The sequence below is a fragment of the Leucobacter sp. USCH14 genome (assembly GCF_037619215.1).
Taxonomy (GTDB): domain Bacteria; phylum Actinomycetota; class Actinomycetes; order Actinomycetales; family Microbacteriaceae; genus Leucobacter.
The window spans coordinates 1-42,994 of sequence record NZ_JAQPZP010000016.1 but is presented as its reverse complement, the minus strand read 5'-3'; the positions used below and the strand labels follow the sequence as shown (position 1 = coordinate 42,994).

41 protein-coding genes and 1 tRNA gene are annotated in these 42,994 nt (G+C 69.5%); 11 read left to right on the top strand and 31 right to left on the bottom strand.

The window, feature by feature from the left end; all coding sequences use genetic code 11:
* Positions 1-253 precede the first annotated feature (253 nt).
* Positions 254-1,600 carry a tRNA guanosine(34) transglycosylase Tgt gene (tgt, locus tag PQI23_RS13025; RefSeq protein ID WP_339975223.1) on the top strand — a complete coding sequence of 449 codons (1,347 nt, stop codon included), beginning with the start codon at positions 254-256 and terminating at the stop codon, positions 1,598-1,600.
* Positions 1,601-1,606: 6 nt separating this feature from the next.
* Here tgt and PQI23_RS13020 read toward each other — a convergent pair whose 3' ends face one another.
* From PQI23_RS13020 to PQI23_RS13005, 4 genes are read right to left on the bottom strand one after another with little or no spacing between them, the layout of a single operon-like run.
* Positions 1,607-2,593, bottom strand: a complete 987-nt coding sequence (locus PQI23_RS13020; protein ID WP_339975221.1) for an NAD(P)/FAD-dependent oxidoreductase — start codon at positions 2,591-2,593, stop codon at positions 1,607-1,609.
* Positions 2,594-2,613: 20 nt separating this feature from the next.
* Entirely contained in the window at positions 2,614-4,134 is a 1,521-nt protein-coding gene (gene gltX, locus PQI23_RS13015; protein ID WP_339975219.1) for a glutamate--tRNA ligase, read from the bottom strand.
* Between the two features lie 10 nt (positions 4,135-4,144).
* On the bottom strand, positions 4,145-5,443 hold the full coding sequence (locus tag PQI23_RS13010) for an MFS transporter (RefSeq protein ID WP_339975217.1): 1,299 nt from the start codon (positions 5,441-5,443) through the stop codon (positions 4,145-4,147).
* An 8-nt stretch (positions 5,444-5,451) separates the two neighbouring features.
* Entirely contained in the window at positions 5,452-6,411 is a 960-nt protein-coding gene (locus PQI23_RS13005; protein WP_339975215.1) for a LysR family transcriptional regulator, read from the bottom strand.
* A 93-nt stretch (positions 6,412-6,504) separates the two neighbouring features.
* Between PQI23_RS13005 and PQI23_RS13000 the strand changes: the two genes are divergently transcribed.
* Positions 6,505-7,569 carry an aminotransferase class V-fold PLP-dependent enzyme gene (locus tag PQI23_RS13000; RefSeq protein WP_339975213.1) on the top strand — a complete coding sequence of 355 codons (1,065 nt, stop codon included), beginning with the start codon at positions 6,505-6,507 and terminating at the stop codon, positions 7,567-7,569.
* Here PQI23_RS13000 and rlmN read toward each other — a convergent pair.
* The 9 genes from rlmN to PQI23_RS12955 form a co-directional block, all read right to left on the bottom strand.
* Complete coding sequence (gene rlmN, locus PQI23_RS12995) at positions 7,558-8,865, bottom strand: 23S rRNA (adenine(2503)-C(2))-methyltransferase RlmN (RefSeq protein ID WP_445238436.1); 1,308 nt, start codon at positions 8,863-8,865, stop codon at positions 7,558-7,560. The genes PQI23_RS13000 and rlmN overlap by 12 nt on opposite strands.
* A gap of 56 nt (positions 8,866-8,921) precedes the next feature.
* Positions 8,922-10,022, bottom strand: a complete 1,101-nt coding sequence (locus PQI23_RS12990) for a carboxylate-amine ligase (RefSeq protein WP_339975211.1) — start codon at positions 10,020-10,022, stop codon at positions 8,922-8,924.
* Positions 10,023-10,079: 57 nt separating this feature from the next.
* A complete protein-coding gene (locus PQI23_RS12985) occupies positions 10,080-10,874 on the bottom strand; it encodes a fumarylacetoacetate hydrolase family protein (RefSeq protein WP_339975209.1) in 795 nt (264 codons plus the stop codon).
* A complete protein-coding gene (locus tag PQI23_RS12980) occupies positions 10,871-11,980 on the bottom strand; it encodes a branched-chain amino acid aminotransferase (protein ID WP_339975207.1) in 1,110 nt (369 codons plus the stop codon). Before PQI23_RS12980 ends, PQI23_RS12985 begins: the two co-directional genes overlap by 4 nt.
* A gap of 32 nt (positions 11,981-12,012) precedes the next feature.
* The gene (locus tag PQI23_RS12975) at positions 12,013-13,077 is read right to left on the bottom strand and encodes a 3-isopropylmalate dehydrogenase (protein ID WP_339975205.1); all 1,065 of its coding nucleotides are present in this window, start codon (positions 13,075-13,077) and stop codon (positions 12,013-12,015) included.
* Between the two features lie 133 nt (positions 13,078-13,210).
* A tRNA-Glu gene (locus PQI23_RS12970) sits at positions 13,211-13,283 on the bottom strand.
* Positions 13,284-13,454: 171 nt separating this feature from the next.
* Positions 13,455-14,573 (bottom strand): AI-2E family transporter, encoded by a 1,119-nt coding sequence (locus PQI23_RS12965; protein WP_445238437.1) that lies wholly within the window; start codon positions 14,571-14,573, stop codon positions 13,455-13,457.
* A gap of 110 nt (positions 14,574-14,683) precedes the next feature.
* Positions 14,684-16,114 carry a threonine synthase gene (gene thrC / locus PQI23_RS12960; RefSeq protein WP_339975201.1) on the bottom strand — a complete coding sequence of 477 codons (1,431 nt, stop codon included), beginning with the start codon at positions 16,112-16,114 and terminating at the stop codon, positions 14,684-14,686.
* 48 nt (positions 16,115-16,162) lie between these two features.
* Positions 16,163-17,656: a GuaB1 family IMP dehydrogenase-related protein gene (locus PQI23_RS12955; protein ID WP_339975200.1), complete on the bottom strand. Its 1,494-nt coding sequence runs from the start codon at positions 17,654-17,656 to the stop codon at positions 16,163-16,165.
* Positions 17,657-17,854: 198 nt separating this feature from the next.
* Here PQI23_RS12955 and PQI23_RS12950 point away from each other — a divergent pair, with 198 nt between their 5' ends.
* Positions 17,855-18,847, top strand: a complete 993-nt coding sequence (locus PQI23_RS12950; protein ID WP_339975198.1) for a DUF4190 domain-containing protein — start codon at positions 17,855-17,857, stop codon at positions 18,845-18,847.
* A gap of 118 nt (positions 18,848-18,965) precedes the next feature.
* Positions 18,966-19,454 carry a large conductance mechanosensitive channel protein MscL gene (gene mscL, locus PQI23_RS12945; protein ID WP_339975196.1) on the top strand — a complete coding sequence of 163 codons (489 nt, stop codon included), beginning with the start codon at positions 18,966-18,968 and terminating at the stop codon, positions 19,452-19,454.
* 24 nt (positions 19,455-19,478) lie between these two features.
* Here mscL and PQI23_RS12940 read toward each other — a convergent pair whose 3' ends face one another.
* Together PQI23_RS12940 and PQI23_RS12935 are read right to left on the bottom strand one after the other, a co-directional pair.
* The gene (locus tag PQI23_RS12940; RefSeq protein WP_339975194.1) at positions 19,479-20,885 is read right to left on the bottom strand and encodes a dipeptidase; all 1,407 of its coding nucleotides are present in this window, start codon (positions 20,883-20,885) and stop codon (positions 19,479-19,481) included.
* A 50-nt stretch (positions 20,886-20,935) separates the two neighbouring features.
* Positions 20,936-22,060: a YihY/virulence factor BrkB family protein gene (locus PQI23_RS12935; RefSeq protein WP_339975192.1), complete on the bottom strand. Its 1,125-nt coding sequence runs from the start codon at positions 22,058-22,060 to the stop codon at positions 20,936-20,938.
* A gap of 147 nt (positions 22,061-22,207) precedes the next feature.
* Between PQI23_RS12935 and PQI23_RS12930 the strand changes: the two genes are divergently transcribed.
* On the top strand, positions 22,208-23,347 hold the full coding sequence (locus PQI23_RS12930) for a DNA alkylation repair protein (protein ID WP_339975190.1): 1,140 nt from the start codon (positions 22,208-22,210) through the stop codon (positions 23,345-23,347).
* On the opposite strand, the gene PQI23_RS12925 is transcribed toward PQI23_RS12930, so the two are convergent.
* From PQI23_RS12925 to PQI23_RS12910, 4 genes are all read right to left on the bottom strand, one after another.
* A complete protein-coding gene (locus tag PQI23_RS12925) occupies positions 23,311-23,823 on the bottom strand; it encodes a mycothiol transferase (RefSeq protein ID WP_339975188.1) in 513 nt (170 codons plus the stop codon). The two genes, PQI23_RS12930 and PQI23_RS12925, sit on opposite strands and share 37 nt — an antisense overlap.
* 4 nt (positions 23,824-23,827) lie before the next feature.
* A complete protein-coding gene (locus tag PQI23_RS12920; protein WP_339975186.1) occupies positions 23,828-24,094 on the bottom strand; it encodes a hypothetical protein in 267 nt (88 codons plus the stop codon).
* A gap of 104 nt (positions 24,095-24,198) precedes the next feature.
* Complete coding sequence (locus tag PQI23_RS12915) at positions 24,199-24,702, bottom strand: hypothetical protein (protein ID WP_339975184.1); 504 nt, start codon at positions 24,700-24,702, stop codon at positions 24,199-24,201.
* 15 nt (positions 24,703-24,717) lie between these two features.
* Positions 24,718-25,134, bottom strand: coding sequence for a DUF4383 domain-containing protein (locus PQI23_RS12910; RefSeq protein WP_339975183.1), 417 nt, complete (start codon positions 25,132-25,134; stop codon positions 24,718-24,720).
* Positions 25,135-25,394: 260 nt separating this feature from the next.
* Between PQI23_RS12910 and PQI23_RS12905 the strand changes: the two genes are divergently transcribed.
* The 3 genes from PQI23_RS12905 to PQI23_RS12895 are packed head-to-tail and all read left to right on the top strand — an operon-like array spanning position 25,395 to position 28,628.
* Positions 25,395-26,633, top strand: a complete 1,239-nt coding sequence (locus tag PQI23_RS12905) for a type III polyketide synthase (RefSeq protein ID WP_339975181.1) — start codon at positions 25,395-25,397, stop codon at positions 26,631-26,633.
* Between the two features lie 37 nt (positions 26,634-26,670).
* Entirely contained in the window at positions 26,671-27,414 is a 744-nt protein-coding gene (locus PQI23_RS12900) for a methyltransferase domain-containing protein (protein ID WP_339975179.1), read from the top strand.
* On the top strand, positions 27,411-28,628 hold the full coding sequence (locus PQI23_RS12895) for an FAD-dependent oxidoreductase (protein WP_339975177.1): 1,218 nt from the start codon (positions 27,411-27,413) through the stop codon (positions 28,626-28,628). Before PQI23_RS12900 ends, PQI23_RS12895 begins: the two co-directional genes overlap by 4 nt.
* Here PQI23_RS12895 and PQI23_RS12890 read toward each other — a convergent pair.
* The 3 genes from PQI23_RS12890 to PQI23_RS12880 are packed head-to-tail and all read right to left on the bottom strand — an operon-like array spanning position 28,598 to position 31,175.
* Positions 28,598-29,371: an ABC transporter ATP-binding protein gene (locus PQI23_RS12890; RefSeq protein ID WP_339975175.1), complete on the bottom strand. Its 774-nt coding sequence runs from the start codon at positions 29,369-29,371 to the stop codon at positions 28,598-28,600. The genes PQI23_RS12895 and PQI23_RS12890 overlap by 31 nt on opposite strands.
* On the bottom strand, positions 29,368-30,180 hold the full coding sequence (locus tag PQI23_RS12885) for an ABC transporter permease (RefSeq protein ID WP_339975173.1): 813 nt from the start codon (positions 30,178-30,180) through the stop codon (positions 29,368-29,370). Before PQI23_RS12885 ends, PQI23_RS12890 begins: the two co-directional genes overlap by 4 nt.
* Positions 30,177-31,175: an ABC transporter substrate-binding protein gene (locus PQI23_RS12880; protein ID WP_339975171.1), complete on the bottom strand. Its 999-nt coding sequence runs from the start codon at positions 31,173-31,175 to the stop codon at positions 30,177-30,179. Before PQI23_RS12880 ends, PQI23_RS12885 begins: the two co-directional genes overlap by 4 nt.
* Positions 31,176-31,477: 302 nt before the next feature.
* Here PQI23_RS12880 and PQI23_RS12875 point away from each other — a divergent pair, with 302 nt between their 5' ends.
* Positions 31,478-32,146: a YkoF family thiamine/hydroxymethylpyrimidine-binding protein gene (locus PQI23_RS12875; RefSeq protein WP_339975169.1), complete on the top strand. Its 669-nt coding sequence runs from the start codon at positions 31,478-31,480 to the stop codon at positions 32,144-32,146.
* On the top strand, positions 32,143-33,459 hold the full coding sequence (locus PQI23_RS12870; RefSeq protein ID WP_339975167.1) for an NtaA/DmoA family FMN-dependent monooxygenase: 1,317 nt from the start codon (positions 32,143-32,145) through the stop codon (positions 33,457-33,459). The genes PQI23_RS12875 and PQI23_RS12870 overlap by 4 nt, the downstream gene beginning before the upstream one ends.
* 26 nt (positions 33,460-33,485) lie before the next feature.
* Here the strand turns inward: PQI23_RS12870 and PQI23_RS12865 are convergent, their stop codons facing one another.
* The 9 genes from PQI23_RS12865 to PQI23_RS12825 all read right to left on the bottom strand — a co-directional run bounded on the left by PQI23_RS12865 (position 33,486) and on the right by PQI23_RS12825 (position 41,765).
* Entirely contained in the window at positions 33,486-34,415 is a 930-nt protein-coding gene (locus tag PQI23_RS12865; RefSeq protein ID WP_339975165.1) for a MurR/RpiR family transcriptional regulator, read from the bottom strand.
* Positions 34,412-35,257 carry a phosphonate ABC transporter, permease protein PhnE gene (phnE, locus tag PQI23_RS12860; protein WP_339975163.1) on the bottom strand — a complete coding sequence of 282 codons (846 nt, stop codon included), beginning with the start codon at positions 35,255-35,257 and terminating at the stop codon, positions 34,412-34,414. Before phnE (PQI23_RS12860) ends, PQI23_RS12865 begins: the two co-directional genes overlap by 4 nt.
* Complete coding sequence (gene phnE / locus PQI23_RS12855) at positions 35,254-36,102, bottom strand: phosphonate ABC transporter, permease protein PhnE (protein ID WP_339975161.1); 849 nt, start codon at positions 36,100-36,102, stop codon at positions 35,254-35,256. Before phnE (PQI23_RS12855) ends, phnE (PQI23_RS12860) begins: the two co-directional genes overlap by 4 nt.
* Entirely contained in the window at positions 36,099-36,935 is an 837-nt protein-coding gene (gene phnC / locus PQI23_RS12850; protein WP_339975159.1) for a phosphonate ABC transporter ATP-binding protein, read from the bottom strand. Before phnC ends, phnE (PQI23_RS12855) begins: the two co-directional genes overlap by 4 nt.
* Positions 36,936-36,949: 14 nt before the next feature.
* Entirely contained in the window at positions 36,950-37,963 is a 1,014-nt protein-coding gene (phnD, locus tag PQI23_RS12845; protein ID WP_339975157.1) for a phosphate/phosphite/phosphonate ABC transporter substrate-binding protein, read from the bottom strand.
* A 9-nt stretch (positions 37,964-37,972) separates the two neighbouring features.
* Positions 37,973-38,680, bottom strand: coding sequence for an HAD family hydrolase (locus PQI23_RS12840; RefSeq protein WP_339975155.1), 708 nt, complete (start codon positions 38,678-38,680; stop codon positions 37,973-37,975).
* Positions 38,681-38,763: 83 nt separating this feature from the next.
* Entirely contained in the window at positions 38,764-39,417 is a 654-nt protein-coding gene (locus PQI23_RS12835) for an amino acid deaminase (RefSeq protein WP_339975153.1), read from the bottom strand.
* Positions 39,418-39,429: 12 nt separating this feature from the next.
* Complete coding sequence (locus PQI23_RS12830; RefSeq protein WP_339975151.1) at positions 39,430-40,257, bottom strand: glycerophosphodiester phosphodiesterase family protein; 828 nt, start codon at positions 40,255-40,257, stop codon at positions 39,430-39,432.
* Between the two features lie 113 nt (positions 40,258-40,370).
* A complete protein-coding gene (locus PQI23_RS12825; protein ID WP_339975149.1) occupies positions 40,371-41,765 on the bottom strand; it encodes a cytochrome P450 in 1,395 nt (464 codons plus the stop codon).
* A gap of 102 nt (positions 41,766-41,867) precedes the next feature.
* Here PQI23_RS12825 and PQI23_RS12820 point away from each other — a divergent pair, with 102 nt between their 5' ends.
* Positions 41,868-42,863: a DUF4031 domain-containing protein gene (locus PQI23_RS12820; protein ID WP_339975147.1), complete on the top strand. Its 996-nt coding sequence runs from the start codon at positions 41,868-41,870 to the stop codon at positions 42,861-42,863.
* Positions 42,864-42,994: the final 131 nt, after the last annotated feature.

Sequence of the window (42,994 nt, the reverse complement as noted above, 5' to 3'; positions counted from 1 at the left end):
AGCGCATGTAAATGAGCCGGACCGTTTCAGTCCGGCTGCGTCGCGCTGACAAGGGAATACATTACGGCTATCCCGGCCCCCGGGCAACACGCGCTCGTATCCCGGGCGTGTTGCCGCAGGAATCCGCCGATTCACCCCCACGACACCAGACCGACACCTCACGCCAGGCCTGCTCCGAGCGCGAGCAGAACCCGCAGAAACAGCCTCGGCGCCCGCTTCCCGGGCGCGCCGCCGCAGGTGCTTAGATAGACGGGTGAATGAACCCGTCGCGCCGTCCCATCCCCCCTCCCCCTCCGACTTCACGTTCGGAGTGGACCATCGCCTTTCAGCCGGGGGCACGGTCGGTTCTGACGGGTCGCCTCTCGGGCGGACGGGAACGATCACCACTCCGCACGGCGACATCCAGACCCCTGCATTCATCCCGGTCGGCACCAAGGCGACGGTGAAGTCCCTGCTCCCGGCGACCGTCAGCGAACTCGGCGGGCAGGCAGTGCTCGCGAACGCCTACCATCTGTTCCTGCAGCCGGGAAGCGACCTCGTCGACGAAGCGGGTGGCCTCGGCAGGTTCATGAACTGGGACGGCCCGACCTTCACCGATTCGGGCGGGTTCCAGGTGATGTCGTTGGGCGTCGGTTTCAAGAAGGTGATCTCCATGGCGGAGTCGGAGCACGCCGGCTCGGAGGTCATCGCGAAGAACAAGGAGCGCCTCGCGCACGTCGATGAGGACGGCGTGACGTTCAAGTCCTTCCTGAACGGCGACATCCACCGGTTCACGCCCGAGATCTCGATGCGCATTCAGCACGAGCTCGGAGCCGACATCATGTTCGCCTTCGATGAGTGCACGACGCTGCTCAACACTCGCGAGTATCAGGAGGATTCGGTCGAGCGCACCGAGCGCTGGGCAGTGCGCTGCCTCGATGAGCACGCCCGCCAGACCGCAACGCGAGCGCACCGCCCGTATCAGGCGCTGTTCGGGGTGGTGCAGGGAGCGCAGTACGAGGATCTGCGCCGGCGAGCGGCGAGCGGGCTCGCCCAACTGCGCGGTGCGGATGCCGCCGAGCAGGAGTTCGACGGGTTCGGGATCGGCGGCGCTCTCGAGAAGCGCGATCTCGGCACGATCGTCAGCTGGGTCACCGACGAGCTCCCGGAGCAGAAGCCGCGGCACCTGCTCGGCATCTCGGAACCCGATGATCTCTTCGCCGCAATCGCGGCCGGCGCGGACACGTTCGACTGCGTCGCCCCGTCGCGCCAGGCACGAGGCGGATCCATGTACTCCCCGACCGGACGCATCAACGCGAAGGCCGCCGCGCAGCGCCGTCGCTTCGAACCGCTCGATGCCGAGTGCGACTGCTTCACCTGCCAGAACTACACGGCGGCCTACCTCCACCACCTGTTCAAGGCGAAGGAGATGCTCGCCTCGACGCTCGCGACCATCCACAACGAGCGGTACATCGTGCGCCTGGTCGACCGCATCCGTGCGAGCATCGTCGACGGCACCTTCGCGGAGCTGCGCGAAGAGGTGCTCGGACGCCAGTACGGCGCGGATTTCGCGCGCGAGGCGGCGCAGCGCGCGACCGCCCCGACGGCCGATCGGGGGTAGCGCGGGCTACTCGTCGACGAGCCCGACGCCGAGCGCGCCGCGGATCATGTCGAGGTTCAGCTTCGCGGCGACGCGGGCGCCGTTGCCTGCGGCGATCACGAGCTGCTGCGGGCCGGGCGGCACGATGTCGCCCACGCCGTACACCCCTCGAATCGAGGTCTCGCCACGGTCATCCACTTCGAGGAGCCCCCACCCGTCGCGGGCGACGGGCAGGTCTCCGAGGAATTCGACGGGGGCGTGCCACCGGGGGCGCACGAACCCGCCGACCCGAGGAATGACCTCGCCGTCGACGAGGCGCACCCCGGTCATCTCGGCGCGCTCCCCCACGATGTCGTCGATCCGTCGCCGTTCGACGCGGATCCCGATGCGTTCGAGCTGCGCCTGCTGCTCCGGGCGCACCGTGTCCGCTCCGTTGGTGAATACGACGAGATCGGAGCTGAACCTGCTGATGAGCAGCGCGCGCGAGAAGACGTCGCTCGTCTCGCCGATCAGGGCGAGCGGTTTGTCGGTCTTCTCGAAGCCGTCGCATTCCACGCAGCTGTGCAGCGCCGTGCCATAGTAGGCCCGGATCATGGGGAGTGCGGGGAGCTCTTCCGTCAGGCCCGCCGCGATCAGCACGCGCCGCGCCGTGAACTCCACGTCGGCTGAGCCGCGGATCCCGGCCCCCCGCACCGCGAAGCCGATGCCGTCCGGGAAGCCGGCCTCGCGCGCGGCATCGGGGCTGAGCGGGATCACCTCGCGCGTGATCGACTGCGCGTAGATGGCGGAGGGGTACCGCTCGAACTCCTCACGCCCCAGGCGCCGCAGCTCGAGCGGAGGCACGCCGTCGCGCGTGAGGAACCCGTGCGACTGCAGTGTGGCGGAGTGCCGAGGGCGATTACTGTCGAGGATCGCGATGCGCCTGTTGGCACGGACGAGCTGGAGGCCGGCGGACAGCCCAGCGGGCCCACCGCCGATGATCGCGACGCCGATCGGTGCCTCGCTGCGGGTCATGTGCTTCCGCCCCCTTGGATTCAGTCGACGAGGTGCTGTTCCAGGCGCCGCAGGCGCGCGAGCGACTCATCGCGTCCGAGCAACTCGAACGACTCGAACAGCGGCGGTGATACGCGGCGGCCGGATGCGGCGACGCGCAACGGGCCGAACGCGAGGCGCGGCTTGATGCCGAGCCCATCGATGAGCGCCGCCTGCAAGGCCTCCTGGATGGGGGCGGTCTGCCACGCGTCCTCCGGCAGGGCTTCGAGTGCAGAGATTCCGGCGGCGAGCACCTGCGGCGCATCGTCCTTCAGCGACGAGAGCGCGTCCTCCTCGTACTGGAGCTGCTCCGCGGTCGTGAACAGGAAGCCGAGCATTCCGACGACTTCCGAGAGCACGGTGACGCGGCTCTGCACCAGCGGTACCGCCTTCGCGATCGTCGCGAGCTGCTCCTCGGTGGGCTCGATCTGCAGCGCGCCGCCCGCGATGAGGTAGGGCAGGATCCGCCTCCCGAAGTCCTCCTCCGACAGCAGGCGGATCTGATCGGCGTTGATCGCGTCGGCCTTCTTCTGGTCGAAGCGAGCGGGGTTCGGATTCACATCGGTCACGTCGAATGCCGCGATCATCTCGTCGCTGGAGAACACATCGCGATCCGGAGCGAGCGACCACCCGAGCAGCGACAGGTAGTTCAGCAGGCCCTCGGGAATGAAACCGCGCGATCGGTGGTGCAGCAGGTTCGACTCGGGGTCCCGCTTCGACAGCTTCTTGTTGCCCTCGCCGAGCACGTACGGAAGGTGCCCGAACTGCGGAATCGCCTGAGCGATGCCGAGCTCCACGAGCGCGTGATAGAGCGCGATCTGCCGCGGAGTCGATGACAGGAGATCTTCTCCGCGCAGCACGTGCGTGATCCCCATGAGCGCATCGTCCACCGGATTCACGAGAGTGTACAGCGGTGCGCCGTTCGGCCGGACGACGACGAAGTCGATCGTCGAGCCGGCGGGAAACGTGATGTCGCCGCGTACGAGGTCGGTGAACGACAGGTCGGTGTCGGGCACGCGGAATCGCAGCGCCGGCTCTCGGCCCTCGGCGCGGAACGCGGCGCGCTGCTCATCGGTGAGATAGCGATCGAAGTTGTCGTACCCGAGCTGCTTCGGACGACCCGCTGCGACGTTGCGGGCGTCGATCTCCTCCGCGGTCGAGAAGCTCTCGTAGAGGTATCCGCCCTCGACGAGCTGCGCGATCACGCGCTGGTAGATCTCGCCGCGCTCCGACTGGCGATAGGGGCCGTGCGGGCCGCCGACGTCGATGCCCTCGTCCCAGTCGAGCCCGAGCCAGCGGAGCGAATCGATGATCTGCCCGTAGCTCTCCTCGCTATCGCGCGCCGCATCCGTGTCCTCGATGCGGAAGACGAACGTGCCGCCCGTGTGCCGGGCGTAGGCCCAGTTGAACAGCGCGGTGCGCACCATCCCGACGTGCGGTGTGCCGGTCGGCGACGGGCAGAAGCGAACGCGTACGTCTGCGCCGGTCGCGGTGGAAAACTGGGGGCTCTCGGTGTGTGACATCATCGTCATTCTAGCGGCGCGCGAGCACGCGGAGTCGAACGCTCGCAGCGATCCCGAGGATCACGAGCGCCCCCGCCACGCTGGAGAGCACGGGGAATCCTCCGGTCGCGAAGAGCACTCCGGAGACTGCGCCGAAGACGGCTCCCGCGGCGTTCATCGCGGTGTCGGCCTGGCCCTGCCGCGCCGGACGTTCGGCCTCGGGCGTCAACGCGGTGACCAGTGCCGCACCGGCGACGGTCACCATGCACCAGCCGAGCCCGAGCAACACCAGCGAGGCCTGCACGACGACCACGGAGGCACCTCCGAGCGCGGTACCGGCCGCAGCAGCGGCGAGCACGACGAACCCCGAGATGACGACGGGGATCGCGCCGAAGCGGCCCGCCGCGATGCCGGCGAGCGGCGACAGTGCGTACATTCCGGCGATGTGGATGCTGATCGTGATGCCCACGAGTTCGATGCTGCCGCCGTGATGCGTGAGGTGCAGCGGCGTCATCGCCATGATCCCCACCATCACCGCGTGGCCGAGCGCGACCAGCGCGATCGCGAGGAACTGCGGCGCGCGAGCCGATCGGCGAGCGGAGAACGCGGGACTGCGCTCCGGGATGCGCTGCTCGGCACCCTCTCGCGCCGCTGCGGGCAGTGCGGCAGCGGCGGCCGCGATGCTGCGCGCTTCGAGCAGCGGGTCGGGGCGCAGACCGAACCAGACCACCAGCCCCGCGCAGAGCTGGGCGGCGATCGTGAAGACGAAGATCCCTGAGAGCGCGTGCAGACCCAGCGCCGCGCCGAGTGCCTCGCCCGGGCCGATCAGGTTCGGCCCGATCACCGCTCCGACGGTGATCGACCAGACTACGAGCGAGAGGTCGCGTGCGCGACGACCGGGCGCCGCCAGATCCGTCGCAGCGAATCGCGCCTGCAGTTGCACGGCGGCGGCGACGCCCAGCACGGCGAGCCCGGGGAAGAGCAGGATCGGAGCCTCGATGAGCGCCGCCGCGATCACCAGCACCGCTCCGCCCACCGCCAGCAGGTTGCCCGAAGCGAGCGCCACTCGCCTGCCCCGCTTCGCGGCGAGACGCGCGAGCGGAATACCGGCGACGGCTGCGCCGACCGCGTTCATGGTCGAGCCGAATCCCGACAGCGCCGCGTTGCCCGTCACGTCCGCGATGAGCAGCGCCCCGGCCGACAGTGACGCGCCGACTCCCAGCCCTCCCAGCACCGTGGAGAGCGCCAGCACGGCGACGGTGCGCCGCTGCGCGTCGGGTGCAGACGTGCGCATCGAGCGTTCAGTGGACGAGACCTTCGAATGCGTCATCGCGTCTCCTACGCCGTCTGGGCCACGGCTTCGAGATGCCAGGCCGTGCCGTCGACCGAAGCGAGCAGCCGCTTCGCGAGCCGCACCTGCGGGCTCTCGTTCGCCGTGGCCATCGAGACCAGCCCGATGGTGCGGTAGCGGGGCGGGTCGAGCGGAAGCGCACGCGCATCGTCGGGCAAGCTCCGCGCGGCCGCGAGAGCGAGCCCGGGAACGAGCGCGACCGCGCCGCCGGCCGCTGCCATCGCGAGCATCGCCGGGACGTTGTCCGTCTCCTGAATGATGTCGGGTTCGAAGCCCGCGTCGCCGGCTGCGGCCAGCAGATGCCCCCGGCACTTCTCGCACCCGGCGATCCAGTGCTCCGTCGAGAAGTCCCCGAGTCGCGCGGACTGCTCCCCCGCCGCGCGCTCGTCGGATGCCACGAGGTGCACCTCCTCGCGCCAGAGCGGCAGGAACGCGCTCCCCGCGGGGAGCTCGGCGGCGCCCACGTAGTCGAAGATGAGCGCGCAGTCGACCTCTCCGTCGCGCAGCATCGCCGTGGCGGCGGGCGGTTCGGCCTCACGGTACTGGAGTGCGACGTCCGGTGCCTCCACCGCCAGCCGCCGCATGAGCATCGGCACGAGAGTCGCGCTCGCGCTCGGGAAGCCGACCAGTCGCAGTGTTCCGGCGCGTTCGCCGCGCAGGTCGTCGATCGCCGCGAGCGCTGCATCGATCTCGCTGACCACGGTGCGCCCGTGATCCGCCAGGATCTGCCCTGCCGTCGTGAGCCGGATCCCTCGTCCGCTGCGTTCGATGAGCGGCACGGCGAGACGGGTCTCGACTCGCTTGATGCGCTGGCTCACTGCCGGCTGGCTCAAGCCCAGCGTCGCGGCCGCCGCCGTCAGCGAGCCGGTGGTGGCGAGCGCATGCAGGATGCGGAGTTCGGTCGAATCGATCGAGCCGAGTGGATCAGCGGTGCGCGTCGTGCTCATGCGGCCAGTGTACACCGGCTCATAAGCTATCGGGAGGCAAAGCATAAGAATGATTCTGTTTCATTATACTTCTGCGTCTTCTACCCTGGCTCCATGCACGAGCAGATGACCCTCCCCGAGATCCAGCGTCAGTACCCGTCGGCACCCGGGTACCTCTCGGCGTGCACCGCTGGACTGCCTGCGGCCGCGACCGTCGAGGCGCTCCGGTCGTTCGCCGACCAGTGGGCGATGGGAGCCTTGGATCCGCGCCGCATCAGCGCGCAGGTCGAGCGCTGCCGTGCCCTGTTCGGCGACCTCGTCGGGGTCGCACCCGATCGCGTCGCCGTGGGCAGCCAGGCGTCGCAATTCGCCTCGGTCGTCGCGACCGCGGTGCCCGACGGCGGGGAGGTGCTGTGCGTCGCGGGCGACTTCGCCTCGCTCACCCACCCGTTCGAGCAGCTCGGACGCCGCGGCGTCCGCGTGCGATACGCGGAGCTCGACGAGCTCGCCTCGGCCATCGACTCCCGGACGTCGCTCGTCGCGTGGTCGCACGTGCAGTCGGCATCGGGCGCGGTGTCGGACGCCCGTGCGATCGGCGCCGCGGCGCGAGCCGTCGGAGCGATCACGTGCGTGGACCTGACGCAGGCCGTCGGGTGGCTCCCCGTCGATGCCGGTGACTTCGACATCACGATCTGCCACGCGTACAAGTGGCTGAGCGCGCCGCGCGGTTCCGCCTTCATGACCGTGCGCGCAGGAGTCCAGGAGCGGCTGACTCCGCTCGCCGCCGGGTGGTACTCCGCCGACGACCCTTGGGACTCCTGCTACGCGGGGCGCACTCCGCTCGCAGCGGGCGCGGGGCGATTCGACCTCTCTCCGGCGTGGCCGGTGATCCCCGGAACGGTGGCCGCACTCGAGATCGTCTCCCGCATCGATCCGCGGCTCGCCCACGCGCACGCGCTCGAGCTGGCGAACGCCGCGCGCTCGGAGCTCGGGCTCGAGCCGGGCGACTCGGCCATCGTCACGTGGCCGGATCGAGACGGCGCCGATCTCGCGGCGATGTCGCGCGCCGGCATCGTCGCGTCGGGTCGAGCGGGGAACGCGAGGGTCGCGTTCCACCTGTGGAACACGCGCGACGACGTGACGCGGCTCCGGGACGCCCTCGGGCGCTCAGCCGGCTGAGGCGAACGCCTCCGCCTCCGCCACGTCCTGCTCGGTGGCGACGAGCTGGCCGCACGCGCCGTCGATCTCCTTGCCGCGCGTATCGCGCAGGGTCGTCGGGATGCCCGCGGCGTTGATGCGATCCACGAACTCGCGCGTCACCTCTCGCGTCGACGACGTCCAGATCGAACCGGGCGTCGGATTCAGAGGAATCGGATTGACGTGCACCCAGCCGCGCCCGCGGGCGTTGAGCTTGTCGGCGAGCAGGTCCGCGCGCCACGCGTGGTCGTTCATATCCTTGATAAGCGCGTACTCGATCGAGACGCGACGCCCCGTGGTCTCATAGTAGTGGTACGCCGCGTCGAGCACCTCGTCGACCTTCCACCGGCTGTTCACGGGGATCAGCTCGTCCCGCAGCTGATCGTCGGGGGCGTGCAGCGACAGCGCGAAGGTGATCGGGATGTTCTCGTCGGCGAGTTTGCGGATCGCGGGTGCGAGCCCGACGGTGGAGACCGTGATGCCGCGAGCCGACATGCCGAGGCCCTCCGGCGACGGCTCGATCATGCGGTGCACCGCGTTCATCACGCGCTTGTAGTTCGCGAGCGGCTCCCCCATCCCCATGAAGACGATGTTGTTCACGCGCTCCGGCTCCGCACCGTTGCCCACCTTGCGAGCGCCGCCGAGTCCGCCCTCTGCGATGACACGATTGGCCTGAACGATCTGGTCGAGGATCTCGGCAGTCGACATGTTCCGCGTCAGCCCCGCCTGCCCCGTCGCGCAGAACGGGCAGTTCATCCCGCATCCGCACTGGCTCGATACGCACAGCGTGATCCGGCCGGGGTATCGCATGAGCACCGACTCGACCAGGGCGCCGTCGAACAGCCGCCACAGGAACTTGATCGTGTCCCCGTCGTCCGTGACGAGGCGCTTCACTTCCGTGAGCAGTGGAGGGAAGAACGCGGCCGCGAGCTCCTCGCGGCGATCCTTCGGGAGATCCGTCATCTGCTCGGGATCCGTTGTACGGTGCTCGAAGTAGTGCTTGGAGAGCTGCTTCGCGCGGAACTTCGGCAGCCCCAGCTCGACGACCTTGGCCTCGCGCTCGGCGAGCGTCAGGTCTGCGAGGTGTGTCGATGGCTGCTTCACCCGGGGAGACGCGAATTGCAGGGTGGGGCGCCCATCGGGATCGGCGATCTGCTTCCAGCCCTCAGCCTTCGGGCGCACCTGCGGGCGAGCCGCGGCGTCGGCCGAGCGGGGCCGGGTCTTGCGCAGCGGCGTGCTCTGAGGAGCGCGGTCATGGTTGAGCTTGTTGGGATCCACCCCTCCATTGTCGCAGGTCGCCGGGCGGGCTCCCTCCGAGCGTCATACGCAGCGCGCTACCGCCCCTCGTGCCCGGCACGGTAGAGCTCGAGGAGCCCCGTGATGCCACCCGTGCGCCAGCGCTCCCGCTGCACCTCGGCGGCTCCGCCGTCGGAGCGGCGACGCTCCACCAGGGCGCGGACGTCGTCGAGGTCGCCCGCGTGCTCGAGTTCGTCTGCCACGTGCTCCACGAGTCGCTCGATCGTCTCGAACGCGGGGCGAGGGTCGCCCGAGGCCGGGTCGACCAGCACGGAACCGAGACCGTTGCGCGCCGCCACCCAGTGAGCGCCGCGGACGACGTCGCGCTGCCACACCGGCGCCGGGGTGCCGGCCTCGGCATCTCGCAGAGCCCGGGCGACGAGCCCGCGGAAGAGCGTGCCGTACGCCACCGCGTCGCGCGGGTCGAGTTGCGCATCCGCGAGGCGCGCCTCGATCGTCGGGTACTTCTCGGAGAGACGGATCGACCAGTTCACGAGCCCGCCGTCGAGCAGCGCACCCGATCGCACCAGGTCTGCGATGACGCCGTCGTATTCCGCGACGCTCTCGAACCGGGGCGGGTACCCCGCCGTCGCCCACTGCTGCATGGACATGTACCGCCAGTCGGCGTACCCGGTGTCCTCCCCCATCCAGAGCGGCGAGTTCGCCGTCAGCGCGACGAGCGCGGGCGACCACGGCGCGATTCTGGCCATCGCATCGACGCCCGCCTCGCGGGACGGGATCTCGATGTGCACGTGGGTCCCGGTCGAGTAGTACCGCGTCACCATGCCGCGCATCGTCTGCTGGATCTCCGTGTACCGCGGATTCGCGACGCGGGTTCCCGCGATGTCGCCCCCGAGCGGCGGCAAGCCGGTGCCCGCGACCACGACACCGAGGCCGTCCGCCGCCCGCGCAGCGGCCGAGCGGAACCCGCTGAGCGCTTCCAACGCCTCGGTCGCTCCCTCGCAGACGGGCGTCGCCGTCTCCAACTGGCTGTGGAAGAATTCGTGCTCCGCGAGCTGACCCGGAATCGCGGCGATGATGTCATCGACGCGGTCGCAGGGCAACCCGGTCACTGCGTCGAGCAGGAGATACTCCTCCTCGATGCCGAATCGCGGTGGCGCGGGGAGGGATCGGGCCATATCAGCACCTGCTCCTTCGTCGGGGAACTCCAGTGTGTCACAGCCCGCGGCGAGAACTCACACGACCCGGTTGCGCAGAATGCCGATGCCCTCGATCTCCACTTCGACGGTGTCGCCCGCTTCGAGCCGCCCCACGCCCGCGGGGGTGCCCGTGAGGATGACGTCTCCGGGGAGCAGCGTGAACGCCTCCGAAGCGTACGAGACGATGCGAGCGAGGGAGTGGATGAGCTGAGCGGTGCTGCCCTCCTGCCGCACCTCTCCGTTCACCCGCGTGACGACGCGGGCGTCGCGCAGATCGGGATCCGTCTCGATCACCGGTCCGAGCGGGCAGAAGGTGTCGAAGCCCTTGCCGCGAGCCCACTGCCCGTCCTTGATCTGGACGTCGCGCGCGGTGACGTCATTGGCGCACGTGAACCCGAACACATACTTCAGCGCCTCGTCCTCGGGTACGTTCTTCGCCAGCGCACCGATGACCACGGCGAGCTCTCCCTCGTGCTCGACCCGATCGGAGACCGCCGGCCGCACGATCGCGTCTCCGGGGCCGATGATCGAGGTGTTCGGCTTCAGGAACAGCAGCGGCTCCCCGGGAGCACCGCCGTCGATTCCGGTCACGTTCTGCATCTCGGCGACGTGGTCGGCGTAGTTCTTGCCGACGCAGACGATCTTCGATCGCGGGATCACCGGAGCGAGCAGCTGTACGTCCGTGAACGCGAAGCGGCGGCCGGTCGTCGCGTACCCGGCGATCATCGGATCGCCGGTGAGTTCCACGAGTTCGACATCCGCGCCCGTCTCCGACTGATCGAGCACGCCGAAGGCGATCTCGCCGTCGATCTGGAAGCGTGCGACCTTCATCGAGCCACCTCCGCGGAAGCCGGCACGACCACGTGCAACCAGCCGTGGCGATCCTCGCCCGCACCGAACTGGATGCCGGTGAGCTCATCGCGCAGCGACATGGTCAGCGGCCCCGGGGCACGGTCTCCGAAATCGATGTCGAGCGCAACGCCTGCGAGCCGCTGGATCGGCGTGATCACTGCGGCCGTACCGCAGGCGAAGGCCTCGGTGATCGTCCCCTGCTCGACGCCCTCCCGCCACTCCGAGACGGTCACCTCGCGCTCCTCGACGGCATGGCCGCGATCCCGCGCCAACTGGATCAGACTGCGCCGCGTGATGCCGTCGAGAATGTTGCCGTTCAGCCGGGGCGTGACGAGCGTTCCGTCTGAACGCACCAGGAAGAGGTTCATGCCGCCGAGCTCGTCGATCGTGTCCTGCGTCGCTGAATCCGTGAAGAGCACCTGCTGGCATCCGTTCTCGGCGGCCACCTGCTGCGGCAGCAGCGAAGCCGCGTAGTTGCCGCCGCACTTCGCCGCACCCGTGCCGCCGCGGCCGGCGCGAGAGTGCTCGTCGGAGAGCCAGATCGATACGGGCTTCACCCCACCGGTGAAGTAGGGGCCGGCCGGGCTCGCGATGATGAGGAACCGCGCCCGCTCCGCGGCGCGCACCCCCAGGAAGCTCTCGTCCGCGATCAGGAACGGACGGAGGTAGAGGCTCTGATCCTCCCCGCGCGGCACCCAGTCCGCGTCGGCGGTGACGAGCTCGTCGATGGCCGCGACGAACAGCTCCTCGGGAATCTCGGGCAGCGCGAGGCGGCGCGCCGAGTCGTTGAGGCGGCGCGCGTTCGCATCGGGGCGGAACGTGACGATCGATCCATCGGGCCGGCGGTACGCCTTCAGCCCTTCGAAGATCTCCTGCCCGTAGTGCAGCACGGAGGACGCGGGGTCCATCGGGATCGGCCCGTACGGCAGCACCTCGGCGTCATGCCACCCGGCGTCCTTCGTCCAGACGATCGAGATCATGTGGTCCGTGAAGTGATTGCCGAAGCCTGGATCGTGAAGGATCGCGTCGCGCTCGGCGTCGGAGAGGCGCTCGGCCTCCGTGTGGGTGAACTGCAAGTCGGTCATCAACATTCTCTCTCGCGTGGTGGAGTGCGCGGTCAGGCTCCGCGCGGCGTCAGCCGGGCGATCACGGCGTCGCCGATCTCCCGGGTGGCGCGCGCCGCGGCGCCCCGGGAGGCGAGGTCGGCTCGCACGGCGGCGCGAATCCGGTCGCCGTCGGAGACGAGCCCCAGGTGATCGAGCATGAGACCCGCGGAGAGGATCGCCGCGGTCGGGTCTGCCAGCTGCTTCCCGGCGATGTCGGGAGCTGAGCCGTGGACGGGCTCGAACATACTCGGGTACGTGCCGTCGGGATTGATGTTGCCGGAGGCCGCGAGCCCGATGCCGCCGCCGATAGCGCCGGCCAGGTCCGTGAGGATATCTCCGAACAGATTATCAGTCACCAGGACGTCGAAGCGCGACGGATCCTGGACCATGAAGATGGTCGCGGCGTCGACGTGCATGTAGTCCACTTCGACCTCGGGGTACTCCGCGGCGACCGCCTGCACGATGCGCTGCCACGTCGCCCCGGCATGCACGAGCACATTCGTCTTGTGCACCCAGGTGAGCTTCTTGCGCGGCCGCGCGAGTGCCGTCTCGAATGCGTACCGCACGATGCGCTCCACGCCGAACGCCGTGTTCACCGAGACCTCTGTGGCGACCTCCGCGTGCGTTCCGGGGCGCAGTCGCCCCCCGTTGCCCGCGTACGGGCCCTCCGTGCCCTCGCGCACCACCACGAAATCGACGTCGCCGGGCTCGGCGAGTGTCGAGGCGACGCCCGGGAAGAGCGTGCACGGTCGCACGTTGGCGTAGTGCTCGAAGTCGAAGCGGAGCTTGAGCAGGAGACCGCGCTCGATGTTCGCATGCGCCAGCCGCGGGTCCCCCGGCACGCCGCCGACGGCTCCGAAGAGGATCGCATCGTGCTCGGCGATCGCCGCCTGCTCCGCCTCGGGAAGCGTCTCCCCCGTCGCGAGGAAGCGTTCTGCGCCGAGGGAGAACTCGGTGCGTTCGAGCGCTGCGTCTCCGCCATCGAGCACCGCATCGAGCACCCGATTCGCCTGCTCGATGACCTCGGGTCCGATCCCGTCGCCCGGGATGACGGCGAGCTTGATGGTACGGGTCACGGGACGCTCCTTCGTGTGCTGGACAACCCTTCCAGCATACTGCCGCGGTCGGACGTCGCTCGGCGCAGCGGCGCACGGGTGTTCCCGTGGAAACGCAAGAAGCCCCACCCGAAGGTGAGGCTTCTGCATTCGGTGACCCCAGCGGGATTCGAACCCGCGTTACCGCCGTGAGAGGGCGGCGTACTAGGCCGCTATACGATGGGGCCGAACGCTGCTACCTGCTTCCCGGGGCTTCCCGGCCGCGCTGGCAACTCATATATATAAACACATCTCCGCACCGCGAGCCAAATCGGCCCGCGTCGCCCGGGTGTGTCCCGCGTGATTCCGCACGTCTCTGCGACGCAACGGCCTCGGCGAGTACCACCCGGGCGCGCGCGTCAGAAGTCGGCGGTGCGGTGCGGGCGGGCCCACTTCGCGGGGGTATCCGCGCCGTCCCAGACCTTGATGATGCCCCACGCGACCGCGGCGAGCGGCACCGCGAGCACCGCTCCGAGGATGCCGCTCAGCACGGTTCCGATGGTCAGTGCGAGCAGAATCACGAGGGAGTGCAGCTTCAGCGCGCGCCCCATCAGCACCGGCTGCAAGAAGTTGCCCTCGAGCTGGTTGACGAGGATCACCACTCCGACGACGATCAGCGCGTTGACGAGTCCGTTCGAGACGAGCGCCACGAGGGCCGCGAGGATTCCCGCCACCGTCGCTCCGACGATCGGGATGAAGGCGAGCACGAACACCAGCACCGCGAGCGGCAGGGCGAGCGGCACCTGCAGGATGACGAGTCCGATGCCGATGCCGACCGCGTCCACCGCGGCGACGCCCGCCGTTCCGCGCACGTACGAGCCGAGCGTCGCGACGGTCTTCGCTCCGGCGCGCTCCGCACGACGCAGCGCCTCGCCCTGGAACGGACGCAGCAGGAAGCGCCAGAGCGTCGGACCGTCCTTCAGGAAGAAGAACAGCACGACGACCATGAGCACGAACCCCGTGATGAAGCTCGTCAGCGCACCGACGCCGGCGAGGGCGCCCGAGCCGAACTGCGCGCTCGTGATGAAGTCGAGGGCCTGATCGCCCCATTCGTGCAGCTGCGAGTCGTCGGGCATGAAGGGCAGAGTGCGCGACCACTCGACCACCTGAGCGAATCCGTCCTGCGCCTGCGACGACAGGTCGTCCCATTGATCGCGCACGGCCCAGACGATCAGCCAGCCGATCCCCGACAGCAGGACGACGATGCCGAGCAGCACGATCACCGCCGAGAGCGCCGCGGGCACGTTCCGTCTGCGGAGCCAGCTCGTGACTGGCCAGAACGTGCTCGCGAATATCAGCGCGAGCAGGATCGGGATCACCACCGTCGTCAGAGAGCGCATGCCCCAGATGATCCCGGCCGTCAGGATCAGCACGATGATGACCTGCAGCGATCGCGTCGCCAGCAGGCCGAAGCCGTCGCTCCAGGCGGAGCGCACCGTTCTCGGCCCCGTCGTTCGCCGATCGATGCCGAGCTCCATGCGCGTGAGGCGCTCATCGATCTCGCGCTTGGCGCCCCATCCGAACATTCGCACTCCCCTTCGTTCGTTCAGATTCGATGTTCGATCAGATTCGGTCGAGCCGCGCTCGGCTACCGGTGCACCGCGTGGGCCGCGATGAACGAGCGCAACTCGCCGGCGTCGTCCGCCATCTCCGTGACGCGCTGCGCGCGCTCGAGCAGCCCGGCGAGCTGTTCGGGAATGCCGAGTCGCTCGCCGGTCGCCTCGAAGACGATGTCGGGGAACTTCTCGGGCTTCGCCGTCTCCAGCACGAGCATGGGCACGCCGGGCTCGACGTACTCGCGGGCGACCTTCACGCCGTCCGCGGTGTGCGGGTCGATCAGGACGCCGCTGCGGGCGTGCACCGAGCGGATCGTCTCCACGCGATCCGCGTGCGTGCTCGAACCGCTGCGCAGACCGTACTCCGCCTCGAATCGCGCCAGTTCGGTCGAGAGATCGATGCTTCCCGTCTCGTCGAGCTCGCGCCATGCGGCGGCGAGCCGGCTGGGATCCTGCCCGACGAGATCGTAGACGAACCGTTCGAGGTTCGAGGCCTTGGAGATGTCCATCGAGGGGCTCGAGGTCGCGTGGGTCTCCGCGGCGCTGCGCGGCGTGTAGACACCGGTGCGGAAGAAGTGGTCGAGCACGTTGTTCTCGTTGGCGGCCAGCACCAGCTTGCGCAACGGCAGGCCCATCGTCTTCGCGAGATGGCCGGAGAGGATGTTGCCGAAGTTGCCCGAGGGCACCGTCACCGACACCTCGTACCCGGCGCGGGCGTCAGCGGCGACACCGTCACTCGCGCGCAGCCACGCCCAGAAGTAGTAGACGATCTGAGCGGTGATACGGCCCAGGTTGATGGAGTTCACGGTGCCGAGGTGGTGTGCGCGCTTGAACTCGAGATCGCTCGAGAGCGACTTCACGAGATTCTGGCAGTCGTCGAAGACGCCCGCGACTGCGATGTTGTGAATGTTCTCGTCCTCGAGCGAGTACATCTGAGCGCGCTGGAAGGCGCTCATGCGCCCCTGGGGGGAGAGCATGAAGACCGCGATGCCCTCCTTGCCTCGCAGCGCGTACTCGGCCGCCGAGCCGGTGTCTCCGGATGTCGCGCCGAGAATGTTGAGCGCTCGGTCGCTTCGGGCGAGCACGTACTCCAGTGCCTGACCGAGGAACTGCATCGCCATGTCCTTGAACGCGAGCGTCGGGCCCTCCGAGAGACCGACGAGCGTGATCTCCTCGTCGATCGCCGTGAGCGGAACGATCTCGCGCGCGACGAAGAGCTCCGAGCTGTACGCGTCGCGGCACATGCGGTCGAGATCCTCGCGCGGGATATCGGTCGCGAATCGGCTGAGCACCTCCGCGGCCAGCTCCGGGTAGCTCAGCGAGCGCCACGATTCGATCTCGTCGGCGGTCACCCTCGGCAGCGTCTCGGGAACCACGAGTCCGCCATCGGTCGCGAGCCCTTCGAGCAGGATCGCGCTGTAGGGTGCCGGCTCCATGCCGCCGCGGGTCGAGATGTACTTCACCGATGCTCCTTACGGTCGTAGATGCACCAGTCTATGGGGACTGGGTCGTCACCAGGAGACCGGCAGCGCCTTGCCCTCCTCGTACCCGGCGGCCGATTGCAGCCCGACGCGTGCACGTTCCTGGAACTCGGGCACGCTGCTCGCCCCCGCATAGGTGAACGAGGACCGCACCCCCGAGGTGATCATGTCGACGAGGTCTTCGACTCCCGGTCGCTGCGGGTCGAGATAGATCTTCGACGATGAGATGCCCTCGGCGAAGAGCTCCTTCCGAGCGAGTTCGAACGCATCGAGCCCGCCGAACCTGCCGTGCACCGCCTTCGTGGAGGCCATGCCCCAGGATTCCTTGTACTGCCGACCATCGGCGTCCGCCAGCAGGTCCCCGGGCGATTCCGCGGTACCAGCGAACCAGGATCCGATCATCACCGAAGCGGCGCCCGCCGCGAGCGCGAGCGCGACGTCGCGCGGATACCGCACGCCTCCGTCGGCCCACACGTGGGCGCCCTGCTCGCGCGCCGCCTGCGCCGCCTCGAGCACTGCGGAGAACTGCGGGCGCCCCACGGCCGTCATCATGCGCGTCGTGCACATGGCGCCGGGCCCGACGCCCACCTTCAGAATGGAAGCGCCTGCCGAAACGAGATCGCGGGCCCCTTCTGCGGTGACGATATTGCCCGCGACGATGGGGAGCCCGAGGTCGAGGCGCGATACCGCGTCGAGCGCCCGCAGCATGCCGCCCTGGTGCCCATGGGCCGTATCGACGACGAGCACATCGGCGCCGGCCTCGGCGAGCGCGCGCGCCTTCGACGCCACGTCGCCGTTGATGCCCACCGCCGCCGCTACGGCGAGGCGCCCCTGCGGATCGAGAGCGGGCCCGTAAATCGACGCGCGCAGAGCCGAGCGACGCGAGAGCGTGCCGAGCAGCATGCCCTCCCGCACCACGCACACCGCTTCGGAGGAGCCGCCCGGATTCGCGCCGAGCGCGGCGTCGACCGCGTCGAAGGCGGACCGGGCATCGCCGAGGTCCGCCTCATCGAGCACCACGGTCTGCGCGTGGAGCAGGTCCCCGAGTCGCGCATCCGCGGGCACCGACGCCAGGCGCAGCGCGCCGAGCGTACCGCGCACCGAAGCGATCGGCACCGCGCCGCCGGTCGACTCGACCGCGTCGACCTCGGCGACGACGACCAGCTGGCCCTCCGCTCGCGGAATCCATCGGAGCGCATCCGCGGCGCTCGCATCGGGCGGAAGCACGATGGGCGCGTCGACGGCGACCGGTTCATGCTTCACACGGCGGATCGCCTCGGCCGTCGATTCGAGCGACAGATCCTGGGGCAGCACCGCCAGTCCCCCGCGCCGGGCGAGCACGGCCGCCAGACGCGGGCCGGTCACGGAATTCATGTTCGCCGCGACGAGCGGGATCGTCGCCGGTGTCCCGTCCTCGGGTGCGAGGGCGACGTCGAGCCTGCTCTGCACATCCGAGCGCCGGGGCACCAGGAAGACGTCTGAATACGTGAGATCGACTGTCGGGGTCGCGCCGAGGAACTCCATGCGTTCCACGCTAAGCCATCCGCCCGGCACACGCCCGCCGGGGCGTGACATCCGACGAAATCGGACACCGTCCGCAGTTCGCACATAGGATGGGAAGGCGCGACGGGGACCCGTGTCGCACCCACGGGCTCGCGCTCGTCGTTCGGCGACGCGGAACCGCCCGGGGAAGCCGAACCAGCTGAAGGAGCCGCACCGCTCATGTCCGACCCGAACCTCCCGAACGGCGAGCAGCCGAAGCAGCAGCACACGCCGCTGCAGCCGCCGTCAGTGTCCGAGCCGGAGCTCACCTCTCAGCTCCCCTCGGATTTCCAGCCCGGCGCTGCGGTTCCGCCTCCGGCGACCACGCCCCTGCAACCGGCTGCCTCGGTGCCGCCCGGCGCGCCCGTGCCTCCCGACGCCTCGGTGCCGCCCAGCGCGCCCGTGTCTCCCGGCGCGCCCGTGCCGCCTGGTGCTCCCGCGGCTCCCGGGCACGGGGCCCTTCCTCCGCAGGGTCCGCAGGGTCCGCAGCAGGGGTACGGGCCCGGCGGGTACCCGCCGGCGCAGCCGAAGGGCCTCGCCATTGCTGCGCTCGTCGTCGGCATCGCGAGCCTCGTCTTCTTCTGGTTCTGGATCCTGGGTCTGCTGGGCGGCATCGCCGCGGTCATCCTCGGCATCCTCGCGCTCCGGAAGCGCCAGTCGAAGGGCATGTCGCTCACGGGTCTGATCACAGGCGGGGTTGCTGTCCTCGCCTCGATCGGCGTGCTCGTGTTCTCGCTGTTCATTCTGGGTTCGGTGATCAATGCCGGGAACGGCGCGATCAACGAACTCGAGCAGATGACCGAGGAGCTCGAGACCGCCACGCCGACTCCGACGCCGAGCGAGAGCCCCTCCGAACTCTCCTCCGAGGGGGCTGCATCCGGCGCGGCCGAGGAATCCTCCGATGCCGCCGCCGACGGCTCGACCGGCACGGGCGAGCGGTCCGCGGAGTTCTGCGATGCGCTGACCTCCTTCTCGAACAGCGGGATGTCGACCGAGCTGACGGACGAGGTGCTCAACTCCCTGAAATCGCTCGCCGATATCGAGAGCCCCAACCAGTCGGTGTACCAGCGCTTCTACGAGTACGCGCAGGATCCGCTGAGCGTCGATGACAGCAGCACGCTGATCAGCGACTACTTCGACGCAGTGAGTGACGACGCGATGGCCTGCATCTGATCCACGGCCTATCCACGGCTGATCACGGGGCTCTGCGCGACAATCTTCGCGCAGAGCCCCGTGTCATGTGCACGACCCGCTAACGTGGAATCGCAGTCGCGAATGAGGAGGGGAACACATGCTGAGTGGATTCAAAGCGTTCATCCTGCGGGGGAACGTCATCGAGCTGGCCGTCGCCGTCGTCATCGGTGCCGCCTTCAACGCCGTCGTGCAGCGCATCGTCGATTCGCTCATCAACCCGATCGTCGGGCAGGCGTTCGACGCCGATTCGCTGGATGGCGCGCTGATCGTCGCGCTGCCGCGGGGCGGTGAGATCGCCTTCGGCGCGGTCATCGGAGCGATCATCAACTTCATCATCGTGGCAGCGGTGGTCTACTTCGTCTTCGTGCTGCCGATGAACAAGCTCCGGCCGAAGGTCGTCGAGGCGCCCACGGGCCCGAGCGACGTCGACCTGCTCGGCGAGATCCGGGATCTCCTCCGCGCGCAGGCCGAGCAGGCGCCGGGGACGTCGCCGACCGCTCCGGAGGGCCCCGCGACACCCCCGTCGGCTCACGCTGCAGCCGGCGACGGCGGCGATGCCGCGCCGCCGCCCGCGCACAAGCACTGAGCGCCGCGGCGGCCGCCGCGCACGCTACATCGTGCGGCGGTCGAGTCGCGCCAGGAACAGCGCCTCGCCCAAGAGCGACTTGCGGAATGATTCCAGGTGCAGCGATTCGTTCGGGCTGTGCGCCCGCCCGTCCGGGTCTTCGACTCCGGTGACGAGTATCTGGGCATCCGGGAACTCGTCCACGAGCTCCGCGATGAACGGAATCGATCCGCCCACCCCGATGTCGACCGGGTCGCGCTCCCAGGCGTCCGCCATCGCTCCCCGCACCTCGGAGACCGCCCACCCGCTGGTGTCGACCTGGAACGCCTGACCGAGGCCGGGCTCCTCGAACGTGAGGTGCGCGCCGAACGGCGCGCGATCCTGCAAATGACTGATCAGTGCCGCATAGGCCTCCTGCGGATCGTGACCCGGCGCGATACGAGCACTCAGGCGCACCCGCACGGCGGGGATCAGCGTATTCGATGCGTTCGCGACATCCGGTGCATCGATGCCGGTGATCGAGATCGAAGGCTGCGCCCACAGGCGCGAGAGGATTTCACCCCGACCCACGGCGCTGACGCCGTCGAGCAGCCCCGTCTCACTCCGGAGTCGTGCCTCGTCGTACGCGGGCACCTCGAGATCCGTTGATCCGAGGCCTTCGACGGCGACCGAGCCGTCCGCATCCCAGAGCGTGTCGAGCAGCCGCACCGCCGCGAGCATCGCGTCGGGCACCGCTCCGCCGAACATCCCCGAGTGCGATGCCCGGTCGAGCGTCTGGATGCGAACGTTGAACGCGACCGCCCCGCGCAGTGCGACGGTGAGCGCAGGCGTCTCCTCATCCCAATTGCTCGAGTCCGCGACGATGATCGCATCAGCGGCCAGCAATTCGCGGTTCTCGCGCAGGAAGTTGCCGAACGACTGCGATGCCCACTCCTCCTCGCCCTCGATGAAGAGCGCGATGCCGAGGTCGAGTTCACGGCCCTCCGCCTCCGCCGCCGCCACCAGCGCGCGAATCGCCCCGATGTGGGCCATCACCCCCGCTTTGTCATCGGCGGCGCCGCGGCCGTACAGGCGACCGTTGCGCAGCGTCGGTTCGAAGGCCGGCGATTCCCAATCCTCATCGTTTCCGGGCGGCTGCACATCGTGATGAGCGTAGAGCAGCACTGTCGGCCGGCCATTCCGCGCTTCGCGACGGGCGACGACAGCGGGGTGCCCCAGTTCGCTGCCGCCCTCGACAGGGGCTCGACGCACCTCGACGACGTCGAACACCCCGATCTCGCGGAGCAGACCGGCGATCGCCTCGGCACTCTCGGCCACATGCGCCGGATCGAAGGCGGGCCACGAGACCGACGGGATGCGGACGAGCCGCTGCAGGTCCTCGAGAGTGCGCTCGTGCCCGGCCCGGGCCGCCTCTCGAAGAACCGCCTCGAATGTCTGCCGCTGATCGGTCACGTGCGCCCGCCTTTCCCCTACTGCACTCGGCCCCACAGCTTACTCCTCGGTCACGGGGTGCGCGCGTCGCGCTCGACGTCGTCCGCGCCATCGGCGATCTTCGCGCGCTCCTCCTGCTCCGCCTCTTGCGCGGATCGCAGTTCCCGCGTCGCTGTGTGCACGAGCTCCTCGGCGCGGAGCCTGCGGTGCTGCACGAGCGTCTCCGCCCCGAACTTCTCGCGGAGCCTGTCGCGGGCCTCAGCGGTCGCAGTGATGATCAAGCTGCTCGCGATGAGGATCACCTGCGATGAGAGATTGATCCAGAGCAGCAGAGCGATCAGCGTCGCGAACGAGGCGAGCAGCGGGTTCGATGTCGCACCGCGCACGAAGAGCCCGGAGAGCTCCTGCAGCACGACCAGACCGACGCCCCCCACGACAGCGCCGCTCCACAGCGCGCGCGCCGGCGCGCGCACGCCGGAGAGCACCCGGAACACCAGCGCGATGGCGACCGTATCGATGACGAAGACGACCATGATTCCGAAGACGCGGGTGGCCCACTCCGTGGCGGGCCCCTCGCCGATGCCGAGCCAGCCGAGCAGCGAGGAGATGCCGACGGACCCCACCACGCTCGCCACCGCCGCTGCCGCGAGCAGTCCGCCGAAGACGACCGCTACGAGCAGGTTGCGCAGAATCACCCAGAGGATGAATACGTCGTCGTGCACCTCGTCGGCGAGGGTGCGCAGCGCGATCCGGAGACTGCCGATCGCGCTGATCGCCGCTCCCACCAGTCCAAGCAGCGAGATCGCGCCCACGATGGTGAACCCCGTCGGAGCTTCGAACGAGCTCGGATCTACGATGTCGCCGATGCCCGGAATGACCTGATCGAGCGTCTGCGCCAGGGTCCGCATCGCCTCGGGATTGGATCCGAGCCACAGGGCCGCGACTGAGAACCCGAGCAGGATGCCCGCGAAGACGCTGAACAGAGCACGGTACGTGAGACTGTCGGCGAGCATGGGGCCGCGGTGCTCGCTGTACCGCAGGTAGGCGCGGACCAGGCGAAGCCGCAGCGCCCACGCGATCGCGCGGGCGACGACGCCGCGCTCCGAGGCGGGAAGGACGGGGGCGCCGGGACTCGCCGCTTCGTCCGACTTCGCCGGTCCATCGGTCTCCGGCGATTTCCGGGTCTGCGCGCTCATACTGCTCCTTCCAACGCCCCACTCGAGACATCGTTTCGAAGCTAACCGGCTCGCCATGCCCCGGGCAAGCGGGTTACCTCGCTCGCGCGCCGTACCGTACACTCAGGCGGAGCACGACTTCTGAAGCACGACGAGCGGAGCATCTCGATGTCGATGACCGATGAGCTCCTCGGGCAGGATCGCGTGGACGCGCTCGCGAGGATCCTACTCTCGGCCGATCCGACTGCGAGCACCCGGGCGCTGCAGGCCGCAGCGACGTCGCTCGCCGACCTCGGTCTCAGCGACCGTGCACGGCATCTGGCGCGGGCTGTGCTGGAGGATCACGGCACCGATCCGCTGAGGATCAACGCGCTCGCCCGCACTGCGCTCGGTGATCCGGAGTTCTCCGGATGGATGCTCTGGCCGGTCGGGCTCGCCATCGTGCGGAGCGCGCTCGATGCGGGCACCGCCGACGCGTTCGACGATGCACTCGCGATGCTGCGCGAGATGACGCCGCGCATGACGTCCGAGTTCGCCATCCGGCCGCTGCTCCGTCACGACAGTTCCCGGGCTCTTGCGCAGATGCAGCACTGGGCCGAGGATCCCGACTGGCACGTGCGTCGTCTCGCCTCCGAGGGCAGTCGACCGCTCCTGCCCTGGGCGGAGCGCATTCCGGCTCTGGTCGCCGACCCCTCGCAGACTCGCGCGATCCTCGATGCGCTCTTCGATGATCCCGAGGAGTCGGTGCGCCGCTCAGTCGCGAATCATGTCAACGATCACAGTCGTCATCACCCGGGGTACGTCGTCGAGACCGTCGCGGCCTGGCGCGAGACCGGAGGAGATCACATCGAACGGACCGCCCGCCACGCGCTCCGCACCCTGCTCAAGCGCGGCGACCCCGGTGCGCTGGCACTGCTCGGCTTCGATCGGGCCGAGCTCGAGGTGTCGCCGCTCGCGCTTTCCGACGAGCGAGTGGCGCTGGGACGCGGTGTGACGTTCTCCGGCGCAGTGACGAATCTCGGCGACGAACCGGTGCGCCTCATGATCGACTACGTGCTCACGTTTCCCGATGCCCGAGGTCGTGAGCGCGTGAAGGTCTTCAAGCTCGCCAGTCGCGAGCTCGCTCCGGGCGAGACGACGGAGATCTCGGGTGCTCAGTCCTTCCGCCAGATCACGACGCGGCGGTACTACCCGGGCACGGCATCCGTCTCACTGCAGATCAACGGCATCGTGCACACGCCGGCGACCTTCGCCCTCGTCGATCCAGACCTTCATTCGAAGGCAGCAGCTCCGAGCCCCGCGATATAAGCGGCCTGGCCCACGTGCTCCAGCGCGTCTGCGGAGACGCTGATGAGTCGCGATCCGCGGGTCACGGGTGGATCCCACGATTCATCGATCACTTCGTCGAGCGCCGCGTCATCGAGGGTACGCAGGTATGCGATCTGCGTGTGGACCGTCGCGCGCAGATGCTCGAGCAGCAGATCGGCATCGTCGCAGACGATCGCCCGAGCCTCCGCGGCGCTGTCGCCGTAGCCGATGCTCGTGTCGGAGCGATCGAAGTCGAATCTCTGCTCGAACTCTAGCGCCGTCCACACGGGCTCGTTCCCCGAGAGGTCCGCGACCTGCACGTCGATCTCTCGAGCGGTGTGCCAGAGCAGCCACGCGATCGAGTTGTCGTGGTGCGGGTGCGCGTCGAGCAATTCGGGAACGAGCTTCGGCCGCAGCGCCTCGGCGGCGTCGAGCGGCCGTCGCGCAAGCTCGGCGAGTGCTTCTGTCGCGCGCATGGGACTAGCGGCTCGGGTTCGCCGGGTCGGTCGGCTCTGCCGGGGCCGTCAGATTCGCCGGTCCCCCGGGGTTCGTCGGATCGACCCCCGCGGAGGACGCGCTGTGATCGCCGGCTCCCGCTGCTCCGGCCGCAGCGGCTGCACGCCGCTTGCGCATCGCCGCGAAGATCAGCAGCGCGACGGCGAGCACGATGACGATCACCGCTCCGATGATCCAGGGCAGCGCACTCTGACCGCCGGTGCTGGCGAGTTCGTCCATGGTGTGCAGCATCAGACTCTCCTTCCGGCCTCGCGGCGCACGAGGCTCCTCTTCTCCACCCTACGGGTTCGGCGTCTCGCCCGACACCGTGGTACGGACATCGAGAACAGGAGCTGTCAGTGCCCCGAGTGGAGCGTGCCGTGCGGCACGGCGAACTCCCCAGCCTCACTCGCCGCGAGCGCGGGCGTCGCGATCGCCGCGACCAGCATCGCCTCGATCACCAGAGCGATCGTGAACGCTCCTGCGCGTCGCTGGCGACGCGGGGCGGGCGCGGAATGTTCCGCGGGCCGACGCTCGGCGTGCTTGGCGCGCAACTCGACCACGGCCGCGATGGCGATCGACCAGTGGAACACGAAGAGTGCGAGGAACGGGATCAGCGCTAGCGGCCCGGTGAGCAGGAGAAAGCCCGACCCGAGAATACCGATCGCGCCGCCCGAGACGGCGGCGCGGGGCATGACCAGTCGACCAGCGCGCAGCACGGCGAACGCCCAGGCGAGCTCGACCGCGGCGGCGATGCCGACGAGGATGCCGATCAGGGTCGGTGCGCCTGCGGCCGTCGCGAACAGCACGAGGCCGGCCCCGAGCGAAGCCAGGGCCGGCCACAATGCTCTGATCATCATCAGAGGGCGCTCATATCAGGCCGCGGGGCGCGTCGCAGGAGCGACGTGCTTGTCGGCCGCGATGGCGACCACGAGCAGAATCAGTGCGCTGCCGAGGTGGAGGATGTGGTCGGCGGTGTTCAGCGCCAGGATGTTCGCAGCGGTGTCGGCGATGAAGAAGCCGACGATGCCGAGAAGCAGGTAGACGGCGCCGACCGTGCCGTTGACGCCCTTCGCAGCGCGCACGTTCGCCAGGCCTGCGAGCAGGAGGGCTGCGCCGATCAGCAAGTGGGCGATGTTGTGGAGCGGGTTCACCTCGAAGATGCCGAGGAGCAGGCCGCCCTCAGTCGCGACGAAGCCGACTCCGCCGGTGACCGCGAAACCGAGCAGCCCGACCAACACGTAGACCGCGCCGAAGACAACTCCGAGAATGCGATTAGGTGAATTCTTCACGACGTTCTCCTTCTGTATTCGTTGGAGGTGACGATGTCGGCACAGCGCATGTCACCAGGTGTATTCAGTGTGGGGTGTTCGGAGCGAACCCACTAGGCGGTTGCGCTTCACAGCCGGTATGCAGTAACTTCCCAGCTTCCCGCAGGCCTCGAGGAGAATCGGTCGCCGCGCAACGCCTCACGCAGCGAGCGGGGCCCGGAATCCGGCGCCCACGTGTCAACCCCCGCGTGCCCGGCGCCATGCGCCACTAGGTTTGCGTCATGGTCACCCAGATTCTCGCTATCGGTACCGCAGTTCCATCCGCTCGTCTCACGCAGACGCGCACCCGCGACTTCTTCGCCGCACAACCCGGAGTGAACCGTTTGACCGCGCGCCTGATATCCGCAGCCTTCGACCAGTCGGCGATCGAGACGCGCTACTCGGTGATCGGGGGTCTCGATTCGAACGCGGAACCGTCTCCGACATCCGACCTCTTCACCGAGGATCGCGAACTCCTGCTCTCCCCCAGCACTGGAGAGCGCAATCTGGTGTACCGACGCGAAGCGCCGGCGCTCACCGCTGCGGCCGCCCGCGACGCCCTCGATCGCGCGGGGGTGAGCGCGGCAGAGGTGACCCACGTGGTCACCGCCTCGTGCACCGGGTTCTTCGCGCCGGGTCCCGATTATCTGCTGGTGCGCGAACTCGGCATTCCGACGGGTGCGGAGCGGACCAACATCGGCTTCATGGGGTGCGCGGCGGCGTTCCCCGCGCTGCGCGCAGCGGCTCGGATCGGCGAGGCGCAGCCCGGTTCCGTGATCCTCGTCGTGTGCACCGAGCTCTGCTCCCTCCACATCAGGTCCTCGAACGATCCCGAGCAGATCGTCGCGTCGGCAGTATTCGGCGATGGATCGGCCGCGGCGGTCGTCGCGTCGGACCCGATGCCCGCACGGCGTTCGACTCCCGTACTCGAGGTGGGCGCGTTCTCGACCGCGCTGACGTCGGAGGGCGAAGAGGACATGGACTGGACCATCGGCGACCACGGATTCGAGATGCGGCTCACCGCGAACGTGCCGCGGATCATCGGGCGGGAGATCGCTGCGGTGGTCGCGCCGATGCTCGAGCGCGATGACATCGGCGCGGTTTCCGAGATCGACGCCTGGGCCGTGCACCCGGGCGGGCGCAGCGTGCTCGATCGAGTGGAGAGCGGGCTCGACCTCGACGAGCGCTCGATGCAGGTCTCGCGGGACGTGCTTCGAGAGTTCGGCAACATGTCGAGCGCGACGATCCTGTTCATTCTGCAGCGCATTCTCGCCGACGACTCCCTTCCGGACGAGGCGAAGGTCGCCGGGCTCTGCTTCGGCCCCGGGCTCACCGTCGAGACGGCGCGGTTCACTCGCCTCGCAGCGCGTGCGGAGTACACGGCGCCGCCGGAGCGCGATGCGGTCAGGGCCGTCGGGGTTCCGGTCGGTGCGGCGGCGAGCGCACCCGCGACGAACTCCGCGTCGCACGGCGTCGCCTGACGCGAACGAGGCGCAGAAGTTGACTCGAACGAGGTTCGTGTCCCTGGCTCAGCGGGATGCGCGGGTGACGGAGATCATGGACGATCCTCAGTGCGATCCGGATCGCCTGCGACGTACCCTCGAGGGATTCGGGGCCGTGAACCGAGCGGTGGCGTCCTGGGGAACCGTGTACCGCACGCACATCCGCCCGGCTCTGGCTGCGGCGAGCGCGGAGCGGCACCGGTCTCGTCCCGTGCGGCTCCTCGATGTGGGCTGCGGCGGCGGCGATGTGCTGCGGCGCATCGTGACGAAGGCGGCTCGCGACGGGTACGCGGTGCAGGGGGTCGGCATCGATCCGGATCCGCGGGCCATCGCCGTCGCCGATTCGGCGCCCCGAGTACCGGGCGTCGAATATCGCGAGTGCTTCTCGTCCGATCTCGTCGAGACGGGTGAGCGATTCGACGTCGTGATGTCGAACCACCTGCTGCATCACCTGACGGAGGCCGAACTCGGCGGGCTCCTCGCCGATTCGGAAGCTCTGGCGTCCCGGCTGGCGGTGCACTCGGACATCGCACGAGGGCGCCTCGCGTACGCCGGCTTCGCGGTCGGCGCGGTGCCCGTGAGCGTCGGCACACTGCTGCGCGTCGACGGGCTGCGCAGCATTCGCCGCAGCTACACCCCGAGCGAGCTGGCGCGGCTCCTCCCGGAGGGGTGGGAGGCCGAGCGGGTGAACCGGTTCCGCCTGCTCGCGGTCCATCGCGTCGGCGCCCGGAGCGCGGCCGAACGGGAGAGCACGGCATGACCGAACCCGTCGCGTGCGAGGTGCTCGTCGTCGGCTCCGGCCCGAGCGGCTCCCTCGTGGCATCGGAGCTGCACCGGCACGGCGTGGAGGTCGTCGTACTCGAGCAACGAGTCGACGCCTCCCCGGGGTCGCGTGCGATCGGCGTCCACCCGCCCGTGCTCGCCGCGCTCGAGGCCGGAGGCGCGACCGAGCGCATTCTCGCCGAGGCGGCGCGCATCCCTCGAGGCATCGCCATCGCCTCGGGCCGCACGGTGGGCGAGGTCCGCTTCGACCGCTTGCCGCTCCGGTTCCCGTTCGTCGCGTCCGTTCCGCAGGCGGTGACCGAAGCCGCGGTTGCGGCCGGTGGTCCGCCGCCGCTGCGCGGTATGCGCGTCATCGGCGCGGAACCGACTCCGGACGGGGTGCGCGTGCATGCGCAGAGCAGTGATGGCGCGCCCCGCGAGTGGCTCGCACGCACCGTCGTCGTCGCCACGGGATCGTCGGGCCGGCGCCTGCTGAGCGGGCTCTTCACCGGCCGATCCCGCTCCTACCCCGACCGCTACCTCATGACCGATCTTCCCGACGCCCCCGAGCAGCCGAGCGATACCGCGGTGATCACGCTCGGGGCGCACGGCGTCGCCGAGTCGTTCCCCCTGCCCGGCGGCGGGCGCCGGCTCGTCGCTCGGGAGGCCGTGCATGCCGCGAAAACCCACCCCCGCCGCTCGGGCTCGGACGCGGAGCACCTCGCCGAGGCGATCGCGACGCGAATGGAGGCGCCCGAACTCGCGACCCGGGTCCGCGAGGCGAACCGATTCAGCATTCGGAGAGTGCTGCTCGACCGCATGGTGTTCGCCGACTCCGTCATCGCCATCGGAGATGCCGCGCACGAGGTGAGCCCGATCGGCGGTCAGGGGATGAACCTGGGCCTGCTCGACGCCGCCACGCTGGCCCGAGTGCTCGCGGATGTGCGCAGCGGCTCGGGGCGCGATGCGCGCGGGGCATCTCGGGCGGATCGACTGCGCATGCGCCGCACCGCGCTCGCGCGCTGGGAGCGCAGCAGGCTGGCTTCGGCTCGCACCGCGGCCCGCCTCGCAGGCCTCAACACCTCGCTCGGCCGCCCCTGGCCGAGGAGACTCTCGGCGACCTCCGCCGTGGTGCTCGGCGCGGCACTGCGCACGCCGCTCGCGCGCCTGCCGGAACGCGCCTACGCGATGGGTTTCGACCGGGAGGGGTAGGTCGCCGCACGAAGCAGTGCGTGCAGCTCCGCTTCGAGCCGTGGCACCCGCGGATCGGCGAGAATGCCATCGCCGCGAGGGATGTCACGCGGGACCGCGATCTCCCCCAGCAGCGCTCCGGGAGTCGAGGGAAGCACGAGAACGCGGTCGGCCAAGCGCACGGCCTCTCGGATGTCGTGCGTGATGCAGATGATCGTCCACCCCGCGCCCCGCCACATCTCGAGCAGCCAGCGCTGCAGCTCATCTCGCGTGATCGCGTCCAGCGCCCCGAACGGCTCGTCGAGCAGCAGGATCGGCCGATCCTGCACGACCGCCCGGAGAAACGAGACGCGCTGGCGCATGCCCCCTGACAGCTGACGCGGGTAGCGCCGCTCGGAGCCGGTCAGGCCGAAGGGCCCGATCAGCTCTCGCACTCGTCTACGCGCTTCGTCGCGACGCACGCCCCGCACCTCCAGACCTATCGCGGCGTTCTCGACCACCCGGCGCCACGGCAGCAGCGCATCGCGCTGCGGCATGTAGGCGAACGGACGGTCCCGCTGCGGCAGAGGCGCGCCTTCGAACAGGATCTCGCCCGCGTCGGGGTTCAGTGCGCCGGTCAGCAGGGAGAGGAGCGTCGACTTCCCGCTCCCGCTCGCGCCGATGATCGCGACGATCTCACCGGCCCCGACGTCGAACGAGACGTTCTCCAGCACCAGCTGTTCTCCGAAGCGCTTGCCGATGCCGCGCATCTCGAGCGTGCTCATGACGCCCCTCCTGCACCGGCGCGTTCGCGGCCCTGCTCGATGCGCAGCCATGGAGCGGCCAGACGTTCCAGGAGCACCACGGCACCGAACAGGCAGAGCGTGAGCACGGTGCTCACCCCGACGGCGGCGAGCACCAGATCGGTGCGGAAGACGTTCTTCGCGGACTGCATGTACACCCCCAGACCCGATACCGCACCCGCGTACTCGGCGAAGATCGCCCCGACCACGGCGTACGTGATGGAGATGCGCAACGACGAGAAGAACGAGGCCGTCGACGCCGGCAGCCTGACCAGGCGGAATACGGTCGCCCGCGACGCTCCCATCGAGGCGAGGAGACGCTCCGCCTCTGGATCCGCGTCTGCAAAACCGCGCAGCAGCCCGACCACCATGGGAAAATACGTGACGAACGCGACGAGCAGAATCTTGGGCAGGAGCCCGAATCCGAACCAGAGCACCACGAGCGGTGCAAGGGCGATCAACGGCAGCGTCTGACTCACGATGAGCAGCGGCAGCAGGGCGGTGCGCAGGATCCGCGAGAAGTCGAGCAGCGTCGCTGTGGCGAACGCGAACGTCACCGACACGGCGAAACCCGCGACCGTCGCCGCGAACGTCGGCGCTGCGTGCCGCAGGAGAACGGAGCCCTCGGCCGCTCCTGCGCCGACCACGCGCGTCGGGGACGGAAGCATGTCGGCGGGCACCAGGCCTGCCGCGGCGACCCACTGCCACACCGCGAGGAGGAGCAGGAACGCGATCGCGGGAGCGGCGATGGCGCCGACCGCGTACGCGCTGCCGCGCAGCCCCCGGGTCACTCGAGGTACTCGTCGGTGTAGTACGTGCTCCAGTCGGGCTGCTCGGCGAGCGGCGCTCCCTCCGCGTCGACGAGGAACCCTCCCTCGAAGAGGAATGCGCCGAACGCATCCCACGCACCGGGGTCGGCCGCGCCGATCTCGCGGTCGGGCGACGTGAAGTATTCGTCCGCGAGCAGCTTCGCGCTTTCGCGCACGAGTTCATCCGCCGCTCCGAGCGTGTCCGGGTTCGCCTCGATGAGCAGGTCGGCCGCTTCCTCGGGGCGCTCCGATGCGTACGCGTACCCCCGGGCCACGGCGCCGACGAAGGCCCGCGACTCCTCCGGATGCGCATCGAGGTAGGCCTCGCTCGACACGATGCCCGTCGACTGCTGCTCGGGCACACCGAAGTCCTGATACGTGAACTCGCGATACGGATGCCCGTCGAGCTCTGCCTGGAGGCCTTCCCACGTCGCGACCGACAGTGTGAAATCGATGCGGCCCTGAGCGAGCGCTTCGTATGCGCCGGTGTCGAGCACCACCTCCTCGAACTCTCCGCCGCCCCCGTCGCCCTCGATCGTGGCGCGCGCGAGGGCGCTGTAGAGCGGCGAGCCGAAGCCGCCGAACGTCATGCCGTCGAGATCTGCGGGGCGTTCGATGTCCGCTCGGTCCGCCAGGGTCACCAGCCGACCGGAGTCGCGCTGCGTCACCCGGTACACCGACACCAGATCGAGACCGGCGGTGCGCGCGACCTGCACGTTCGACTGCCCGCCGATGCCGAAATCGGCCTCCCCCGCCGAGACGAGCTGGGTCGCGGGGGTCGAACCGTACGGCAGGATCTCGACGTCGAGGCCCGCTTCTTCGAAGTATCCGAGCTCTTCGGCGACGTACACCCCGATGTGGTTCGTGTTGGGAGCCCAGTCGAGCGCGAAGGTGACCGGAGTCTGATCGGAGCCCGTGCCGTCGTCTGCACCGCCGGGAGTATCGGCGGAGCTCCCGCACCCCGCGAGTGCGAGCACTGCCGCAGTCAGGGTTGCAGCGGTGAGCACCGCGGAGGCGGAGCGCGAGCGCCTGCGAGCGGCGGTTCGAGTGCGAGTGTGAGTGTGAGTGCGATGACGCATGAATGCGTGCCCTTCCGTTGTGTTCGGGCACGGGTTCGTAGAGTGTCTCCCTGCGCTGGCATGATCCAGATCAGGTATGACGGTCGAAAGTTGTGGACTTTCCTCTCAGCCCGGCCTACCGGACTCCCGTGTGGAGTTCACCCTAGCAACATCGGGTCGCCTCGTGCACGCAACGGGGCGCGTTCGCCTAGTGTGGTGGCGTGACCTCCGCTACGCACGAGACGCCCACCCCCGAGCAGTACGGCGTGGGCGCGCGCTTCACGCTGTCCGTGTACGACTCCGACTACGTCCGCATCATTCTCCAGGCGCTCGGCTCCGCCGACGCGACGGGCCTGACGATCGAGACCGACGACATCTCCACCTTCGTCACCGGCGGCGAGCAGCGCATACTCGAGTATCTGCAGAGTGTGATCGCGGCGGCGGCGCGCAGCGGCGCCCACCTGTCGGCGGCGATCCTGCTCTCCCGCGGCTGCCCCGGGGAACTGCAGTGCGCGCTCCCGCCGGGCATGCGCGCTCTGGCGTCAGCGCCGATCGAACTCGCCGACAGCGGTGTGCGGGCCCGGGCGCACTGGTCGCTGTACCCGCTGCTCGACGCGGGCTCTGCATCCTCGCCCCCTGCCGACGCCCCCGCTGCCCGGCCGGCCCCGACCGACCACATGGCTCCGATCTACGCGGCGATCGATCAGTCGAAGGCGGAGGGAATCTACTCGGGCTCGGATCGTTACGCGACTCGACTCGACGGCGACCTCTCGGCGGTGCTGCAGACCGCGGCGAACGCATGGATCGGCGTCGGCGCCGCAGTGCAGCATGTCGTCACGCACGTCACCGTGTCGGTGAACAGCCCGACGAACGTCGATACGGCTCGATGAGCCGTTCGGCGCGAGGCATGCACCTCGTGGGCATGGTGAATCCGCCCACGAGCCAGTACGCCGAGAACTGGCGCAATCCGCTCAGCCGCGCCGATTGGCTAAGCGGTGCGTTCACCGCGGACCTCGCGCGCACGCTCGAGCGCGGTTGCTTCGACATGATCTTCTTCGCCGACGCGCTCGCGGTGCCCGAGGACGGCGCCGGAGACTACGGCACGACGATCCGCACCGCCGGGAAGGGTGCCATCTACCTCGATCCGATCGCGAAGGCTGCGCTCGTCGCGGGCGCGACATCCCGCATCGGAATCGGCGCGACCGTATCGACCAGTTTCGTGCCGCCGTACGCGATCGCGCGCCAGCTGCTCTCCGTCGATCACCTCTCGGGTGGCCGCGCCGCGTGGAACATCGTGACCTCGACGACCGATGCCGAGGCGCGCAACCTCGGGCAGGAGCGCATCGCTCCCTCCGGCGAACGCTACGATCGCGCCGATGCAGTGGTGCAGACCGTCATCGAGCTGTGGGAGTCGTGGGAGCCGGATGCACTGGTGCACGATCAGCAGGCGGGCGTCTTCGCCGACGCGGCGCGCGTGCACCGGGTGACCGGCTCGTTGTCGCGCGGACCGCTCACCCTGCCGCAGAGCGCGCAGGGACACCCGGTGCTCATGCAGGCGGGCTCTTCGTCGCGCGGCCGGGACTTCGCGGCGCGCTGGGCCGAGGTGGTCTTCGCGATCGGCGACTCGCCCGAGGCCATGCGCGAGCTGCGCACGGAGATTCGAGATCGGGCCCGGCTCGACTACGGCCGCGACCCCGACGAGGTTCGCGTGCTGCAGGGGGTGCAACCCGTCGTGGGGTGGACGGACGCCGAGGCTGAGGCGAAGCTCGCCGGATTGATTGCGCAGATCGACCTGCCGAGCGCCCTGGCGAAGCTCGCTCGACTGCTGCACGCCGCAGCGCTGGATCCGGCAGCGCCCGCGACCGAGGCGCTCGCCGCCCACCGCGGCGCCACCGGCAGCGTCGGCTTCGAGGACATGCTGATGGCGGTGAGCGAGCGCCGCGGCTTCACGGTCGCCGACCTCGCGATCGAGCAGGCCCTCAACCAGCTGCATCCGCAACTCGTCGGGTCGCCGGCGACGATCGCTGATGAGTTGCAGCAGCTGTTCGAGAGCGAGGCCGCCGACGGCTTCATCATCATGCCGGCCCTCTATCACTCGTCCTTCGAGGACTTCGTGAACGGCGTCGTTCCCGAGCTGCAACGCCGTGGCGTCTTCCGCCGGGCGTACACCGGGGCCACCCTGCGCGAGCACCTCGCCGGGTGACGGCGAACGCGGTGATGCGGGGTCGCCTACTCCTCCAGGGCGCCCGCGAGCACGGTGAGCACCGCCGCGCGCGCCTCGCGCCCGCGGTCGCCGCGAATCTCGACGAACGCGTCGACGAGGTGCTCGGTGACCAGCATCAACGCCGCGCGCGAGGTGTGGATGAGCTCGTCGTGAAAGCTGCCTCCGACTGGCGGCACGACGAGGGTCACGTCCGCGAGCTTCTCGACGGCTGAGCGGGCGAACGACGTGATCGCGACGACCCGCGCACCGCTCGCTCGCGCCGCGCTCATCGCATCCAGTGTCGCGCGATTCGCGCCGGATCCGGAGAACGCGACGCACACCGAACCCGCCCCGAGCTGTCGCGCCGCGATCTGCTGCGCCATCGGATCGGCGAACTGCTCCACCGGTCTTCCGGCCGAGTTGAGTCGCATCGCGAAGTCGAGACCGAGCGGGCTCGACAGGCCGTTCGCCACGACCAGCAGCCGGTCGGCCGAATCGAGCGCCTGCACGAAGGCGTCGACCGCCTCCGGCGTGAGCGCCGCCACCGTGTCGTCGAGCCGTGCTGCGAGCTGCGCGATCCTCACCCTGAGCGTGCCGAGAATCGACGCTGCGCCGCCCTCTGACAACGATCCGCCTTCCGCCCCGATCCCGCTCGCGCCACCACCGCTCGCATCGCCCGCAGCCGCCGCCGCGCTTTCGAGTGCGAGCTCCTGCACGAGCGCCACCCGCAGTTGCGGATAGCCGTCGTACCCGAGGGACTGCGCCGCTCGGATCACGGTGGTGCGCCCCACCCCGACCCATTCGGCGAGCGACTGCGCGGTGCACTCGACGGCGCGATCGCGATCGGCGGCGATGGCTTCGACCACGCGTCGCTCGGTGCGCTGAAGCGCCGGAGCCAGCGACGCGATGCGCACGCTCGGTCGGGCGTCGGGTGATCCCTGCCAGGTGGTGGTCATCTGGTTCCGTTCATGATGCGGCGGCGGATGGCCCCCGAGATCGCGTCCATGAGCATCGTCGCCGCGATGACCACGATGAGCAGCATGCCGACGGTGTCCCACTGCCGGTAATTCGTGTAGTTCGACAGCATACTTCCGATGCCTCCGGCTCCCACGAGTCCGAGCACCGCCGATGTGCGGATGTTGATCTCGAAGCGGTACAGCGCGAACGAGAGGAGCGCGGGGGCGACGGCCGGACAGATCGCCCATCGCGTCACCTCCGCGGTGGTGCCGCCCGCCGCGCGTACGGCCTCGACCGCGCCCTCCCGCGCCGACTCGACGGTCTCGTACACCCACTTGCCCTGAGTGCCGATGCCGGCGATCGCGAGCGCGAGTGCTCCGGTCAACGGGGTGAGACCGGTCACGGTGAGCAGCACGAGCGCCACGATCACCTCGGGCACGGCGCGCAGCACCGCGAAGACGCCGCGCAGGATCGCGCGGAGCCACAGCGGTCCGACCCCGTTCGCGGCGAGCATGCCGAGCGGAATGGAGATCAGCACGCACAGCATGGCGCCGATCCACGCCATCGAGATCGACCGCCAGGTCTCGAAGAGGGCGCGCGGCAGCTTCTCCCAGTTCGGCGCTTCGAACATGAGGCGCAGGTAGTGCACCACCTGGCCGGGCACGGCCGGGAGATCGCTCCAGGTGATCTGCAGCGTGCCCGCCGCTGCCAGCACCACGATCGCGGCGACGATCGACCAGGCGGTCGCCGCGAACCGCGAGGGACGTGGCGGCAGCTCGCGCGGTCCGGGTGCTATCGCCGTGGGAGCGCCCGGCACGGGGGCGTTGAGCGTCACGGTCATACGAGCCTCCGGCGCAGCAGATTGGACAGGACCTCGATCGCGATGACCACGACGAGGATCTCGAGAATGATGATGGAGACGTCCGAGTAGGCGTAGAAGCCGCGCCGCTCGTCGAGCAGACGCCCGATGCCGCCGGCGCCCACGATGCCGAGGATGGCGGAGATGCGCACGTTGAGCTCCAGCGCGTACAGCCACTGGTTCGCGAAGAGTGGCCACGCCTGCGGCAGCGCCGTCGCCCGGTTGATCTGGAACTGCGTACCGCCGGCGGCGCGCCCCGCCTCCATGTAGCGATGGTCGGCGGCATCGATCGCTTCCGAGACGAGCTTGACCACGATGCCGATGTTGAACAGGAAGAGTGTGATGACACCGGGCAGCGCGCCGACGCCCACCATCGCGACGAGCACGGTGGCGAACACGAGGTCGGGCACCGCGCGATTGACGTTGTTGATGGTGCGCACCAGACCCCGCGTGAACCGGTTCGGGTTGGTCGGCGCCGCCGCCCACAGCGTGAGCGGGATCGAGCAGAGCGCCGCCGCGACCGCGCCGACGAGCGCCATCTGGACCGTTTCGAGCAGCGGCGCCCACGTGCGCGGGAGGAACGCGAAGTTCGGTTGCGCGAGTTGCACGAGCTTCGTGACCCCGTTGCGCCAGTGCTGCACGATCGACGCGAGGTCGAGTTCGATGCCCCCGATCGCCGGCAGGCACGTCGCGACGGTGAACGCCGCTACGGCCACGGCGATCAGCACCGTGCGCAGGGTGTTGCGCGGCTTCGGCGGCACCTCGAGTTCTCGGCGGATCGCGGGGGCCTCGGGCGCTCCCGAAGCCGCGCGCGGTGTCGCGCTCACGCCCGCTCTCCGAGGCGGTCGCGCGGCTGGATGGGGCGTCCGTAGATCTGCTCGAAGTCGGCGTCGGTCGCGGCTGCGGCCGATCCGTCGTAGACGACCCGGCCGTCGCGCAGCCCGATCATGCGATTCGTGTACTGACGCGCGAGATCCATCAGGTGGATGTTCACCAGCACGGTGAGGCCGCGCTCCGCGTTGATGCGTTCGAGATCGGCCATCACCGCGTGCGCGGTGGGCGGGTCGAGGCTGGCGACGGGCTCGTCGGCGAGCATGACGCTCGGCTCCTGCGAGAGGGCCCGGGCGATGGCCACGCGCTGCTTCTGCCCGCCCGAGAGTGCGCCGGCGCGGTTCCACACCTTGTCGAGGATTCCCACCGAGTCGAGCGCGCGGAGCGCGATGTCGCGATCCTCGGCGCTCGGAATGCCGAGCAGGGTCCGGTACGCCGGCGAGTGCGCGAACCGCCCGACGAGCGTGTTGCGATAGACGCTCGCGCGCTCGGCGAGGTTGAAGGCCTGGAAGATCATCCCGATGTGCCCGCGCGCCTCCCGGAGCGCGCGGCCGCGCAATTCCGAGATCCGGTGCGGGCCGACGGTCGCGCTGCCCTCGGTGACGCCGACCAGGCCGTTGATGGTGCGGATGAGCGTGGACTTGCCCGATCCTGAGAGCCCCACGATGGAGACCATCTCGCCGGGCTCGATGCTCAACGAGACGTCCTGGAGTGCGCGCGTGCCTCCCGGGTAGGTGACCGAGACGTGGTCGAGGGCGATGCGCCACGAGGCGGCGTCCGGCGTCTGCCGGCCGCTCGCCCCGCGGCGCTCATCGTGCGAAAGTGACATGTATCCGGTGCTGATCAGTTGGAGAACTCGCCCAGGATCTCGCCGTACCGAGCGATCTCCTCGTCTGCGGTCTCGGCGGTCCAGCCCGAGAGCCCGACGAGGTCGAACATCACGGTCTTGGCTTCTTCTGAGGAGTCGGCGTAGTCGGCCATGAGCTCGGTGAGCTGTTCGACGAGGTCATCGGGCAGCGACGGCGCGACGGCGACGCCGCCGTTCGGGATCATCTCCGTGTAGGCGAACGCGGTGACCTTTTCGGCCACATCGGGGGCCTCGGCGGTGACGGTGGTGCGCGCGTCCCAGTAGCCGAAGCTCACCTCGGCGTCTCCGTTCGCGACGGCGAGCACCGCGTTGTTGTTGCCCTCGACCGGTACCTGCTCGATGTCGGCGTCGGTGTCGATCCCCGCGTCGCGCATCGCCACGACCGGGTACTGATACCCGGCGGGCGACGTGGCGGCCTGCAGCGCGACCTTCGTTCCCTCGTCGATCTTCTCGAGGGCCTCGATACCCGCGGGGCCGGAGCCCGTCGCTTCAGCTCCGGCCTCCTCGATGCCGTTGCAGTACGACAGCTCGATGTCGCTCGCGGCGTAGGTCGCCATCACGGGCTCCGCCTCGCAGTACTTGTCGGGGTTGTTGGTGTAGGCGACCGCTGCGTACGAGGTCGCGCCGAAGCGCACATCCCGCAGCACGAGCTCGGCGTCGTACTGCTCGATGGCGTTGTAGAGCGAGCCCGCGTCGGTGATGACGACCTGCGCCTGGTCGGCGCCGAGCGCCTCGACGGTCGCGGCGTAGTCGCTCGCGACCACGCCCTCGACCTCGATGCCGAGGCCCTCCGAGAGGTAGGTGGTGAGCGGATCGAGTGCCTCGGCGAGGTCCTCGCCCTCCACCGACGGCACGAGTGAGAGTGTGATGGAGTCGGGCCAGGCCTGCGCGTCGTCGGCGGATGACGCCGACGAGTCGGTGGCGCTGCAACCGGCGAGACCGAGCGCGGCGACGGTGAGGGCGCCTACTGCGAAAGCGGATGAACGCATGGGGGTGGGTTACCTTTCGATGCCGGATCCCGCGCCGAGCGGCGCGGAGGTGCTGGACGCCGCGGTCGCGGCCCAGGTCTGGATGTCGGGGACGAGGTCCGCGAGCGAGCGCCCGCGCATCGTCACCGGAGCTGTGGAGGTCTCTGCGGTGGCGCCGACGAGAGCCGTATCGGCGCCGTGCGCGGCGGCCGGAGCGAGGTCGAACTCGAAGATGTCGCCGATGGCGAGCACGGGGCCGTCGGCGATGAGCCGCTCGATGATGCCTTCGAGACCTGCCGGCTTGCCGACCGTGTAGTGCAGCTCGTCGAAGCGATCCGTCACTCCCCACGAATCGAGTACCGCGATCACTCCGGTCTCGGGCGCGTTCGTGGCCAGCACGAGGCGCGCAGACCGGCCGAGCTGCTCGAGCGCGGCGTCGAGGCCCTCGATGGTGCGGACGACGGCGAGTTCGCTCCCCAGGCGCGCGCGGCTGCGCGTGTAGGCGGCCGCGCGGTCTTCGACGCTCACACCGTCGGCCTCGGCGAGCGAGCCGACGATGTCGTACCCGTCCCGGTAGGAGCTGTCGCCGGCGTCGTACCGGGTGAGCTCGGCGTCGACGCGATCGACGAAGCGGGGTGCTACCGCGGCGACGTCTGCCACGCACGCGGCGTACGCGCGGACGGGCCCGTGGCCGATGGCCAGTGTGCCGTCGAAGTCGAAGACGATGCTCGGAGCCATGTGCTCTCCCTCATGATGTGGACGATGCATCCAAACCTAGGGACCGAAATGGACGAAACGTCTATCGCGGGATGAACACCGGGTTACGAGTCGACGACCGCATTCCAACGCGCAGCTGGGTTCGACTCGAAATCTGCGACCAGCGCGCTCGCATCACCACCGAACGGGAACGCGGTGATGAGTTGGAGGGGAGACTGGGCGCGGGTGCCGGGCCCGGGCGCGATGCCGTAGATGAGCGCGGAAGGTCCTGCATCGGGGGCCTGCACGATCACGACCCGACTCGGGCGCCCGTGGAGCAGAGCCTCGCCGCTGAGGAAGCGTTCGGGCGGGTGCAGCAGCAGCGGCAGCGCGGCTTCGGCGACGCGCTGCAGGGGCGTCGATCCGCGGTCGCCGGGTGTTGATCCGCGCGTGAGGTGAAACGCAGTCCCCCGCTGACCCAGCGCCCGCGCGAGCTCGCCATTCTGCCAGCGATCGCGCTTGAACCCGAACGGCGTCGGCACCTCCGAGAACCAGTACCCGTACACGTGCAGGAGCCCGGCGTTGCCCACCGGGAAGGCCGCGTCGATACCGGCCGCAACGTGCAGCGCATCGAAGATCTGCCGGTCGAACGATGCCACTTCCGTGTGCTCATCGATGACGGTCGACGTGCCCCAATCCGCGAGACGCCCGGCAGCTGCATCGTCCCTCGCACAGGAGAGTACGAAGTCGAGCTCGGGCCTCGCGGTCGCGTCGTTCACCCCTCGATGATGTCACGGTCGCTGAGATGCGCCCGTTTCCGACTCGGGCCGAAGTGCTGCCACAGCGACGTCCGTGCGATCCGTGACGATGCCGTCGACGCCCATCGCCGCCAACTCCCGCATGCGCTGAGCATCGTTGATGGTCCAGATGTGCACTTCGACGCCGTTCTCGTGCGCAGCATCGATGAGCCGCGGAGTGAGCACGCGGATGCGCCCCTGGCGCTCGGGAATCTGCAGCGCATCGAGCCCGGCGAGTGCGCGGCGAGCTCCGCGTCTCGACCTGATGGAAACGGTCGCCAGCACGCGAATCAGCGCGCGCTTCCCGGGTGAGGTCGCGGGCAGGATCGCGGGGCGCTCCCCCGCTGCGGCTTCGAACGCAGCGCGGCGGAAGTCATCGGAGAAGCTCGTTACGAGCACGCGGGAGCCGTGCCGCGCCACGATGCGACCGAGCGGCGCGGCGACCGCCCGTGACTTGACGTCGATGTTCCAACGAGCCTCCGGGTACTCCTGGAGAGCGTCCTGGAGCGTCAGCAGCCCACCGCGGTCGGCGAAGATCTCGTCGAGCTCCGCGCGATCCACCGCTCCGATGTCACGAGGATCACCCGCGACCCGTGCGAGGTCGGCATCGTGGGCGAGCACGACCTCGCCGTCGCGCGTCAGATGGCAGTCGGTCTCGAGATATCCCGCCCCCGCCGCCAGCGCCGCGGTGAACGCCGCCCGCGTGTTCTCGGCGATGCCGCGCGCCGCCAGCTCGGCCGGAACGAAACCGCGGTGCGCGATGACACGCGGCACCCCGGCATCGGCGAGATAGGGATGCCGCTCGCGGGCGCGCGTCGTCATGCGATCACCGTACCGGGGAGCGCGCTCGCGCAGTGGAAGAAGCTCAGTGGAAGAAGCTCAGTGGAAGAAGCTCAGCGGAGGAAGCTCTGCGGAAGCAGCTCTGCGGAAGCAGCTCAGTGGAACGGGCACTTCGCGGGCGCCGCGCCTGCTCCCGCGCCCGCGGAAGCGCCGGCGTCCGCAGGTCGGACCGCGCCGCCGGACGCCGGCTTGGTCGGGAGGCGGCGCCGATTCACCCCGAGCCCCTCGCCGAGGATGCGCACGCGCGGGTCGCTCAAGGCGGCGACCGCAGCGGCCAGACCCGCGATCGCGAGCTTCTCCCCCGGGCACCGGTGCCCCGTGGCGACGCCGGCGCCTCCGTGGGGGATGAACGTGTCGATCGCCTCGTAGTCGTCGACGCCGAGGAATCGCGACGGATCGAACTCTCCCGACCGGTCCCACGACCGGTCATCGGTGTTGGTGCCGAGGATGTCGAGCACCACGCGCCCGCCCTTCGGCACCACCTCGCCGTCGACCTCGATGTCGGTCGTCGCCCACCCGGGGAGCACCGGGACGAACGGCGCCGTGCGTCGAATCTCCTGCGCGAAGGCGACCGCTACGGGGTCGTCGACGAGCGAGCCGCCGCGCTCTTCGACCGACGCGGCGACTCGATCCCGCCACTCGGGGCGGTCGTGGAGCTCCTTGGCGGCGAATGCCACGAATCGGGCGACGGCGACCATCGGCCGGATGCAGTTCTGCAGTTCGATTCCGGCGAGATTCGCGGGGAGCAGAAGGTCGTTCTCGTCGCGATGCCATGCCCATGCGCGAAGCGCCGATCTCTCCGGGGCATCGAGCTGCCCGGCCCGCACGGCTTCGATGAGCTTGCGCGCGTGGCGATCGGACCATGCTCGGTTCGCCGCCGCGAGCGGGAAGCTCGGCGAGTAGGGTGCGCCGAAGCCGTCCACAATCTGCGCCATGCGGGCGGACCACCGCGTGAGCGCTTCGTCCGTTCCCGGCAGGCCCGCCCAGTGCATGATCGCGCGGCCGAGCGCCCCTGCGCCCGCGTCGTAGGCGGAACGTCGACCGCCGGCGATCCACTCGTCGAGTTCCGCCCGCCATTCGCGCTCGAGCAGCGGCTTCACAGCCTCGACTGCAGCGTCCTCGTATGCGACGTCGACGAACGTGGCCTTGCGATGCCGGTGCTCGGCGCCGTCGAGGCTGTGCACCGATCCATGCCCGAACAGGGTCTCCTGCACGAAGGCCGGCATCGCCCCGTGCCGCGCGATGCGGTCATTGTCGTAGAAAATCGCAACACCCTCGCTTCCGCGCACGAGCAGCGCCTGACGGCCGAGCAGACGCATGGGTACGGCGCGAGCTCCCGAGCGGGTGCGGTCCCAGATCGCCGCCCCGAACCCGTAGCCCCGCGTCATGAGTTTCGGCGCGTCGTCTTGCAGCAGTTTCGCGATGCCGACGCGCGACCTGCGCGCTGTGCGGGAGAGCGTATCGGTGAGAACGGAGGGTGAAGTCGCCATGTGCTCCACTGTCGCAGCGCTCGCGCCCCGCTTCCAGGGGGCGGCGGTGGAGTTGAGGTTGTGCTAGGTGACCGCGCATGGCTCCCGAAGTACGCTGAACGAATGGTGATCCTCATCGACCCGCCGGCGTGGCCCGCGCACGGCACCCTGTGGAGTCATCTCGTCTCGGACACGAGCACGGACGAGTTGCACGCGTTCGCGCGTCTGCTCGGGTTTCCACGCCGCAGCTTCGATCTGGACCACTACGACATTTCCGCCGCGAACTACGATCGCGCCGTTGCGCTCGGCGCGATCCCCGTCGCAGGTCGCGAGCTCGTGCATCGCCTTCGCGATGCGGGCCTGCGGGTGCGCCAGGTGGATCGCGACGCAATCACTCCCCTGCGCCGTCGGCAGTACCTCGTCGAGCAGTGGGCAGAGCTCGGTGTGCAGGTCGGCGTCGACGATGCGGTGCCCGCGCGTGCGTGGGAACGCGTGGGCGAGGAGGCGCTCGCGCGCTGGAATGAGCCGCACCGCAGCTATCACGACGAGCGCCACCTCGAAGACGTGCTGCTCGCTCTCGATCATCTCGAGACCCGCGGTGAGCGCATCTCGCCAGTTACGCTGCTCGCGGCCTGGTTCCATGATGCGGTGTACACGGGGTCGGCTGGCGATGACGAGCGCGCTTCGGCGGAGCTGGCGGTCTCCGCGCTGACCGGTCTGGGTCTCGACGTCGCACTCGTCGAGGAGGTGGGCGCGAGCATCATCGCGACGACGCCCGGTGGTGCGGATACGCAGTCCGAATCGAACCCGCATCCGACCGGAGTGAACGCTACACGGCCGGTTCCCGCGCTCGCGCACCTGCTCGACGCCGACCTCTGGATCTTCGCCTCGCACCCGTCGCGGTACGCGGAGTACGCGTCCGCTGTGCGATCCGAGTACGCGCACGTGTCTGATGCTGACTTCTCGATGGGTCGTGCCCGCATCCTCGAGTCGTACCTCAACCGCCCGACGCTGTACTTCACGGGCGCGGCGCGCCACCTGTGGGAGTCGCGTGCGCGCGCGAACGTCGCGGGCGAGATCGCACGGCTGCGAGGCGCTCACTCAGAAGCGCCGAGGTGACGTTCGACCCGGCGGGGCTCGCAGGCCTGCGGGGCTCGCGGGACTCGCGGGCCCGGCCGGGCTCGTCGCTAGAACGGATGGGGCTGTTCGTTGCGCTCGGCGCGCGCGAACCGCACCCGGCTCGGAGGCCG

Excerpts from the sequence above, each read along its gene's own strand:
- PQI23_RS12830 (WP_339975151.1), bottom strand. The coding sequence starts at position 40,257 with ATGACGACGCGCGCCCGCGAGCGGCATCCCTATCTCGCCGATGCCGGG.
- PQI23_RS12930 (WP_339975190.1), top strand. The coding sequence starts at position 22,208 with ATGTCGATGACCGATGAGCTCCTCGGGCAGGATCGCGTGGACGCGCTC.
- mscL (WP_339975196.1), top strand. The coding sequence starts at position 18,966 with ATGCTGAGTGGATTCAAAGCGTTCATCCTGCGGGGGAACGTCATCGAG.
- PQI23_RS12915 (WP_339975184.1), bottom strand. The coding sequence starts at position 24,702 with ATGATGATCAGAGCATTGTGGCCGGCCCTGGCTTCGCTCGGGGCCGGC.
- PQI23_RS13005 (WP_339975215.1), bottom strand. The coding sequence starts at position 6,411 with ATGAGCACGACGCGCACCGCTGATCCACTCGGCTCGATCGATTCGACC.
- PQI23_RS12895 (WP_339975177.1), top strand. The coding sequence starts at position 27,411 with ATGACCGAACCCGTCGCGTGCGAGGTGCTCGTCGTCGGCTCCGGCCCG.
- PQI23_RS12820 (WP_339975147.1), top strand. The coding sequence starts at position 41,868 with ATGGTGATCCTCATCGACCCGCCGGCGTGGCCCGCGCACGGCACCCTG.
- PQI23_RS12950 (WP_339975198.1), top strand. The coding sequence starts at position 17,855 with ATGTCCGACCCGAACCTCCCGAACGGCGAGCAGCCGAAGCAGCAGCAC.
- PQI23_RS13000 (WP_339975213.1), top strand. The coding sequence starts at position 6,505 with ATGCACGAGCAGATGACCCTCCCCGAGATCCAGCGTCAGTACCCGTCG.
- PQI23_RS12955 (WP_339975200.1), bottom strand. The coding sequence starts at position 17,656 with ATGGAGTTCCTCGGCGCGACCCCGACAGTCGATCTCACGTATTCAGAC.
- phnC (WP_339975159.1), bottom strand. The coding sequence starts at position 36,935 with ATGTCACTTTCGCACGATGAGCGCCGCGGGGCGAGCGGCCGGCAGACG.
- PQI23_RS12925 (WP_339975188.1), bottom strand. The coding sequence starts at position 23,823 with ATGCGCGCGACAGAAGCACTCGCCGAGCTTGCGCGACGGCCGCTCGAC.
- PQI23_RS12840 (WP_339975155.1), bottom strand. The coding sequence starts at position 38,680 with ATGGCTCCGAGCATCGTCTTCGACTTCGACGGCACACTGGCCATCGGC.
- PQI23_RS13010 (WP_339975217.1), bottom strand. The coding sequence starts at position 5,443 with ATGACGCATTCGAAGGTCTCGTCCACTGAACGCTCGATGCGCACGTCT.
- PQI23_RS12980 (WP_339975207.1), bottom strand. The coding sequence starts at position 11,980 with ATGACCGACTTGCAGTTCACCCACACGGAGGCCGAGCGCCTCTCCGAC.
- PQI23_RS12825 (WP_339975149.1), bottom strand. The coding sequence starts at position 41,765 with ATGGCGACTTCACCCTCCGTTCTCACCGATACGCTCTCCCGCACAGCG.
- PQI23_RS12990 (WP_339975211.1), bottom strand. The coding sequence starts at position 10,022 with ATGGCCCGATCCCTCCCCGCGCCACCGCGATTCGGCATCGAGGAGGAG.
- PQI23_RS12920 (WP_339975186.1), bottom strand. The coding sequence starts at position 24,094 with ATGCTGCACACCATGGACGAACTCGCCAGCACCGGCGGTCAGAGTGCG.
- PQI23_RS12985 (WP_339975209.1), bottom strand. The coding sequence starts at position 10,874 with ATGAAGGTCGCACGCTTCCAGATCGACGGCGAGATCGCCTTCGGCGTG.
- PQI23_RS12905 (WP_339975181.1), top strand. The coding sequence starts at position 25,395 with ATGGTCACCCAGATTCTCGCTATCGGTACCGCAGTTCCATCCGCTCGT.
- phnE (WP_339975163.1), bottom strand. The coding sequence starts at position 35,257 with ATGACCGTGACGCTCAACGCCCCCGTGCCGGGCGCTCCCACGGCGATA.
- PQI23_RS12865 (WP_339975165.1), bottom strand. The coding sequence starts at position 34,415 with ATGACCACCACCTGGCAGGGATCACCCGACGCCCGACCGAGCGTGCGC.
- PQI23_RS13020 (WP_339975221.1), bottom strand. The coding sequence starts at position 2,593 with ATGACCCGCAGCGAGGCACCGATCGGCGTCGCGATCATCGGCGGTGGG.
- gltX (WP_339975219.1), bottom strand. The coding sequence starts at position 4,134 with ATGTCACACACCGAGAGCCCCCAGTTTTCCACCGCGACCGGCGCAGAC.
- PQI23_RS12870 (WP_339975167.1), top strand. The coding sequence starts at position 32,143 with ATGAGCCGTTCGGCGCGAGGCATGCACCTCGTGGGCATGGTGAATCCG.
- PQI23_RS12890 (WP_339975175.1), bottom strand. The coding sequence starts at position 29,371 with ATGAGCACGCTCGAGATGCGCGGCATCGGCAAGCGCTTCGGAGAACAG.
- PQI23_RS12965 (WP_445238437.1), bottom strand. The coding sequence starts at position 14,573 with ATGGAGCTCGGCATCGATCGGCGAACGACGGGGCCGAGAACGGTGCGC.
- phnD (WP_339975157.1), bottom strand. The coding sequence starts at position 37,963 with ATGCGTTCATCCGCTTTCGCAGTAGGCGCCCTCACCGTCGCCGCGCTC.
- PQI23_RS12935 (WP_339975192.1), bottom strand. The coding sequence starts at position 22,060 with ATGAGCGCGCAGACCCGGAAATCGCCGGAGACCGATGGACCGGCGAAG.